General features: G+C 72.4%; 52 protein-coding genes. 36 read left to right on the forward strand and 16 right to left on the reverse strand.

Annotated features, from left to right (window positions below; all coding sequences use genetic code 11):
• Positions 1-295: 295 nt before the first annotated feature.
• Positions 296-1,171: a S1 family peptidase gene (locus tag IG74_RS0118870; RefSeq protein ID WP_030678134.1), complete on the forward strand. Its 876-nt coding sequence runs from the start codon at positions 296-298 to the stop codon at positions 1,169-1,171.
• 126 nt (positions 1,172-1,297) lie between these two features.
• On the opposite strand, the gene IG74_RS0118875 is transcribed toward IG74_RS0118870, so the two are convergent.
• A complete protein-coding gene (locus IG74_RS0118875; protein WP_030678136.1) occupies positions 1,298-1,819 on the reverse strand; it encodes a DinB family protein in 522 nt (173 codons plus the stop codon).
• Between the two features lie 397 nt (positions 1,820-2,216).
• Here IG74_RS0118875 and IG74_RS0118880 point away from each other — a divergent pair, with 397 nt between their 5' ends.
• The 11 genes from IG74_RS0118880 (at position 2,217) to IG74_RS0118930 (ending at position 11,074) form a co-directional block, all read left to right on the forward strand.
• Positions 2,217-2,888, forward strand: coding sequence for a hypothetical protein (locus IG74_RS0118880; RefSeq protein ID WP_051855016.1), 672 nt, complete (start codon positions 2,217-2,219; stop codon positions 2,886-2,888).
• Positions 2,885-3,931, forward strand: a complete 1,047-nt coding sequence (locus IG74_RS0118885; protein ID WP_030678141.1) for a hypothetical protein — start codon at positions 2,885-2,887, stop codon at positions 3,929-3,931. The genes IG74_RS0118880 and IG74_RS0118885 overlap by 4 nt, the downstream gene beginning before the upstream one ends.
• Before the next feature lie 225 nt (positions 3,932-4,156).
• Entirely contained in the window at positions 4,157-4,459 is a 303-nt protein-coding gene (locus IG74_RS0118890) for a hypothetical protein (protein WP_030678144.1), read from the forward strand.
• A gap of 1 nt (position 4,460) precedes the next feature.
• Entirely contained in the window at positions 4,461-5,717 is a 1,257-nt protein-coding gene (locus tag IG74_RS0118895) for a hypothetical protein (protein WP_037825707.1), read from the forward strand.
• Positions 5,718-5,730: 13 nt separating this feature from the next.
• Positions 5,731-6,648, forward strand: coding sequence for a hypothetical protein (locus tag IG74_RS0118900; protein WP_030678149.1), 918 nt, complete (start codon positions 5,731-5,733; stop codon positions 6,646-6,648).
• Positions 6,645-7,304 carry a hypothetical protein gene (locus IG74_RS0118905; protein WP_030678152.1) on the forward strand — a complete coding sequence of 220 codons (660 nt, stop codon included), beginning with the start codon at positions 6,645-6,647 and terminating at the stop codon, positions 7,302-7,304. The genes IG74_RS0118900 and IG74_RS0118905 overlap by 4 nt, the downstream gene beginning before the upstream one ends.
• 324 nt (positions 7,305-7,628) lie before the next feature.
• Positions 7,629-7,940: a hypothetical protein gene (locus IG74_RS0118910; RefSeq protein WP_030678155.1), complete on the forward strand. Its 312-nt coding sequence runs from the start codon at positions 7,629-7,631 to the stop codon at positions 7,938-7,940.
• On the forward strand, positions 7,937-9,148 hold the full coding sequence (locus tag IG74_RS0118915) for a putative T7SS-secreted protein (protein WP_030678158.1): 1,212 nt from the start codon (positions 7,937-7,939) through the stop codon (positions 9,146-9,148). Before IG74_RS0118910 ends, IG74_RS0118915 begins: the two co-directional genes overlap by 4 nt.
• A 2-nt stretch (positions 9,149-9,150) precedes the next feature.
• Positions 9,151-9,783 carry a hypothetical protein gene (locus tag IG74_RS0118920; protein ID WP_063761262.1) on the forward strand — a complete coding sequence of 211 codons (633 nt, stop codon included), beginning with the start codon at positions 9,151-9,153 and terminating at the stop codon, positions 9,781-9,783.
• Positions 9,784-9,794: 11 nt separating this feature from the next.
• Positions 9,795-10,493: a hypothetical protein gene (locus IG74_RS0118925; RefSeq protein WP_234334373.1), complete on the forward strand. Its 699-nt coding sequence runs from the start codon at positions 9,795-9,797 to the stop codon at positions 10,491-10,493.
• A 5-nt stretch (positions 10,494-10,498) separates the two neighbouring features.
• The gene (locus IG74_RS0118930; RefSeq protein ID WP_234334374.1) at positions 10,499-11,074 is read left to right on the forward strand and encodes a hypothetical protein; all 576 of its coding nucleotides are present in this window, start codon (positions 10,499-10,501) and stop codon (positions 11,072-11,074) included.
• Positions 11,075-11,200: 126 nt separating this feature from the next.
• Here the strand turns inward: IG74_RS0118930 and IG74_RS0118935 are convergent, their stop codons facing one another.
• Positions 11,201-11,500, reverse strand: coding sequence for a WXG100 family type VII secretion target (locus IG74_RS0118935; RefSeq protein WP_030678169.1), 300 nt, complete (start codon positions 11,498-11,500; stop codon positions 11,201-11,203).
• Positions 11,501-11,865: 365 nt separating this feature from the next.
• On the opposite strand from IG74_RS0118935, the gene IG74_RS0118940 reads away from it, so the two are divergent.
• Positions 11,866-16,455 carry an FtsK/SpoIIIE domain-containing protein gene (locus IG74_RS0118940; RefSeq protein WP_030678172.1) on the forward strand — a complete coding sequence of 1,530 codons (4,590 nt, stop codon included), beginning with the start codon at positions 11,866-11,868 and terminating at the stop codon, positions 16,453-16,455.
• Positions 16,456-16,599: 144 nt separating this feature from the next.
• Here the strand turns inward: IG74_RS0118940 and IG74_RS0118945 are convergent, their stop codons facing one another.
• Positions 16,600-18,300: a serine/threonine-protein kinase gene (locus IG74_RS0118945; RefSeq protein ID WP_030678174.1), complete on the reverse strand. Its 1,701-nt coding sequence runs from the start codon at positions 18,298-18,300 to the stop codon at positions 16,600-16,602.
• Between the two features lie 145 nt (positions 18,301-18,445).
• On the opposite strand from IG74_RS0118945, the gene IG74_RS0118950 reads away from it, so the two are divergent.
• Positions 18,446-19,462, forward strand: a complete 1,017-nt coding sequence (locus IG74_RS0118950; RefSeq protein ID WP_051855018.1) for an alpha/beta hydrolase — start codon at positions 18,446-18,448, stop codon at positions 19,460-19,462.
• 27 nt (positions 19,463-19,489) lie between these two features.
• On the opposite strand, the gene IG74_RS0118955 is transcribed toward IG74_RS0118950, so the two are convergent.
• On the reverse strand, positions 19,490-20,302 hold the full coding sequence (locus IG74_RS0118955) for a menaquinone biosynthetic enzyme MqnA/MqnD family protein (RefSeq protein WP_267885573.1): 813 nt from the start codon (positions 20,300-20,302) through the stop codon (positions 19,490-19,492).
• 401 nt (positions 20,303-20,703) lie between these two features.
• On the opposite strand from IG74_RS0118955, the gene IG74_RS0118960 reads away from it, so the two are divergent.
• Positions 20,704-20,907, forward strand: coding sequence for a cold-shock protein (locus IG74_RS0118960; RefSeq protein ID WP_016645643.1), 204 nt, complete (start codon positions 20,704-20,706; stop codon positions 20,905-20,907).
• Positions 20,908-21,234: 327 nt separating this feature from the next.
• Here IG74_RS0118960 and IG74_RS0118965 read toward each other — a convergent pair whose 3' ends face one another.
• From IG74_RS0118965 to IG74_RS0118990, 6 genes are read right to left on the reverse strand one after another with little or no spacing between them, the layout of a single operon-like run.
• Positions 21,235-22,038, reverse strand: coding sequence for an ABC transporter ATP-binding protein (locus tag IG74_RS0118965; RefSeq protein WP_030678186.1), 804 nt, complete (start codon positions 22,036-22,038; stop codon positions 21,235-21,237).
• On the reverse strand, positions 22,035-22,982 hold the full coding sequence (locus IG74_RS0118970) for an ABC transporter ATP-binding protein (RefSeq protein WP_030678190.1): 948 nt from the start codon (positions 22,980-22,982) through the stop codon (positions 22,035-22,037). Before IG74_RS0118970 ends, IG74_RS0118965 begins: the two co-directional genes overlap by 4 nt.
• Complete coding sequence (locus tag IG74_RS0118975; RefSeq protein WP_030678195.1) at positions 22,982-23,830, reverse strand: ABC transporter permease; 849 nt, start codon at positions 23,828-23,830, stop codon at positions 22,982-22,984. Before IG74_RS0118975 ends, IG74_RS0118970 begins: the two co-directional genes overlap by 1 nt.
• Positions 23,827-24,792, reverse strand: a complete 966-nt coding sequence (locus IG74_RS0118980) for an ABC transporter permease (protein WP_420709914.1) — start codon at positions 24,790-24,792, stop codon at positions 23,827-23,829. The genes IG74_RS0118975 and IG74_RS0118980 overlap by 4 nt, the downstream gene beginning before the upstream one ends.
• Positions 24,793-24,798: 6 nt before the next feature.
• Entirely contained in the window at positions 24,799-26,481 is a 1,683-nt protein-coding gene (locus IG74_RS0118985; protein WP_030678201.1) for an ABC transporter substrate-binding protein, read from the reverse strand.
• A complete protein-coding gene (locus tag IG74_RS0118990) occupies positions 26,478-27,716 on the reverse strand; it encodes a C45 family autoproteolytic acyltransferase/hydolase (protein ID WP_030678204.1) in 1,239 nt (412 codons plus the stop codon). Before IG74_RS0118990 ends, IG74_RS0118985 begins: the two co-directional genes overlap by 4 nt.
• 91 nt (positions 27,717-27,807) lie before the next feature.
• Between IG74_RS0118990 and IG74_RS0118995 the strand changes: the two genes are divergently transcribed.
• The gene (locus tag IG74_RS0118995) at positions 27,808-28,848 is read left to right on the forward strand and encodes a MurR/RpiR family transcriptional regulator (RefSeq protein ID WP_078868876.1); all 1,041 of its coding nucleotides are present in this window, start codon (positions 27,808-27,810) and stop codon (positions 28,846-28,848) included.
• 38 nt (positions 28,849-28,886) lie between these two features.
• Here the strand turns inward: IG74_RS0118995 and IG74_RS0119000 are convergent, their stop codons facing one another.
• Positions 28,887-29,402: a helix-turn-helix domain-containing protein gene (locus IG74_RS0119000; RefSeq protein ID WP_037825722.1), complete on the reverse strand. Its 516-nt coding sequence runs from the start codon at positions 29,400-29,402 to the stop codon at positions 28,887-28,889.
• Positions 29,403-29,610: 208 nt separating this feature from the next.
• On the opposite strand from IG74_RS0119000, the gene IG74_RS0119005 reads away from it, so the two are divergent.
• Both IG74_RS0119005 and IG74_RS0119010 read left to right on the forward strand, forming a co-directional pair.
• On the forward strand, positions 29,611-30,345 hold the full coding sequence (locus IG74_RS0119005) for an AzlC family ABC transporter permease (protein ID WP_030678213.1): 735 nt from the start codon (positions 29,611-29,613) through the stop codon (positions 30,343-30,345).
• Entirely contained in the window at positions 30,342-30,656 is a 315-nt protein-coding gene (locus IG74_RS0119010; protein WP_030678215.1) for an AzlD domain-containing protein, read from the forward strand. Before IG74_RS0119005 ends, IG74_RS0119010 begins: the two co-directional genes overlap by 4 nt.
• A 102-nt stretch (positions 30,657-30,758) precedes the next feature.
• On the opposite strand, the gene IG74_RS0119015 is transcribed toward IG74_RS0119010, so the two are convergent.
• Positions 30,759-32,543 (reverse strand): AMP-dependent synthetase/ligase, encoded by a 1,785-nt coding sequence (locus IG74_RS0119015; RefSeq protein ID WP_051855019.1) that lies wholly within the window; start codon positions 32,541-32,543, stop codon positions 30,759-30,761.
• Positions 32,544-32,710: 167 nt separating this feature from the next.
• Between IG74_RS0119015 and IG74_RS0119020 the strand changes: the two genes are divergently transcribed.
• Positions 32,711-33,736 (forward strand): AraC family transcriptional regulator, encoded by a 1,026-nt coding sequence (locus tag IG74_RS0119020; protein WP_037825724.1) that lies wholly within the window; start codon positions 32,711-32,713, stop codon positions 33,734-33,736.
• 98 nt (positions 33,737-33,834) lie between these two features.
• A complete protein-coding gene (locus IG74_RS0119025) occupies positions 33,835-35,040 on the forward strand; it encodes a lipase family protein (protein WP_030678222.1) in 1,206 nt (401 codons plus the stop codon).
• Between the two features lie 73 nt (positions 35,041-35,113).
• Here the strand turns inward: IG74_RS0119025 and IG74_RS0119030 are convergent, their stop codons facing one another.
• Together IG74_RS0119030 and IG74_RS0119035 are read right to left on the reverse strand one after the other, a co-directional pair.
• Positions 35,114-35,668, reverse strand: coding sequence for a hypothetical protein (locus IG74_RS0119030; protein WP_030678223.1), 555 nt, complete (start codon positions 35,666-35,668; stop codon positions 35,114-35,116).
• A gap of 33 nt (positions 35,669-35,701) precedes the next feature.
• Positions 35,702-36,070 carry a helix-turn-helix domain-containing protein gene (locus IG74_RS0119035; RefSeq protein WP_051855025.1) on the reverse strand — a complete coding sequence of 123 codons (369 nt, stop codon included), beginning with the start codon at positions 36,068-36,070 and terminating at the stop codon, positions 35,702-35,704.
• Positions 36,071-36,440: 370 nt separating this feature from the next.
• Here IG74_RS0119035 and IG74_RS49495 point away from each other — a divergent pair, with 370 nt between their 5' ends.
• The 7 genes from IG74_RS49495 (at position 36,441) to IG74_RS0119065 (ending at position 39,649) form a co-directional block, all read left to right on the forward strand.
• Positions 36,441-36,713, forward strand: coding sequence for a WhiB family transcriptional regulator (locus IG74_RS49495; protein ID WP_107058971.1), 273 nt, complete (start codon positions 36,441-36,443; stop codon positions 36,711-36,713).
• On the forward strand, positions 36,710-37,255 hold the full coding sequence (locus IG74_RS0119040; protein ID WP_078868879.1) for a hypothetical protein: 546 nt from the start codon (positions 36,710-36,712) through the stop codon (positions 37,253-37,255). Before IG74_RS49495 ends, IG74_RS0119040 begins: the two co-directional genes overlap by 4 nt.
• The gene (locus IG74_RS0119045) at positions 37,252-37,452 is read left to right on the forward strand and encodes a helix-turn-helix domain-containing protein (RefSeq protein WP_030678231.1); all 201 of its coding nucleotides are present in this window, start codon (positions 37,252-37,254) and stop codon (positions 37,450-37,452) included. Before IG74_RS0119040 ends, IG74_RS0119045 begins: the two co-directional genes overlap by 4 nt.
• A 285-nt stretch (positions 37,453-37,737) precedes the next feature.
• Entirely contained in the window at positions 37,738-38,139 is a 402-nt protein-coding gene (locus IG74_RS0119050; RefSeq protein ID WP_030678233.1) for a hypothetical protein, read from the forward strand.
• Positions 38,140-38,224: 85 nt separating this feature from the next.
• Positions 38,225-38,872: a hypothetical protein gene (locus IG74_RS0119055; RefSeq protein ID WP_030678235.1), complete on the forward strand. Its 648-nt coding sequence runs from the start codon at positions 38,225-38,227 to the stop codon at positions 38,870-38,872.
• An 85-nt stretch (positions 38,873-38,957) separates the two neighbouring features.
• Positions 38,958-39,248: a hypothetical protein gene (locus tag IG74_RS0119060; protein ID WP_030678237.1), complete on the forward strand. Its 291-nt coding sequence runs from the start codon at positions 38,958-38,960 to the stop codon at positions 39,246-39,248.
• A gap of 74 nt (positions 39,249-39,322) precedes the next feature.
• Entirely contained in the window at positions 39,323-39,649 is a 327-nt protein-coding gene (locus IG74_RS0119065) for a hypothetical protein (RefSeq protein WP_037825731.1), read from the forward strand.
• Positions 39,650-39,699: 50 nt separating this feature from the next.
• Here the strand turns inward: IG74_RS0119065 and IG74_RS0119070 are convergent, their stop codons facing one another.
• Positions 39,700-40,275: a hypothetical protein gene (locus IG74_RS0119070; RefSeq protein ID WP_030678240.1), complete on the reverse strand. Its 576-nt coding sequence runs from the start codon at positions 40,273-40,275 to the stop codon at positions 39,700-39,702.
• A gap of 29 nt (positions 40,276-40,304) precedes the next feature.
• Between IG74_RS0119070 and IG74_RS0119075 the strand changes: the two genes are divergently transcribed.
• The 9 genes from IG74_RS0119075 (at position 40,305) to IG74_RS0119115 (ending at position 47,823) form a co-directional block, all read left to right on the forward strand.
• Positions 40,305-40,805 (forward strand): hypothetical protein, encoded by a 501-nt coding sequence (locus IG74_RS0119075; protein ID WP_030678243.1) that lies wholly within the window; start codon positions 40,305-40,307, stop codon positions 40,803-40,805.
• Between the two features lie 30 nt (positions 40,806-40,835).
• Positions 40,836-41,987, forward strand: coding sequence for a hypothetical protein (locus IG74_RS0119080; RefSeq protein WP_030678245.1), 1,152 nt, complete (start codon positions 40,836-40,838; stop codon positions 41,985-41,987).
• A 41-nt stretch (positions 41,988-42,028) separates the two neighbouring features.
• Entirely contained in the window at positions 42,029-43,279 is a 1,251-nt protein-coding gene (locus IG74_RS0119085) for a hypothetical protein (protein WP_158857686.1), read from the forward strand.
• The gene (locus IG74_RS0119090; protein WP_030678250.1) at positions 43,266-45,515 is read left to right on the forward strand and encodes a hypothetical protein; all 2,250 of its coding nucleotides are present in this window, start codon (positions 43,266-43,268) and stop codon (positions 45,513-45,515) included. The genes IG74_RS0119085 and IG74_RS0119090 overlap by 14 nt, the downstream gene beginning before the upstream one ends.
• A 66-nt stretch (positions 45,516-45,581) precedes the next feature.
• On the forward strand, positions 45,582-45,785 hold the full coding sequence (locus IG74_RS0119095) for a hypothetical protein (RefSeq protein ID WP_030678253.1): 204 nt from the start codon (positions 45,582-45,584) through the stop codon (positions 45,783-45,785).
• Positions 45,782-46,645 carry a peptidoglycan-binding protein gene (locus IG74_RS0119100; protein WP_030678256.1) on the forward strand — a complete coding sequence of 288 codons (864 nt, stop codon included), beginning with the start codon at positions 45,782-45,784 and terminating at the stop codon, positions 46,643-46,645. The genes IG74_RS0119095 and IG74_RS0119100 overlap by 4 nt, the downstream gene beginning before the upstream one ends.
• A gap of 11 nt (positions 46,646-46,656) precedes the next feature.
• Positions 46,657-46,905, forward strand: coding sequence for a hypothetical protein (locus tag IG74_RS0119105; RefSeq protein WP_030678259.1), 249 nt, complete (start codon positions 46,657-46,659; stop codon positions 46,903-46,905).
• Complete coding sequence (locus IG74_RS0119110) at positions 46,892-47,146, forward strand: hypothetical protein (RefSeq protein ID WP_030678261.1); 255 nt, start codon at positions 46,892-46,894, stop codon at positions 47,144-47,146. Before IG74_RS0119105 ends, IG74_RS0119110 begins: the two co-directional genes overlap by 14 nt.
• 188 nt (positions 47,147-47,334) lie before the next feature.
• Positions 47,335-47,823 (forward strand): cupin domain-containing protein, encoded by a 489-nt coding sequence (locus tag IG74_RS0119115; RefSeq protein WP_030678263.1) that lies wholly within the window; start codon positions 47,335-47,337, stop codon positions 47,821-47,823.
• Between the two features lie 20 nt (positions 47,824-47,843).
• Here IG74_RS0119115 and IG74_RS0119120 read toward each other — a convergent pair.
• The coding region (locus IG74_RS0119120) for an MFS transporter (protein ID WP_030678266.1) at positions 47,844-49,193 on the reverse strand (1,350 nt) is incomplete at its 5' end.

The following is a 49,193-nucleotide window of genomic DNA, read 5'->3' on the forward strand; positions in this document are numbered from 1 at the left end:
CCGCGAACCGTCAGCCACAAGAGGGACGCCGCAGGCCGGGGCGGCGGTTCCCGCGCCAGACGGCGGCGATTTGAGGGATATGGACGTCAATGCACCGTCCCTGGAACGCCCTTGACCCGGCCATCACACCAAACGAGCGCGAATCCTTCGCACAACCCGCCCCGATGAAGACACGACCGGGCAATGAACCTCCTGTGTCCCTAGGGCATCTGACTGATCGGTGTGCGCAGTCCGCGCGCCGAAGCCCAAAGGGTTCAAAAGTTCAAAAGCTCGACGAAAGAGAAATTCGACCCCCATGAGACTTTCCTTTCCCTCCCGTCCGAAGCGGGCCGCGGCCGCCGGTCTCGCCGGCGCCGCAGCCCTCGCCATGGTCGCCACCGGCGCCCCCGCCGCCCACGCCATCGTCGGCGGCACCGAGGTCTCCAACGACGCGTACCCGTTCATGGTCGCCGTCCTCGACAAGGGCCCCGGCAGCGTCAAGGACCGCCAGTTCTGCGGCGGCAGCCTGGTCGCGCCCGACACCGTGATGACGGCCGCGCACTGCCTGGTCGACGACGCGGGCAAGCCGGTCAAGCCGAAGACCATCCAGGCGGCCGTCGGCCGCACGGTCCTGTCCAACTCCAAGCAGGGCCAGATACGCAACGTCGCCAAGGGCGGCATCCTCGTCCACCCCCGCTACCTCCAGGGGAAGGACGCCTACGACGTGGCGTTCATCCAGCTGAGCAAGCCGGTGCGGGGCATCAGCGCCGTCAAGCTCCCCACCCAGGGCACCGACTCCCTGCTGCGCCCCGGCCAGAAGGCCACCGTGGCGGGCTGGGGCAACACGGACACCGAGCTGACGCACCAGCCGGACCGGCTGCGCCAGGTGCGCGTGCCGATCCTGTCGCACGCCGAGTGCAAGACGAGCTACGGCGAGTACGACACGAAGGTCAACTTCTGCGCCGGGGTCGAGGGCAAGGACTCCTGCCAGGGCGACAGCGGCGGCCCCATCTTCCGCAAGGTCCCCGGCCGCGAGGCCCCCCTCCTCATCGGCGTGGTCTCGTACGGCGACGGCTGCGGCGACCAGGGCGCGCCCGGCGTGTACACCTCGACGAGCTCGGCGAAGCTGTGGAAGACGCTCGGCGACACGGCCGAGGCCAAGCGCGTGAAGCGCAGCCTGCGGCGCGGCTGACCCGCGGCGCGGTCCTGACTCGGCGTGCCGGTGCCCTTGCGGCAGGGGGCACCGGCACGCCGTATCGTTTCCGCCCGCTTCGGGGCGGCCGGGACCACCATCGAGGCCCCCGGCCGCCAAGGCCGGCTACTCCCCCGTGACCCCGTCGATCCGCTCGCGCAGGAGATCGGCCTGGCCGTTGTGCCGGGCGTACTCCTCGATCATGTGAATGAGGATGTGCCGGAGCGAGTACGCCGTGCCGCCGTGCTCGCCGGTGGCCTCCAGGGACGGCGCGGCCGCCACCGTCGCCCGGGAGCGGTCGCACTCCGTGCGCCACACGCGGAACGCCTCGTCGGGGTCGGCGGCGTCGACGTCCCACTGCGCGGAGCCGTCGTCCGCGGGCCCCGACCAGTGCGGCTTGTCGGGCTCTCCCAGGAACACGCACTGGAACCAGCCGCGCTCGACCTCGGCGAGGTGCCGCACCAGGCCGAGCAGGCTCAACGAGGACGGCGGCACGGCCCACCGCCGCAGCCGGTCCGGGGTCAGCCCCGCGCACTTGAGTACGAGGGTCTCGCGCTGGTAGTCGAGGAAGGCACTGAGCATCGCGCGTTCGTCGGCGACACCGGGCGGCTCAGTCCGGGCATCTGTGTGACCGTCATCACTGGGCATCGCCCCATCATGCCGAGTCCGCCCCTCCCCCACCAGTACGCGCGCACGCCCCCGTGCCACGGGTCCCGCACAGCCGAACCCACGGGTGCTTCAGCCTGGTCAGAGCCCGGCCCGGCGCCGGACGGCGGCCGTCCGCACCCGCCCGGCGAACCCGGGGCCACGCGGCCGTTCCAGGCGCGGCTCTCCGGCTCGCGTACGCGGTCCGCGTCCTGCCGCCGCCGAAAGGGCGGTTGAGCCGGAGAAGCGTACGGCGGGAATACGTCGGAGGACGCTGCAATTCCGCCCGCTTTCTCAGCATTCCGCCTTGCTGTAAGACAGTTCACTCTGGCGAAACCACACACCCCACCGTTAGCGTCATGGCCCTTGACCGCACGCCTGTCTCATTCGGGAGCCGACCGTGAAGCGCCGCACTTTGCCCGTTGTCGCCGCATTCGCCGCGGCCGCGTCCCTCTTCCTCACGGCATGCGGCGGCGGAGACGACGGCTCCGGGAGTTCCGAGGACGGCGGCAAAATCGCGGGGGCGGACGAGGGCGGCGGAAAGACGAAGGATTCGCCGTCGCCCACCGCGTCGCAGGACGGCTCGGCCGACCATCCGGCGGTCGAGCTCCCGGCCGACGTGAAGAACGTCTTCGAGAGCTGGAAGACCGGCGATCCGGTGAAGGACGCGGCACTCGCCGACGCCCGGCGCCGCATCGACGCGACCGACGCGGCGATCGCCGACGGCGAATCCGAATCCAAGGCGATTCCCTTCTACTACAAGGGAGAAGCCCTCGTCGGGGCCGCCGAGTGGATCTCCGGATTCAAGAAGGAAGGCCTGTCCGTCACGGGCACCACACGCTATTACGCGCCGCAGGTCACCAAGCACAACGCCACCGCCGTCGGCATTCTGTACTGCGCCGACGAAAGCAAGGCGTACACCAAGAACCGAAAGACCGGAAAGACCGACAAGACGCCTGTCACCGACAAGTCGTACGTGCTCTACAACACCCGTCTCGACAAGAACAAGCAAGGCGTCTGGCAGACCACGATGCTCAGCTCGGAGAGAGGGAACGCGAAGTGCACGCCATGATCACACGCAGGTCGTGGGCGCTGGCCGGAGCGACCGCCGCCGCCACGCTGCTGCTGATGCCGGGCCCCGCGCACGCGGACAAGTCCCCCGGCAGCGGTTCCCAGGGGAGCTCCAGCGCGGACGGCAAGCGCGAGGGCCAGGACATCGTGTCCGTCATCCGTTTCTCGGGCGCGACGCGCGGCGGCGGTGACGACGGAGGCGGTGGCGCCCTCAAGCCCGTCGGCAACTGGTCCCCGCCCGCCTGCTGGTACGAGCCGCGCACGGCCGAGCAGTTCCGGGACCAGGTCGAGCGGAACTACGAGAACACCGTCAACTTCCCCGGCCAGCACAGCTACGCGAAGGCGGCCGTCGGGCAGTTCCGCGACAAGTACAAGGACGGCGACTACAAGAACTACAACATCAAGGAGAAGGACAAGGGCAACTGGTGGGTCGCCGTCCGCGACGAGGACCGGTGGATGGAGGAAGCCGCGCAGAAGTGCGACAAGGAGCCCTTCTGGGTCGAGAACGGCGACACGCCCCCGGTGGAGAACGCCCTCACCCCCGAGCTCCTCGCCGAACTGGCCTACAACCGGCTGCGGCTTCCCGACACGAAGGTCAGCCTCGCGCCCGAGGACACCACCAAGGTCAACCTGCCGACGTGGGCGTGGCTCGACGAGGCCGAGTTCAAGCCGGTGTCGGTGACGGCCTCCGTCGACGTGCCAGGCCTCGACCTGCGGGCCACCACCACGGCCCGGCCCGACGCGCTGAAGCTCGACCCGGGCACGGCCGACGCGCGGACGCACCCCTCCTCCGGCGAGTGCGCGCCCAACGGCGACGGCTCCATCGGCGCGCCCTACAAGAAGGGCAAGGCCGACGAGACACCGCCGTGCGGCCTCACGTACCTGCGGTCCTCAGGCAAGGGGACGTTCAAGCTCCAGGCCACCATCACCTGGAAGATCAGCTGGTCGGGAACGGGCAACGAGGGACCCAACGACCTGCCGAGCGGCACCTTCGGCGCCGACCAGCCGGTGACGGTGGAGGAGGTCCAGTCGGTCAACCGCTGAGGCCCTGCTCCACCGCGGCCCGGACGCACGGGTTCCGCCCGCTTTCGCGTTGCGGAACCCGTCCGCGCGTCCCCCGAACACGCCGCCTTCATCCCCCTGCTTGACGTACCTGGACCCCAACACCGCGCTGCGGACGCGATGTTCACGCCAGCGAATCCGCTGGTAACGTCGGATGCTCCGCCGCGGGGACTCCCGTACGCCGGCTGAAGGGGCCTGTACCGAAGCATGAGCGACTTACGCCTGGACGGCACGGTCTTCGAAGACCTGCGAAAGACCTTCACCACGATCAGCGACCGCATGGACGCGGCCCGCCGCACGCTGCGCGGCACCGACGCGACGGCCGTCGGCGCGGGCAAACTCGTGGAGGAGGTCCACGACTTCGCCGACGAGTGGGGCTACGGCATCAAGCAGCTCCGCAAGCACACCGGCGGCGCGGTCAAGATGATCGACAAGATCGACGAGGAGTTCGGCAAGCTGGACCTGGCGCTCGCCGCATCCCTGAGGTCCGCCCGCGGGAAGGGCCGCTAGCGTGCCGGGCAGGCGCCCCGCCTTTCCGCACATCGGCTGGGACCCGACGCCCGGAGACGTCCAGGACACCCGGGACCTCGCCAGGAAGCTGGGCGGCCTCGCGACCGAACTCGGCATCTCTGTGCGGGAGTTGGAGCGGATCGAGTGCGGGGCCTGGAAGGGCGACGCCGCGCGGGCGTTCGTCGAGTACGTCGGTGAGGACGTGGCCCCGCTCATCCGCAAGAGCCACGAGTCCTTCCGGAAGGCCTCGCGGGCGCTGTACCGCTGGGCCGGGGAGCTCCAGGACTTCCAGGACGAGGCCGACCGTCTGGAGAAGTCCGCCGGGGAGAAGCTCGAAGCCCGCGGCAAGGCGCAGGCGGCGGCCGGGAGCGGGGGCAGCAAGGACCTGGCCAAGGCCTCCGGCGACGTCACCCACGTCACCGGCCAGGTCCACGACCTGGAGGACCGCTACGCACGCGCCGCCGAATCCATCACCAAGGAGCTCGACAAGGCAGGCGACATCGCCCCCGACGAGCCCGGCTTCTGGGACCGGCTCACCAAGGGAATAGCGGACGCGTGGGACGCCACGGGGAAGTGGCTGAAGGACCACGCGGACACCATCAAGCTGATCGGGGACCTGCTGAGCGACCTCAGCGGTGTGCTGGGGATGCTCGCGATCATCACCGCGCCCTTCGAGCCCGTGGGCGCCGTCTTCGCGACCGCCGCGGTCCTGACGAGCGGTCTCGCGCTGGTCACGCACATCACGGCCAAAGCCGCTGGTGCCGACGTGAACTGGCTGTCCATCGGGTTTGACGCCCTGGGGACGATCCCCGGAGTCAGCGCCTTCACCAGAGGAGTCAAGGTCGCGAGCCGCGCGCAAGCGGCGACACGTGCCAGACGACTCGGCCCCGGCTTCCAGAGCGCGGGGACCGTCGGGCGGAACGTCGTGGGAATGGGTGACAACGTCATCGGCGGTATGACGCGCACCGTCCGGGGACGCCGGATCACGATCGGTGGCCACAAGCTCGGTGGTGTGATCAAGACCGACGGTGGCCTCATGAACCGTATGAACCTGCTCACGGAGCAGACCATCCGTGGCGGACAGCTGGTCGGCACCAAGGGAATCCCCGGTCTGCGGAACATCGACTCCATGAGCAACTTGGGCAGGGGCATCGACGCCGGGATCAAAATCGGCCTCAAGGCGGTTCCCATGTCCCTTCACGTTCAAGAGCTGATGAACCCTGGAGATCGGCTTGAGGAATCAGCGAAGGCACACTGAGAGGACCGCCGCTGTGGACTGGCAACTGCCCCACGGAGAGACCCTGCACACTCGGCACGAGGTCGCCTTCGCTACCGGGGTGGCTCCTAAGGTCGCTGGACTGCGTTCCTTCCGGGACCCCGAGGGGCGGGACATCGAAGCCGAACTGACGGCCGCCGGGTGGCCGCCAGGACCCGGCTTCCAGCTCCGGGGCCGGGGTGAGCAATCGGGCGTGCGGGTCATGGACATCGTTCTGCTGGGGATCCCCCGGCTGGTCAACGCGATCTCGAACGCCACGGGCCCCGGCGGCTCCCTGGTGCAGGAGTCAAAAGGGCTTGGGCAGCCCCAGGAACCGCATTTCGAAGCAGACGACTTTCCCGTGGTGTACGCCGCCGCGGATGCCGCGGCACGCACTCTTCCCTGGCAACTCGACCCCGCACGGCGGCCCAAGGGATACCGCACCGAGCTTCTGCTGACCGACCGGCGTCTGGTGATCCTCGCCCTGCCCGGCGGGAGCGATGCGGCTCCCTCGCAAGAACTGTGGAGCCTGCCACGGGACGCCGTGGCCAGTGCCGAACTGATGCGATTCTCCCAAGGACCGTCCGATGTCCGGCTGCGCTTCACCGACGGGTCCTGGACCCGCTGGTACGTCCGCGATGCCGCCAGGTTCGTGAGCCATGTCCGTGGCGAGAGAAGTCCCGTGTCGCGCGACCGCCTCACGCCTCAGCAGCGTGCGCGCATCGACGAGTTGATGTCAGATCCCCCCTTGGACATTCCCCGTTCCATGGGCAAGGCACTCCCCGTCGAGAAGGAGCCGCAAATGGAACTGCTGGCCGGTGGAGTCGTCGCCGTCCGCCTCCAGGTCCCGCTCTCGAACGGCAGCCACATCCCGGTCACCGAACACCTGGATCCTTCCGGTGCCGACGCGGCCCCCGAGGGGGCGAACCCATGACCGCTCCACACCCGTCGGCCGAGGAACTCGCTCCCCTCGTTCTTCCGCCGCTGTCCTTCGTGGTGCCGGAAGGATTCCACAGCCTGCCCGTTGACGCCTCGGCCGACGAGCTCCCGGCGTCCACTGCCGAGTTCGTGCGGGGCCTCTATCCTTCCGGGGACGCCGAGCTCTGGGGTTCAGCGACCCCTTACTACGAACGGGTCGCCACGCTGCTGTCGACCGCCGGACTGCTCTATTCCGGCCTGGGCATCTTCGGCCTGGGTGACGAAGGCGTGGCTCACTGCTCCTTGTCGGTGGCCGTGTGCGCATCGCACCACGCTGATACGGAATCGGCGGCACAAGGAACTCTGGCCGTGCTCTCCAGCGACCCGCTGAATGACGCCCGCTGGCTGGAGCTTCCGTGCGGCCCGGCCATTTCGTGCGTATCGATGCGCGAGCTCTCCGTAGACGCGGAGAAGACGGAGTCATCCGAAGAGCAGCCCAGGATCATAACTGGCCAGATCCAGATATATCTGCCGTTCCCCACCGGCCCCTACATGGCGGTCTTCACGCTCAGCACCGCCTCCATGCGGTGCTGGGGAGAGTTCTGCGACATGCTCACCGCCATCCTTCAAACGGTGTCGTTCACGGATCCCGGCGACTCCGACGACATCTGAGCGGCACAGGCGCGGCGGTCCCCGGCAACGGCCAAGCGCGCCCACGCCGGGGCAGCGGCCTGGCACCGCCCCCGCAAACACCCCGCCCCCGACCGCAATTGTCCGAACCCGTCCCCGGTGGGAAACAAATTGGCGACAGAGCTGTCCGGTTCGGGAGAGTAAGTCAGGGCATATCGCGCCCTGTTGTGCAAGGCGTGTCTGGCGAGATCTCGATGCTCGCGGATACCTTGATTTCTCTTGTCCGGGCCTCGTACCACCGCACGGGCGCGGAGCCCGGTCCTGAGGTCCGCGAGCGCATACGGGACGAACAGCACGGGGGAGCCGATGAGTGACAGAACGAGGGCGGATCTCGGGATGATCCGGGACTGCTCGGACGCGTTGTTCCGGATTCACCGGGAGTTCAAGAACAACAGCAACCCGGCGGACGAGTACGGCGACGCACTCGGCAGCAAGAAGCTCCGTGACGTCTTCGACGACTTCTCCGGCACGTGGAAGAAGACGCGCAAGAAGCTGATGGAGGACATCGAGAAGCTCGCCAAGTTCACGGACACCGCGGCCGACACCTACGACAAGGTCGACCACGAACTGGCCGAGGCCCTCCGCAACGCCCGCAAGGAAGCCAAGGGGAAGAAGTGACGCGCCCGACCGACTGGGAGCCGCTGCACGACGGCGACCCCGTTCCCGGTGATCCGTACGAGGTCGCGCGGCTCGGCAAGGAGCTGCGCGGCATGGCCGACGAGATCGACAAGCAGGCCCGGAACATCAAGGCCCTGTCGTCGGTGGAGAGCTGGGACAGCGACGCGGGGCGCGCCTTCCACGAGATCGCCGACGGCACGTCGGGGCGGCTGAAGCGTTCCTTCGAACGGTACGACGAGGCCGCCAAGGCCCTGGGCACGAAGGTCGTCGAGGGCGACACCGAGTCCAAGGAGTACGCCAGCGAGCTGTACCGCGCCCAGAAGGTGGCCGACAAGGCCCTGGAGAAGTACCGCGAGGCCCGCTCCGACCAGAAGACCGCGGTCGGCGACCTGGACAAGTACAAGGGCACCGTGCCGAGCAAGGACGACGTCGGGGACCGTACGCGCCTGGAGAAGAAGCGCGACGAGGCGATGAACGTCATCCGTGACTGCCACGGCGAGATCGCGCGCGCGAAGAGCATCCGTGACGACGCCGCGAGCGCGGCGGCGAAGCACATCAAGAACATCATCCACCACGACGGCGTCCGCGATCCGGGCGGCTTCATGAACTGGCTGGCCGACTGGGCCGACCGGTTCTCGAACCTGTCCGCGATCTTCGCGATCCTGGCGGTGATCTGTACGTTCGTGCCACCGCTCCAGGTGCTCGCCCCGGTCTTCGCCGCCCTGTCCGTGGTGTGCAGCGCGGCGGCGCTCGCGGGGCACGCGTACGACATGTTCAAGCGCGGCGGGAAGCTCAACCTGCTGAAGCTGGGCCTGGACGTGCTCGGCGTCATGCCGGGCCTCGGCGTCCTGAAGGGGTTCAGCGCGCTCAAGGGCCTGAAGGGCCTGTCGAAGCTGGGCGGCATCCGCTTCAGCGGCCTGGGCGCGCTCAAGGGGGTCGGGTTCAAGTTCAACAACGGCATCGCCGTGAACCTCACCAACAAGATCCTCACCAAGGCGAAGCTGCCGACCATCGCGGGCGAGAAGATCACCGCCGGGATCAAGGCGGCCGGGTTCGGCAGCGCCCTGTACAAGATCTTCACCGGCAAGGACGGCGCGCGCACCGGCGACCCGGGCGACCCCGTGAAGCCGGTGAACGTGCCGCGGCCCTCGCCGCGCCCCGCGCCCACGCCGTCGCCGACCCCGTTCCGCACCGCGATGGCGCAGTAGCGATGCCGGCGCCCCACGACGAGCGGCCCCTCGGGCCCGGCGAGTACCGGGCCCGGGGGGACACCGTCCGGTCGCTGGTCCCGGGGGCCGTGCTCGCCGCGGTGCCCGAGGCCCGCGCGGCCGCCGAGGCCGAGGGGCGCGGGCTGCGGTTCGACTTCCTCGACGACGCGGCCGTCCTGGAACTGCTGCGCCTTCGCCACCTCGACGAGGCGGCCCTGCACCGGGCCGGCATGCGCCTCGGCATCCCGACCGCGCTCGTCGCCTTCGCGCTGTTCGCGGGCTGGGGTGCCTACGTTCAGCACTGGGAGCCGGGCCGGGACCAGTACCTGTACTACGGCCTGTGCGGCGCGGCCTGCGTCCTCGTCGTCGCGCTGTACGCCGTCACGCTGACCCGGCACTGGGGCAGCCGCCCGCGCCAGAAGGTGCGCGCGCGGGCCGCCGCGTACCGCAGGATCGCGCACCTCGCCCGGGACCGCGGGGCCGAGCTGCCGGACGCGTACCCGCACTACGGCCCCTATCCGTTCGCGGCCGCCTTCCACCCCGAAGCCGAAGACCTGGAATTGCCCGCAGACCTGGAATTGCCCGCAGACCGGCGCGGAGGACCGCCCGGCGCGCCCGATGGGAAAGGCCCCTGATGAGTTCCGTGGTGTCCGAGACGACCGGGGTCGCGACCGCGGCCGACGGCGAGTCGTTCCACGTCCGCTGGATCATGCCGGAAGGGTTCTTCGAACTCCCCACGGAGGCCGCTGACATCGACGAGCTCGCCGACAAGCTGATCGACCTGGCCAAGGAGATCCAGCCCAAGTCCACGCCGGAGATGCAGTACCTGTGGGCCGCCATGGTCGGTTCCACCTACGACGAACTGGTGGACGCCGGTGTGCAGTACGCCGGGTTCGTCGTCACCGAGGTCGACGACGCCCGCTGCACGGCCAACGTGTCCATCGCCCTCGCCGACCTGCCGGACGAGGCCCGTTTCAGCCCGGTGGAGGGCACCGCGCGGGCGCTGCGCGCGCTCGGCCGTGGCGACGTGGAGGAGCTGTCGCTCCCGTGCGGGCCCGCCGTGTCGTGGATCGGCGCGCGGCGCGCGGCCGTGGACGGGTCCCTCACGCCGTCCGGCGAGGAGGAGCCGTTCTGGTCGTCCTTCATCAACGTCCAGGTGCCGCTGGCCAACGGCACCGTCGTGGTCCTGGAGATGTCCACGCCGACGATGGAGGGCTGGGACGTCTTCTCCAGCATGTTCGCGGGCGTCTGCCGGAGCCTCCAGCTCTTCGACGCCGTCGGCAACCCGGTGGACAGCAAGGGCCGCCCCGTCGCCATAGCGGAGACGGCGGAGGCAGCGGAGTGAGCGGAGTGAGCGGTACGGACGCCCGAAAGGACCCGGCCCGGGACGACGTGCCGCCCGAGGACTACCGGCTGCTCGTCCCCCGCGACTGGTTCCGCATCGATCTCACCCTGGAGCGCTGGCGGCCGCAGCTGAAGACGTTCGTCGACCGGCAGGCGGCCGCGCGCCGCCTGTCCGCGCGCGCCGCGCAGGGGCTGTGGGCCACCCTGCGCAACACCGCGGAGAGCGGCGTGTCCCAGGGCGCCATCGAGCTGTTCCTGCGCGCGGAGGCCGACGAGGCGGGCGCGACACCGGCCACGCTGCTGGTGTCGCTGCTGCCCATGTCGGGGGAGCTGTACGCCGCGCCGGACGACCTCGCGCGCAGTATCGCCGAGCGCCGGGGAGCGGGCACGGAGGTCACGGTGACGAGCCTTCCGGCGGGCGACGCGGTCCGCGTCACGACGGCGACGACGCTCGACCTGTACGTCAACATGCCGGGAAAGGCAGGGTATTTGCTGCTCGCGTTCTCCGTGCCGCTGAGCGGGGTGGAGAGCCCCATGGGCGGTCTGTGCGAGGCGATCGCGTCCTCACTGCGCTGGCTCTGAGGCCGGGGCGGCGGGCGGGCGACAGCCGGAGTGCTGGCCGGGGCGGCGGCCGAAAAGGGGTGGGGCGAGGGGCAGTTGCCCCTCGCCCCACTCCTTGCGCGGCCGTTGCCGGCGCGAGCCCGGTGACTAGCCGCGGGCGGCCTTGCCCAGCTCGTCGTCGATCTGCTCGAACTTGTCCGCGGCGGTCGTCAGGTAGTCGCCCATGCCGTCGAGGCCGTCGAGCATGTCCTTGGCGCCGCGCACGAACTCGTCGAAGTTCTCGTCGAACGCCTTCGAGGAGCTCTTGGTGACATAGCCCGTCTCGACGAGGTTCGCGATGTACTTGCGGAGGGCGTCGAGCTTCTCCTTGAGCTTGTCCTTCTCCTTGACGACATGCTTGGCCGCATCCCGCATGTCCTGATATGTGACATCAAGGTCCTTGGCCATGAAGCCCACTCCCTATCCAACACGCCGCAGGGCCAACCCCCGTGGCTCCACTGATTGGTGCGAATCGCACCTGAAACGGTGCGAATCACGCTGCTGGCACTGCGGATCCGCCCGAACACGGCCGGTGCGATCGTCCGCTTGTGCGCCAGCAGCTTACGGGTGTGGTCATGGAGGGAATACCTCAGTTGAGTCACAGCTCTGCTATGAGCCGGTGCGCGGGACAGTGGCGTCGTACGTGCGAGTCGTTGCCTGTGGAAAGCGTGCTGCGCCGGGCCGTTGCCCCCGACCGGGAGTGAGCGGTTATCGTCGCTTCCACTGGGGGCCGTGGTCCGGAAGCGGTCACGGGGGGCCGTGGGAGGACGAGCGTGCGCCTGACACTGACCGTCGTCGATCCGATCGGCGGCGGCTCCGCCGACGTCGTGCTCGACGCCGATCCCGAATCCTCCGTCAGGGACATAGCCGCCGAACTGGCCCGCACGGCGGGCCGGGGCGGCGCGCAGGTCATCCCGCTCGGCCAGCACCAGCAGCCGCCCGACGGCGCCCCGGTGATCTACGTCGACGGGTACGCCGTCGACCCGGACGCCACGGTCGTCGGCTCGCCCCTGCGCGAGGGCGCCGTCGTCAGCCTCCACGACCCCGCGGGGTGCGTCCCCGGCGAGCCGACCGGCCTGGTCGAGCTGCGCGTGGTGGGCGGCCCCGCCGCGGGCGCCGTGCACCGGCTCGGCATCGGCCGCTACGACATCGGCAGCGGACCGGCCGCGTACGTCCGCGTCGACGACTCGGAACTCGCCGCGCGCGCCCTGACGTTGTCCGTCGCCACGGACGGCACCTGCCAGGTCGCCGTCCACGGGGACGACGAGGAGAAGGGCGAAGTCACCCTCGACGGCCGGAAGTTCACCGAGGTGGAGGGCGACGCCTGGCCCCTCGGCGCACAGATCGCGACCGGGAACACGCTGTTCGAGCTGGCGCGGTACGCGCCGCCGAACGCGGCCCTCAAGTGGTCCGAGGACGGCGCGGGCCTCGACTACAACCGGCCGCCGCGCCTTCGCCCGCCGGAGCGGCAGACCACCTTCCGCCTGCCGTCGCCGCCACGGGACTTCGAGGCCCGGCCGCTGCCCTGGCTGATGGCGCTGTTCCCGCTGGTCGGCGCCGTGATCGCCGCGATGATCTTCAATCGCTGGTACTACCTCATCATCGCCGGGCTCAGCCCGATCATGCTGTTCGGCAACTACTTCCTGGACAAGAAGCACGGCCGCAAGTCCCACGCCAAGCAGGTCAAGGAGTACAAGGAGACCAAGGAGCGCATCGAGAAGGACGCGCAGGACGCCCTGGTCGCCGAGCGGCTCGACCGGCGCCACGCGATCCCCGACCCGGCGACCGTCCTCGCCCTCGGCACCGGGCCGCGCACCCGTCTGTGGGAGCGGCGCCGCACCGACGCCGACCATCTGCTGCTGCGCTTCGGCACCGGGCGGCTGCCGTCGGACGTCGTCCTCGACGACCCCGAGCAGGACGAGCACAAGCGGCAGGTCACCTGGAAGATCGAGGACGCGCCGGTGGCCCTGCCGCTGAAGCAGCTCGGCGTCATCGGCCTGGCCGGGCCCGGCGACTCGGCGGCGGCGCTCGGCCGCTGGGCCGTCGCCCAGACCGCCGCCCTGCACAGCCCGATGGACGTCCAGTTCTACGTCCTGACGGAGAACTCCGCCTGGGAGACCTGGGACTGGCTGCGCTGGCTGCCGCACGCACGGCCCGGCAGCGGCCAGGAGGTCAACGTGCTGATCGGCACGGACGCCGAGACCGTCGGCGCCCGCGTCGGCGAGCTGACGCAGGTCCTCGACGCGCGCGAGAAGGTCAAGCAGGAGAGCCGGGGCCAGACCGGCGGGTTCACTGACCCGGACATCGTCGTCGTCTGGGACGGCTCGCGACGCCTTCGGTCGCTGCCCGGCGTCGTCCGGATCCTGCGCGACGGCCCGGCCGTGGGCCTGTACGCGCTGTGCCTCGACACCGAGCAGCGGTTCCTGCCCGGCGAGTGCCAGGCCTTCGTCGTGGCCGAGCCCAAGGCCCGGGAGCTCGCCGGACCGGCCGCGGGGGCCGCGCCCGTGGCGGGCGGCATCCCGCCCCGGCCCGCCACCGCACCGGCGGGCGGCGGCTTCCCGTCCTTCCACGCCTGGCACACCACGGACACCGCCGCCGACCGGGCGGGCGCCACCGACGAGCTGCGCCTGCGCGTGGAGCAGACCGGCGCCCAGCGCCTGCTCGACGTACGCCCCGACTTCGTGTCGCCCGCGTGGTGCCTGCGCCTCGCGCGCGCCCTGTCGCCGCTGCGCGACATCAGCGGCGAGACCGAGGACTCGGCGCTGCCCGGCGCCAGCCGGCTGCTCGACGTGCTCCAGCTGGAGCCGCCGTCCCGCGAGGCGATCACCGCGCGCTGGCAGTCGGGCGGACAGTCCACGACGGCCGTCATCGGCGAGTCGTACGACGGCCCGTTCGGCATCGACCTGCGCAAGGACGGGCCGCACGGCCTGATCGCGGGCACCACGGGCTCCGGCAAGTCGGAGCTCCTGCAGACCATCGTGGCCGCGCTCGCCGTGGCCAACACGCCCGAGAACATGACGTTCGTCCTCGTCGACTACAAGGGCGGCTCGGCGTTCAAGGACTGCGTGAAACTGCCGCACACCGTCGGCATGGTCACCGACCTCGACGCGCACCTCGTCGAGCGCGCCCTGGAGTCCCTGGGCGCCGAGCTGAAGCGGCGCGAGCACATCCTCGCCGACGCCGACGCCAAGGACATCGAGGACTACCAGGACCTGGTGCGCCGCGACCCCACGCGCGCGCCGGTGCCCCGGCTCCTCATCGTCATCGACGAGTTCGCCTCCATGGTCCGTGACCTGCCCGACTTCGTCACCGGCCTGGTCAACATCGCCCAGCGCGGCCGCTCCCTCGGCATCCACCTGCTCCTCGCGACGCAGCGGCCGAGCGGTGTCGTGTCGCCCGAGATCCGCGCCAACACCAACCTGCGCATCGCCCTGCGCGTCACCGACGGCGGCGAGTCCTCCGACGTCATCGACGCGCCCGACGCCGGGCACATCTCCAAGAGCACGCCCGGCCGCGCCTACGTCCGCCTCGGCCACGCGTCCCTCGTGCCCTTCCAGTCCGGCCGGGTCGGCGGCCGCCGCCCCGGCGCCGCCGACCCGCGGGCGCTCGCGCCCTGGGTCGACGAGCTCACCTGGCCGGGCCTCGGGCGCGCCGCGGCCACCCGGCCCAAGGCCCAGGCCCGCGAGGACGAGGAGATCACCGATCTGAAGGTCCTCGTCGACGCGGTCCGCGAGGCCAACACGGCGCTCGCCATCCCCGCCCAGCACAGCCCGTGGCTGCCCGCGCTCGACGAGACCCTGCTGCTCGACGCCATCGTGTCCCCGCCCGCCCCCGCCGGGGCACTGCCGGCCGCCCCGTACGGCGTCGAGGACCTGCCCGCCGACCAGGCGCGCCGCCCCGTCGCCGTGGACTTCGCGACCTTCGGGCACCTGATGATCGGCGGCGCCCCGCGCAGCGGCCGCTCCCAGGTCCTGCGCACCATCGCGGGCTCCCTGGCGCGCACGCACTCGTGCGCCGACGTCCACCTGTACGGCATCGACTGCGGCAACGGCGCGCTCAACGCCCTGACCCGGCTCCCGCACTGCGGCGCCGTCGTCAGCCGCAACCAGACCGAGCGCGTGGTCCGCCTCGTCAACCGGCTCAAGGGCGAACTCACCCGCCGCCAGGACCTCCTCGCCGAGAAGGGCTACGCCGACATCGGCGAGCAGCGGGCCGGTTCCGCGGCCGACGAGCGCCTGCCGCACCTCGTGGTCCTGCTCGACCGCTGGGAGGGCTGGCTGCCCACGCTCGGCGAGATCGACCACGGCAGCCTGACCGACGAGGTCACCACGGTCATGCGCGAGGGCGCGAGCGTCGGCATCCACATGGTCCTCACCGGCGACCGCCAGCTCCTCGTCGGCCGCGTCTCGTCCCTCACCGAGGACAAGTACGGCCTCCGCCTCGCCGACCGCTCCGACTTCTCCATGCTCGGCATCCCCGCCCGCAAGGTCCCCGAGGAGATCCCTCCGGGCCGCGCCTTCCGCAACGAGAGCGGTACGGAGACCCAGTTCGCGCTGCTCTCCGAGGACGCCACCGGGCAGGGCCAGGCCGCCGCGCTCGCCGCCATCGGCGAGGCCGCCACGGTCCGCGACGCCGACGTGCCACGCCGCCTGCGTCCGTTCCGCGTCGACACGCTGCCCGGCCGGATCTCCTTCGACGAGGCCTGGGAGCTGCGCGACCCCGAGGCCTCGCGCTCCCCGCTGTGGGCCCTGGTCGGCGTCGGCGGCGACGAACTCATGGGCCACGGACCCGACCTGGCCGAGGGCGTGCCCGCCTTCGTCATCGCGGGCCCCGCCAAGTCCGGCCGCTCCACGGTCCTCATGAACGTCGCCCGCTCCTTCCTCGCGCAAGGCGTACGCCTCGTCGTCGCCGCGCCCCGGCAGTCCCCGCTGCGCGGGCTCGACGGCACCGAGGGCGTCCTGAAGGTCTTCACCGGCGACGACATCGACGAGGACGACCTCGAAGAGGCCATCGAGTCGGCGGCCCCCCAGTCCCCGATCGCCGTCCTCGTCGACGACGGCGAGATCCTGGAGGACTGCGACGCCGCGAGCCAGTTCAAGCGGATCATCCAACGGGGCGCCGACGAGGGCCTGGCCCTCGTGCTCGCCGGGGACGAGGAGGACGTGTGCAGCGGCTTCTCCGGCTGGCAGGTCGACGCGAAGAAGGGACGGCGCGGGATCCTGCTCTCCCCGCAGGACTCCTCCAGCGGCGACCTCATCGGCGTCCGCATCTCCCGCAGCATGATCGGCGGCCCGGTGACCCCCGGCAAGGGGATGCTCCACCTGGGCACGGGCGAACCGGCAACGGTGACGACTCCCTCGTAAGGGAGATTTCAGCCCGTCCGGCGTTTGAGGACGAGGCGCGGAGCGCCGATTGACGGGGGTCCAAGGGGGCGGAGCCCCCTTGTTCGGGAAGGGGCGCCCGCGCGCGGAGCGCGCTAATGGACACAGCGGGGCGCACCGCGAGGTTCAACCCCGGACGCGCCGCAGCCTGGCCGCAGGATCCCCCGCGTCCGGATCCCGGGAGGTGTACTGGAGCTCCGCGCCCACGGGCCGAAGCCACACCGTGTGAGCGGCCTGCGAGCACCCGCCGCCGTTGGACTTCGCCCCGACCCCCTTCACCACCAGCTCCTTCTCCGTGGCCGACTTGAGCGTGAGCACATCGACGCACGTGCCGCCGATGAGGTCCGTCTGCGTCACCGTGCCGACCCGCTGCCCCGCCTTCGTGGCCTGGCGGATCGTCACGTCGAAGGTGCCCAGGGCGACGAGGCCGTCCTGCGCGGAGGCCTTGCCGCGCCACTTGCCGAGGTACCGCTTGGGCACGAGGCCCTTGGACTGGGGGCTGTCGCTCTCCGAGGTGTCGCCGGACGCGGCGGGCGGGCGCTGCCCCGTGTCGCTGGAGCCGTCCGTGCCGGAACCGGGCAGCACGTCGAACAGGACCGCCGACCCCACAAGCACCGCCGCGAGCGCCCCGGCCACGGCGAGCGCGACCGTGCAACTCACCTTCCGCCCCCGGCCGTCCGGCGTCCCGGGCGCGGACGTCGCCGCGACGGAGAGGGAGACCCGGCCCGGGGATGTCGTGGGCGGGGAGTCCGGGGACGGCGGCCGCGCGTCGGCAGGCCCGCCCTGCGGAGGCACCACCGCGCCCCCGGCCCCCGCCGGAACCGGGTCCTCCGTCCCGTACGAGGCGTCCGGCGGCCCGAACACCCCCACCGTGGGCCCCGCGAACGACACCGGCCCGGACGCCGCGACCGCGCTCCCCGCGCTGTCCTCCCGCGCCTCCAGGTCGAGCAGCCGCACCGCCCTCCGGCTCACGCGCTCCACCAGCGGTCCCGGCAGCCAGCCCGCGGCCACCAGCGGGGCCGCCCCTGCGGGGGCGAGACGGCGGGCGACCTCGGCCGGGCCGGGGCGCGCCGCCGCGTCCTTCGCGAGGCACGCCGCGGCCACGTCCCGCAACTCGCCGTCCAGGGCGCCGAGGTCGGGCTCCTCGTGAACGACCTTGTAGAGCAGCGCCGCCGAGGTGTCACCGGCGAAGGGAGGCGTCCCCGTCGCCGCGTACACGAGTGACGCGCCGAGGGAGAAGACGTCCGCCGCGCCCGTGACGCCCTTGCCGAGGATCTGCTCGGGCGCCATGTAGCCGGGCGAGCCGATGGACACGCCGGTGGAGGTGAGCGAGGCCGTGCCGTCCGTCGCGCGGGCGATGCCGAAGTCGATCAGGCGCGGGCCGTCGAGGGTCAGCAGGACGTTCGAGGGCTTCACGTCGCGGTGGACCAGGCCGAGGCCGTGGACGTGCGCGAGCGCCTCCGCGAGGCCCGCGCCGAGGACGCGTACGGAGTGCTCGGGCAGCGGCCCCGCGTCCCGTACGGCCTCCGTGAGGGACGGGCCCGCCGCGTATCCGGTCGCCACCCAGGGCTGGGCGGCCTCGGGGTCGGCGTCCAGGACCGGGGCCGTCCACTCGCCGCCGACCCGCCGGGCCGCGTCGACCTCGCGGCGGAAGCGGGCGCGGAACTCCTCGTCGAGGGCGAAGTGCGGGTGCACGACCTTCACCGCGACCGTACGGCCGCCCGCGCTGCGGCCCACGTACACGCGGCCCATGCCGCCGGAGCCGAGCCTGCCGAGGAGCCGGTAGGGCCCGACGGCCGCGGGCTCGTCCGGTTCTAGCGGGTGCATCGCGAGGGCCTCCCCCTGGTGCGCCGTACGCGTACCACTGGCACGGATCAGCCTACGGCCCCGGGAACCCGCGCCCCGGTTTCTCCCTCTACCCAGAAGGAATTGACCGTATTGCCGTCCTTGTCCCCAGGTCCGTCGAGGTCACATGAACGTCCGCCGCACCCCCGTCCCCCTGGCCGCCGCCGCGCTCGTCGCCGTCGCGGCCCTCCTCACCGGCTGCTCGTCCGACGAGGACGAGCCCATGAGCTTCGACGGCCCGAGCGCCTCCGCCCCCGCGCCCGCCAAGGGTCACGACGGCAAGGCCTCGGGGACCCGGCTCCCCACCGGCCCCCGCGCCTCCTTCACCACCGAGAGCACCCTCGACGACGGCACCAAGATCGGCGTCACCACGCTGCGCGGAAAGAAGTCGGGATTCACCGGAAAGGTCTGGGTCTGGGCGCCGAAACAGTATTTCGACCCGAAGTACTCCCACAGCGGCTTTCCCGTACTCATCGCGCTGCCCGGCGGCCCCGGTTACCCCAATAACTACTGGATGGGCACGGACCTGAAGCTGGAGAGTTCCATCGCCAAGTGGTCGAAGGAGGGAAAGAGCCTGCCGTTCATCGTGGTGATGCCGGTGCTCAACCCGGACGACAAGTTCTATTACGACGGCAGTGACATACCGGGCCAGCCGAAAATGGGCACCTGGATGACCGAGGACGTACCGGATTTCGTCCGGGCGAATTTCCGCACCTTCACGTCCCGCGACGGATGGGGCTTCATGGGGTCGTCGTCGGGCGGCTTCGTGGGCCTGAAGTCCGTCCTGAAGCACCCGGAGAAGTTCAAGGCCGTCATCGCCTCCGGCCCGGACACCGTGCCCGACTCGCCGCTCTGGCGCGGACACGAGGCGCAGCGGCTCGCCAACGACCCGGGGCGCCTCGCCGAGCGCCTCATCCGGCGCGGGGGCCCCGAGGTCGACATCGCCTTCCAGGTCGGCACCGCGGAGTCCGGGCAGCCGAACCTGCGGGCGTTCATGGAGAAGTACGGCAAGGGACCGGTCAAGACCCGGCTCAACGTCATCCAGGGCGGCACGCACAGCGCCCGCTCCTACGTCCCCGCCATGGACGACGGGCCGATCCAGTGGATCAGCAAGAAGATGCGGGGCCCGGTCCCCAGCAGCTGAGGCCCGGACCCCGCGCGGCCGCCGCGGCTACGGCCGCAGCAGCTCCACCCGCACGTCCCCGGCGAAGCCCGTCGTCGGCCCCACCCGGCGCGCGAACTCCTCGACGCCCGCCAGCTGCGCGCCGCCGAAGCGGAAGTCGAGCGTCGTGAAGTACCGCTCCAGGACGCCCGCGTCGAAGGACTCCCAGCGCGAGGCCTGCTCCGCGACCTTCGTGACCTCTTCGAGGGACAGGTCACGGGAGGCCAGGAACGCCTTGTGCACCTCGCGGACCACCTCGGGCTCGCGGGCGAGGTAGTCGCGGCGCGCCGCCCACACCGCGAAGACGAACGGCAGGCCCGTCCAGTCCTTCCACATCTGCCCGAGGTCGTGGACCTCCAGGCCGAGCCTGGGGGCGTCGATCAGGTTCGCGCGCAGCGCCGCGTCCCCGATCAGGACGGCCGCGTCGGCCTCCCGCATCATCAGACCGAGGTCGGGCGGGCAGGTGTAGTAGTCGGGGCGCACGCCGTGGCGCTCGGCTAGCAGCAGCTGCGCCAGGCGCACGGAGGTGCGCGAGGTGGAGCCGAGCGCCACCCGCGCCCCGTCCAGGCGGTCGAGCGGCACCTGCGAGACGATCACGCACGACATGACCGGACCGTCGCAGCCCACGGCCAGGTCAGGGAAGGCCACCAGCTCGTCGGCGTTGCGCAGGAACTCGACCAGGGTGACCGGCGCGACGTCGAGCTCACCGCGCACGAGCTGCTCGCTGAGCTTCTCCGGGGTGTCCTTGGTGAGCTCGAAGTCGAGGAGGGTGCCGGTCCGCGCGAGGCCCCAGTACAGGGGCATGCAGTTCAGGAACTGGATGTGGCCGACGCGCGGCCGTGCGGTGCGGCGGGAGCTGGGAAGCGGGTCGGCTTCCGCCCCGCCCGAGGTGTCAGCGGGAGAATTGTCCACATCCGCGAGGCTAGCCCTCGTGCGATACGGTCCGAGCGCCGGGTCCCGGCGCGGCCCGCACGGGACCGCCTCCGGGGCCTACGTCAACCCGGCGCGAGGCATCATCAAACCTCTGAGTGACGTGATCTTGATCCCTATTGCTTCCGGGTGCCTGCGTGCTAAGCTCGGCGCAAGTTGCAGTTTGGTTTCCCTTGCAGTACAGAGCCTGCGGAGCATGTAACCCGCAGGCTCTCGTCGTTTTCAGACTTTTGCAGTTGTTTCAACAATCGCAGGTTCTGGAGCAGGGCAACCCTTTGGCCCAAGGAGGGCTTATGGCTACCGGAACCGTGAAGTGGTTCAACGCCGAAAAGGGCTTTGGTTTCATCGCCCAGGAAGGCGGCGGCCCCGACGTCTTCGTTCACTACTCCGCGATCAACGCCAGCGGTTTCCGTTCCCTCGAGGAGAACCAGGCCGTGACCTTCGACGTCACGCAGGGCCCGAAGGGTCCGCAGGCGGAGAACGTCACCCCCGCCTAAGGGGCGGCTTGCCTCCCATAAGGGCGGCTTGATCCGGACGGAAGCAGTACCCAAGGGGCCCCGCACCCTCGCTTCGGCGAGACCGCGGGGCCCCTGCCTTTTTCTGGCGGGGGCGCCCTGGGCGGGGTTCGTCGGCCTGCGGCCTCGTCCTCAAACGCCGGACGGGCTGGAAATCTCCGGTGCGGGCTGCGTCTCGTCTGCGGCCCGCAGCGGCACCATCCAGCCCGTCCGGCGTTTGAGGACGAGGCGCGGAGCGCCGACAAACGGGGGCGCGGGGGCGGAGCCCCCGGATCGGGAAGGGGCGGGCCTGGGGCGCACCCGCGAGGGCTAGAGCCGGGTGCGTTCGGGGGTCCAGCCCTCGCTGGGGACGCTGGCCAGGAGCAGGCGGGTGTAGGCGTGCTCCGGGGCCGCGAGGACCAGTGGCGTCGGCCCCCGCTCCACCACCACGCCCCGGCGCATCACCAGGACCTCGTCCGTGACGTGCCGCACCACCGCCAGGTCGTGGCTGACGAAGACCAGGGCCACGCCCGTCTCCTCCCGGATCTCCCGGAGGAGCAGGAGTATCTGCGCCTGGATCGACACGTCAAGGGCGGCGACGGCCTCGTCCAGGACCAGGACCCGCGGATCCACCGCCAGCGCCCGGGCGATCGCGAGACGCTGGCGCTGACCGCCCGAGAGGTCCCGGGGGCGCGCGTCCGCCTCGCGTGCGCCGAGGCCCACGCGGTCCAGGAGATCGCGGGCCGCCGCACCGCCCTTCTCGTCCTTGCCGTGCAGGCGCAGCGCCGTACGGAGGCACTGCGTGGCGGTGAGCCTCGGGTCCAGGGAGACGTACGGGTCCTGGAAGACCATCTGGATCTCCCGTGCCCTGGCCAGGCGGGCCCGGGAGGTGCGCGGAGTGCGGGGCGCGCGCGGGCGGCCCGCCACGGCGATCTCCCCCCGGTCCGGCGGGACGAGGCCCACCAGCATCCTGGCCACGGTCGTCTTGCCGGAGCCCGATTCGCCGACGATGCCGAGGGATCCGCCCTCGGGGACCGTGAAGCTCACGTCGTCCGCGGCCCGGTGGGTGCCGCCCCCGGGCAGGGGGTACGTCTTGCTCAGCCCGGTGGCCTGGAGCAGGGCGGTCGTGGTCACGGCTTCACCTCGGTCTCAAGAGTGCTGCCTGCGGCGAGGCAGGCGGACGCGCCCCCGTCCGGCAGGGGCACCGGCGCCGGGGTCCACGTCCCGCACTCCGGCAGCGCCTGATCGCACCGCTCCACGAACGCGCACCCCTCGAACACGTCCGAAAGGGACGGCGGGCGGCCCGGGATCGGGCGCAGGGGGACGTCCAGGGCGTCCAGGGTCGGGGAACAGGACAGCAGGCCGCGGGTGTAGGGGTGGGCGGGGGTCGCGAACAGGGACTTCGCCGTGCGCTCCTCCACCACGCGGCCCGCGTACATCACGTACACGCGGTCGCAGTACGCCGCCGCCAGGTGCAGGTCGTGGGTGATGAACAGCAGGCCGAGGCCGTGCTCGGCGCGCAGGGTGCGCAGGAGGGCGAGGATGTCGGCCTGCGTGGTGACGTCCAGGGCACTGGTGGCCTCGTCCGCCAGGAGCAGCCGCGGGCGGGCGGCGAGGGCGCCCGCGATGACGACGCGCTGGAGCATGCCCCCGGACAGCTCGTGCGGACGCTGGCGCGCGCGGCGCCCGGGGTCGGGCAGGCCGACGGAGGCGAGGAGTTCGACGGCCTCGGCGCGGGTGGCGCCCCGCTCGGTGAGGAAGTCGCCGACGCGGCGCACCGGGTTGAGGGCCGCGCGCGGGTCCTGGTGGACCAGGGCGACCGACCCGGCGCGGTGGGCGCGCAGGGGCTCGCCGGTCAGGGTGAGGATCTCGGTGCCGTCGAAGCGCACGGAACCGGAGACCGCCGCCCCGTCCGGCAGCAGGCCGAGCGCCGTCCGCGCGGTCGTCGACTTGCCCGAGCCCGACTCGCCGACCAGGGCCACCACCTCGCCCTCGGCGACCCGCAGGGACACGGAGTCGAGGAGCGGGCGGGCGGCGCCCGGCACGGTCACGGTCACGTCGTCGATGTCGAGCAGCATCACTGCCTCCCCAGGCGGTCGGCGGCCCAGACGCCGACGACGTTGAAACAGACCACGACCAGGGCGATCGCGGTGCCGGGCACCAGGGCGGGGAGCATCGCGCCCTGGACGATCGCCGCCTGCCCCTCCTGCACCATCAGGCCCCAGTCCGAGGACGGCGGTTGGGCACCGAAGCCCAGGTAGGAGAGCGTCGCCAGGGACATCAGGGCCTCGCCGAAGAGGACCACGAGATAGCCGAGGACGGACCGGCCCAGGTTCGGTATGAGGTAGCAGGCGCAGATGCGGGCGCCGCCCATGCCCTGCACGCGGTACGCGTCGACGTACGGCTTGCGGGCCTCGGACAGGGCGAGGGAGCGGGTGTACTTGGCGATGGTGGGGGTGAAGGCCAGGCCGAGGGCGAGGACGGACGTCGTCGTGCCGGTGCCGAAGACGGCGATGATCAGCACGGTGAACAGCAGGCCGGGGAAGGCGTACATCACGTCCGTGAGGCGGGAGACGAGCGTGTCGACCCAGCCGCCGCACCAGGCCGCGAGCACCCCGAGCGTGACGCCGAGCACCCCGGCGACGGCGAGCAGCAGGAGCGGCGCGACCAGGCTGGTCCGCGCGCCGTACAGGGCGCGGGAGAGCAGGTCCTGGCCGGAGGAGTCGGTGCCCAGGAGGTGCTCGCGGCCGGTGCCCACCAGGGAGGAGGACAGGTCGATGGCGTCCGGGGCGTAGGGCGCGAGGAGGGGCGCGAGGACGGCCGCGAGGACGACGAGGCCGAGCAGCGCGCCCGCGGCCATGACGCCGACGGGGCGCCGTCCCCCGGCCGCCTTCACGGCGTTCGTACCGCTCAGGGTGAGGGTCATGAGCGCACCTCCTTCACGCGCGGGTCGAGCAGCGGGTGGACGGCGTCCACGGCCGTGGTGACGACGATGTAGCCGGTGACCATCAGGAGCAGGACGGCCTGGGCCACGGGGAAGTCGTGGGTGTTGATGGCGCCGACGAGCAGGGAGCCGATGCCGCTGAGGCCGAAGGCGGTCTCGACGACGACGGTGCCGGCGAGCATGCCCGCCATGACGAGGCCGCACATGGTGACGATGGGCCCCAGCGCGTTGCGCAGCACGTGGCGGCGGACTATCTCGCGCTCGGGCACGCCGGACGCGCGGGCCGCCGCCACGTGGTCGGAGGCCGCCGCGTCCGCCATCGCCTGCCGGGTCACGCGGCTGACCAGGGCGAGCGCGCCGAGCGCCAGCGACAGGGCGGGCAGCGTGAGGTGGTGCACGGTGCCGAGGAAGCCGGAGCCGCTGCCGGTCACCGGGAACCAGCCGAGCCGCACCCCGAAGAACGACACCAGGGCGATCGCCGCGACGAACGACGGCACCGAGGCGGCGAGCGTGGTGATCCCGACCACCGCGGAGTCCACCCAGGTGGACCGCTTCACGGCGGCGAGGACCCCGGCGCCCACGCCGAGGACCACGAACAGGACGGTGGCGTACAGGACGAGTTGGAGCGTCGTCGGGAAGCGGGCCGCCACCAGGTCGGACACCTGGTCGCTGTACTTGAAGGACCGGCCGAGGTCGAGGTGCAGGCAGTCCCACAGCCAGCGGCCGTACTGGGCGGCCAGCGGCTCGTCCAGGTGGTACTCGGCGCGCACCTGGGCCAGGCGCTCGGGGGTCAGCTTGTCGCGGCCGCCCGCGAGGAAGACGGCGGGGTCGCCGGGCGCGGCGTACACGGCGGCGAAGATGACGAAGGACGCGGCGAGGAGCGTGGCGAGCACGCCCGCGAGGCGCCGGACGAGGCGGACGGCGATGCCCTTTCCCATTCCCATGGCGGCCTAGCCTTTCCGCGCGCCCAGCAGGGCGGCCCACGGGTAGTAGAGGTACGACTGGGAGGCGGGCGGTCCGGTCAGCCGGTCGCTGAGGACGAGGGCCGTCGGCACCTGGGCGAGGGGGATCCACACGGCGGCGTCCACGAACCGCCGCTGGGCCTCGGTCGTGAGCCGGGCCCGCTCGGTGTCGTCGAGCGTGGCGAGGGCCTTGCGCACGAGGCGGTCGTACGCCGCGTCCTTGAAGCCGACCCAATTGTTGGAGGAGTCGGACAGGCCGTTGTCGTAGAAGCCCATGGGGTCGGCCTTGGAGATGTACCAGTCGCCGACGAGGACGTCGATGTCGGCGCGGGCCTGGGGGTCGCTGTAGAACTCCTCGAACTGCGCGGGCGGCACGGTCTTGATCTGCGCCCGCACCCCGATCCGCTGGAGCGCGGCACGGGTGGCGTTGGCGACGACGGTGCGGCCCTGGCTGCTGTCGGTGCCGATGACGACGGGGTCGCCGGGGGCGCCGGCCTCCTTGACCAGCTTCTTGGCCTCGGCGAGGTCGGCGGCGGTCGGGGTCGCGGGGGCGGTGGCGCCCAGCTTCTTCTGGGCGGCGGCGAACAGGGGCCGCTCATAGCCCCAGGCCCCGGCGCCGACGGGGGCGGCCCAGGGCTGCACCAGGCCGCCGTAACCGGAGTTGGCGATGCCCTTGCGGTCCAGGGAGAGGGACAGGGCGCGGCGGATCGCGGGGTCCTTGAGGCCGCCGCGCGCGGTGGGGATGAGGACGAGCGAGGCGGTGGAGGGGCCGTAGTACTGCCGGAGGCTCTTCGTGCGGCGCAGTGCCGCGGCCGTGTTCGGCGACTCGGCGTAGGTGCCGTCGGCGGCGCCCGTCCGCAGGGCGTTGACCAGTGCGCTGTCGGAGGCCCAGCGGAAGACGACGCGGCGGGTCAGGGGCTTCTTGCCCCAGTAGTCCGCGTACGCCTCGATGGTGAGCGAGTCGCCGGACTTCCACTCCTTGAGGCGGTACGGGCCCGAGCAGGCGTCCTCCTGGCCGGGGGTGCCGAACTCCTTGCCCGCGTCGGTGACCCGGCGGGGGTTCCACACGATGCCCGCGTCGCCGGCGAGGGCCTTGGTGAACAGGGCGTCGGGCTCCTTGAAGCGGATCGTCAGCTCGCGGGGTCCTGTCCTGCGCATCGAGGCCACGTTGCCGAACTCGTCCGACTGCTCCATGTCCTTCGCGGCGTGCCGCTTGAGGCTCCACAGCACGTCGGCGGCGGTGAGCTTCGAGCCGTCGTGGAAGGTGACGCCGTCGCGGACGGTCAGGACGAGCGTGCGGTCGTCCGGCGTGCGGGCCTTCTCGGCGAGGAACGGCTTGACGCTCATGTCGGGCTGGAGCTGGTAGAGCCGCTCGCAGATGTTGGTGAGGACCACGCGTCCGGCGCTGCCGCCCTGGCGGTCCAGGTCGAGCGAGTCGGGCTCGTCCTCCAGGAGCCAGTCGGCCTTCTCCAGGCGGCCCTGCGCGGGCGGGGTGGTGGCGCGCAGGGTCAGCTTCGCGGCGTCCGCGGGGGCGCCGCCGAGGGCGTTGGTGTCGGCTCCCGCGCAGCCCGCGGCGAGCAGGGACGCCGCGACGAGCCCGGCGGCGGCGCGCGCCGCACGGCGCGGCACGGCCGCGGCCCTGCCCGGTGGTTCCGTCGGTCGGTGCGTCATCTGGCGTCTCCGAACGGGCCGTCGTACAGGTTCCAGGGAAGGTGCTGGTAGTCGCGGTCGCAGGGGGTGCCCGCCGTGACGCGGTAGTCGCCGGTGGTCAGGTCCACGCAGGAGGAGACGAGGGTGGCCCACTGCCTCAGCTCGGCGCGGCGCGGGTCGGGGTGGGTGCACAGGGACTCGGGGTGGCCCAGGTGGTCGGACATCGCCTGCTTGATGATCTTGAGTGATTCGTCGGGCCCGGTGGCGCCGCGCAGGGCGGCCAGGCCCTCCTCCGCGCGCGGGACGCGGACCAGGGAGTCCGGGGACAGGGGGCGGTAGCCGGGGGCCAGGGCCGCGGGGACCCCCGCCTGGTAGTGGTTGCCGTGCACGAGCAGGCCGTCCTTCGGATACATCCAGCCGTGCCCCGCGGGGGTCGTCTCCAGGTCGATGGCGAAGCCCTCGCGGCAGGTGAGCAGCGCGTTCGACGCGATGTGGGCGCGGGTGCGGCAGAGCACGTCCACGGCGTCGGTGACGGCGTGCTGGTCGAGCACGCTGCGGCGCACCACGGTCTGCGGCAGGCCCACCGCGTCGCTGAAGCGCCCGCCGAGGCCGTTCGCGTTCAGGGCGATGCCCGCCGAATTGGCCCCCTGGCGGCCGATCTGGCCCGCCTCGACCTGCATGATCAGGGTGGGCTTCGGGGGCTGCACGATGCGCAGCATCACGACGGTGTCGGCCACGCCCGCGCGCCAGTCCCAGTTCTGTCCCGCGTACACATGGCCGTCGCCGCTGGCCGGGCCGTACGCCGCGAAGGAGGTGCAGCCGTCGGAGGCCGCTTCGGCGTCCGCGCCCTCCGCCCGCTCGCCCTCCACCGGCTCGCCCGTCACGGGCTCGCCCGCCACCGGCCCGTCCGCCGCCATCCGCTTGAAGGATCTGTCGTAGATCACCTCACCGCGCGCGTTCAGCGCGAGGACGTCGAGCAGGTCCACTCCCGCGCCGTCCGCGATGCCGGCCATCTCCTCCTCCAGGTACGGCGCGTACTCCCGGACGGGCTTGAGCCAGCGGGCGGCCCGGGCGGTCACCTGCTCCCAGGTCAGGCCCGCCGACTGGCCGAACGCGGCCGCGTAGTACCCGAGTGCCGCGTGCAGTTGGGGGCGGACGGCCTCGCCGTACTGACGGCCGCGCTCGGTCGGCGTGCCGGAGATCTCGACCACGGGAAGGACCCGGGCGGATCGGTCGGAGGTGGTGCGCGGCGCCATTCTTCTCCTGTAACGTCGATTACGAAAAGCTCGATGCTTGGAACGTACCATCCAGCATGTAACGTCCATCACACGGGAGTCAAGACCTGTAATGAAGATTTCAGAGCCGCCGGAGGGCGGAGCGGTGGACGGGTCCGGCGGAACGACGGACGAGACAGGCAGGGCAGGCGGCGCAGGCGCAGCAGCCGGAGCCGCCAGGCCCGGCACGCCGGGCGCGACCGGCGGGGCGGCGGACGCACCGGACGACGCGGACGACGCCGGCGGTGCCGCGCGGCTGCGCGCCGCCGTGCGCGGCCATTGGGAGACCCTGTCCGCATCCGAGCGCGCCGTCGCCCAGTACCTGGCGAGCGTGCCCGCCGAGTCCCTGCTCTTCGCCTCCGCGCAGGAGCTGGGCACGGCCAGCGGGACCAGCAACGCCACGGTCGTGCGCGCCCTGCAGCGCCTCGGATACGCGGGCCTGCCCGCGCTCAAGCGCGACCTCGCCACGGACTTCACGGCGGCGGTCGCGCCCGAGGTGCGGCTCGCCAAGCGCATCGCGCACGTCGGCCGGGACCTCGGCGGCATCTGGGACGAGGTCTTCGACGAGGCTCAGGAGCGCATCGAGCACGCCCGCCGCCTGACCCCCGACGACGCGCTGCGCACGGCCGTCGGCGTCCTCGCCGACGCGGGCGAGATCCACGCGTACGGAGTCGCCGCGTCCGAGCTGGCCGCGCGGCACCTGGCCCTCACCCTCGGCCGCGTGGGGCGGCGCGCGCGCTATGTGGGAGCGACCGGGTTCGCCCTCGCCGACCACCTGCTCGCGCTGCGCCAGGGCGACGCGGTGGTGATCTTCCAGCCGGGGCGGGACCTGGCGGAGCTCTCCGTGTTCATCGAGCGGGCGCGGGCCGTCGGGGCGCGGGTCCTGCTGGTGACGGACGAGCTCGCCGAGCGGTACGGGGGCCGCGTGGACGCGGTGCTCACCGCGCCGCACACTCCCACGGGGATCACCACCGAGGCGCTGACCGCGCTCGTCGTGGCGGACGTGCTGCTGCTCGCGCTGGCCACGCTCGACGAGGCCCGGGCCGTGGACACGTCACACCAGCTGACGGCACTGCGCGAGCAGCTGCTGGCCCCCAGACCGCGCAAGGCGTAGCCCTCCTCGGGGAGTCCCTGACCCAGGGCCCCACCCTTCTACACGTGCTGCATGACCAGCACGAACGTCGTCCCCGGCAGCAACGCCTCGTACGCGTGCGGCACATCGCCCCGGTACGACATGTAGTCCCCGGGGAACAGCTCCACCGGCTCGTCGCGCGGCCCCGCGAGGAGGTGGCCGGTGGAGACGATCAGATGCTCCACGGTGCCGGGGTTGTGCGGGTCGGACTCGCGCGCCGGGCCGGGCTCCATCGCGCCGTGGTAGATGTCGCGGCGGATGCCGGACGGTCCCCGGGAGAGCAGCGTGCCCGCGTACGAGGAGCGCTCCGCGTGCATGACCGGGCCCTCGCCCGCGCGGATCACGGTGACGGCCGGAGCGGGCGACTCCATCAGCGCGCTGAACGGCACTCCGAGCGCCACGGCGAGCGCCCAGACCGTCTCGATGCCCGGATTTCCGGTCGCCGCCTCCAGCTGGGACAGCGTGGACTTGGCGATTCCGGCGCGCTTGGCCAGCTCGGAGAGGGAGAGTCCGGCGCGCGCCCGCTCCCGGCGCAGCGCCTCGGCGACCCATTCACGCGGGGCGCGGGGGGCGCGAGGAGCACCAGAGCCGCCAGGGCCCCCAGCGGCCCCAGGGACCTGCGCGCCGCTTCCGGCACCTTCGCTGTTCTGGTCCGTCCTCACCCTTACGACTCCCGACCGTTCGGCATACCAGTCCAATCGTTCGCCTTGACGAACATGATCCCCCTGAACCATCCTACGACGCATGCGTTCGACACACCGAACGGATGACCCGACAGAACGAACACCCGGGTTCGTCCGCTTCTCCGACCTGCCCTCCGACGTGCTCCGCGGCATCGCCCTCGTCCTGCTCGCCGACCTCGTCGTCGGGGTGTCCTTCGGCGCGATCGCCGTGGCGGGCGGCCTGCCGGTGTGGCTGCCGGTCACCATGTCGCTGCTCGTGTACGCGGGCTCCGCCCAGTTCAGCGCGGTCGCCGTGCTCACGTCGGGCGGCGGCGCCGCGGCCGCCGCCGCGACCGGCCTGCTGCTCAACACCCGCACCGCGGCCTTCAGCCTGGCCGTGGCCGACAGCATGGGCCGCTCCTGGGCCGCGCGGCTCGTGGGCGCGCACCTGGTCACCGACGAGACGGCGGCGTTCGTCCTGGCCCAGCCCGACCCGCGGCGGCGCAGGGCCGCGTTCTGGATATCCGGGATCGGCCTGTTCATCGCCTGGAACGTGAGCGTGCTCGCGGGCGCCCTCGCCGGCTCCGCGCTCGGCGACACCGCGCGGTTCGGGCTCGACGCCGCGTTCCCCGCCGTGCTCGTGGCCCTCGTCCTGCCCGTCCTGCGGGACGCCGACGGCGGCGCGCGCCGGGCGGCCGCCGTCGGCGCCGTGCTCGCGGTGGCGGCGACACCGGTCCTGCCCGCGGGCCTGCCGGTGCTGCTCGCGCTCCTCGGCCTGCTCGCGACGGGCCGCCGTCCCGCCGGAGGCGCCGCATGAACGCCCAGCTCGTCTGCGTCCTGGCCCTGGCCGCCGGGACCTACGTCTTCCGGCTCGCCGGACCGCTGCTCCAGGGCCGGGTGGAACTGCCCGTACGCATGCAGGAGTTGCTGACCGTCGGGGCCACCGTGATCCTCGTGGCGCTCCTGGCGACCGGCGCCTTCACCGAGGGGCACGACTTCGCGGGCTGGTCGCGCCCGGCGGGAGTGCTCGTGGGGGCGGCGCTCGCCTGGCGCCGCGCGCCGTTCGTGATGGTGGTCCTGGGCGCGGCGGGCGCCACGGCGCTGCTACGCCTCGTCGGGCTTTCGTAGGCCACCGTGCAGCGCCCGCAACGCCTCGCCGGGCTTCCGCGACCCGGCGTACAGCGCCCGCCCCGCCTCGCCGCCCTGCCGTAGGCCGCCGTACAACGCCCGCTACGCCTCTCCACCCTGTCGCAACCCGCCGTACAGCGCCTCCACCACCGACCCGTACCGCTCGGCCACCGCCTGCCGCCGCACCTTCAGGCTCGGTGTCAGAAGCCCGGAATCGATCGTGAAGTCCTCGTCCAGGACGGCGAATCCGCGGATCCGGGCCGGGCGCGAGAGGCTCGCGTTCGCCTCGTCGACGGCCTCCTTGACGAGGGCGCGGACCGTCGGATCGGCCGACAGCGGCTCGGTGAGGGTGACTCCCGCGCGCCCCGCCCACCCCGTGACCTCCTGCGCGTCGAGCGTGATCAGCGCGACGGGGTAGGGCCGCCGGTCGCCGACAAGGACCGTGCGCGAGACGAACCGCGATGCCTGCACGGCGAGTTCGACGAGTGACGGCGTCAGGTTCTTGCCGCCCGAGGTGATGATGAGGTCCTTCTTGCGCCCGGTGATGGTCAGATAGCCGTCCTCGTCGAACGCGCCCAGGTCACCGGTGTGCAGCCAGCCGTCGGCGTCGAGCGCCGCCCGGGTCGCGGCCGGGTCGCCGTGGTAGCCGGGGAACACGTTGGCCCCGCGCGCGAGGACCTCGCCGTCGTCCGCGATCCGCACCTCGCAGCCCTCGATGGGCCGCCCCACCGTGCCGTACTTGACCGCGCCGGGGTGGTTGAGACTGATGAGGCCCCCGGACTCCGTCATCCCGTACCCCTCGAAGACCTGGATGCCGCAGGCCCGCAGGAAGTCCAGGACATGCGGGGCGATCGGCGCGCCGCCGGTGAGGGCCCACCGCAGCCGCCCCCCGAGCGCCTGCCGGACCCGGCCGAACAGCGCCTCGTCCGCGGCCTGGTGCGCCTCCCTGAGCTCCGGCGGCAGCGCCCCGTCCGCCGCGAGGACGCCCACGCGCACCGCCTCCGCGAAGCGCTCGCGCCCGCCCTCCTGGGACTCGGCGAGCGAGAGCACCGTCGCGTACACCTTCTCGAACAGGCGCGGCACCGACGGCAGATGCGTCGGCCGGGCCTCGGCCAGCTCGGCGACGACGTCCTCGATCCGGCCGCCGAAGTACACGATGGTGCCGCCGTCGATGAGCGTCGTGAACTCGATGAGCTGCGCGAGCAGGTGCGCGAGCGGCAGATAGAGGTACGTCGCGTCGCCGGGACCGCCCTCGATGAGCGGCAGCGACGCGTCCTGCACGGCCCCGAGGTTGCCGTGGGTGAGCACACAGCCCTTGGGCGGTCCCGTGGTGCCGGAGGTGTAGATGATGGTCGCGGGGTCCGCGGGCCCGCGGCCGCCCGCCCGGTCGAGCAGCACCTCGTCCGTGACCCCGGCGGCGTCCGCGTACGCCTGCGGGTCGGTCATCGCCACGAGGTGACGGAGGCCCGGCAGCTCGGCGCGCAGCCGCTCCACGTCGGCGACGCGCGCCGCGTCCTCGCACAGCACCACCGAGGCGCCGGAGTCCCCCAGCACCCAGACCGTCTCGTCCGCGCCCGCCGTCGGATAGACGGGCACGACGACCGCGCCCGCCGCGAGCGCGCCGAGGTGCGCGTACGTCCACTCGGCGCGGGTCTCGGCGAGCACCGCGACGCGGTCGCCGGGCGCCACGCCCATGCCGACGAGCGCCCGGCCCACCCGCCGCGCCTCGTCGCGCAGGGCCCGGTAGGACACCTCCCGCCATCCCCCGGCGCGTTTGAACCGCAGCGCGGGCAGCTCGCCGTGGCGGTCCGCCGCCCACTCCGCGAGCACGGACAGGGTCGGGGGCCGGTGCGTCAGCCGTTCCGTCGTGCGCACGCGTTCCGTCATGCGCACGACGCTAAGGACGCGGACCGACCGGACGGCATGACGCGAAACGTCACCACGGCTGACCCCCGCGCTCACCACCGCGCGCCCCCGCGGTGAATCAGCCAACCCCGCGCACGCCCGCGAGCGCTCCCTTCTTGAGCAGGTGCCCGGCGACTAACGTCATGGTCATGGCCAGGCGGACGATCACCGTGCACCACGTGCGGGCCGTGTTGCGCGGCGCCGAGCGGCGCGGCATCGACACCGTGCCGCTGCTCCAGAGCGCACAGATCCCGCCCCTGCTGCTCGGCGACGACCGCGCCCGGATCACGGCGCCCCAGTTCGCCCGGCTCTTCCGGGAGTTGTACCGCTCGACGCAGGACGAGTTCCTCGGCCTCGGCTCCTCGCCCAGCAGGCCCGGCACCTTCGCGATGATGTGCTACGCCGCGCTCGGCTGCCGCGACCTGGGCGCGGCCATGGAGCGCGGGGTCACCTTCTACGGGCTCTTCCCCGGCGGCCCCGACCTCGTGCTCACCCGCACCCGGGACGCCGCCGTCTTCACCGTGCGCAACGACCTGGAGCAGGACTTCTTCCTCGCCGAGTGCCTCGTCATCATCTGGCACCGGCTGTGCAGCTGGCTGATCGGCCGCCGCATCCCGCTGCGCTGGGCCGACTTCGGGCATCCGCCGCCCCCGCACAAGGACGAGTACGAGCTGCTCTTCGGCTGCCCCGTGCGCTTCGGCGCCGAGCACACCGGCGCCGGGCTCGCCCCGCACTGGCTGAACGCGCCGCTGGTGCGCGACGAGGACGCGCTCTCCGCGATGCTGCGCCGCGCCCCCTTCGACCTGCTCTCGCGGCGCGAGTACGGCACCACGGTCGCCGAGCAGGTGCGCCTGACCCTCGCCACCGCGCTGCGCGCCTCGCCGCGCCTGCCCTCGCTCGGCGAGATCGCGGCGCGCCTCGCGCTCAGCCCGTCGACGCTGCGCCGCCGCCTCGCCCAGGAGTCCACGTCGTACCAGGAGCTGAAGGACGCGGTGCGCAGGGACGCGGCGATCGCGGGCCTGGCGGAGGGCCGGGAGCCGATCGCGGACCTCGCGGCGCGGCTCGGCTTCTCGGAGGACACGGCGTTCCACCGGGCGTTCCGGCGGTGGACGGGGACGACGCCGGGGGCGTACCGGTACGCGTACCGCGATGGTCCCGGCGGTCAACGAAGCTGAGCGTTCCCGTCAGCCCCGTCCTTACTCGCGAGTCACTACGGTCGTCGGCGTCTGGGCGACCAACGACCCAGCCCCCCACGCACAGTTGGGAGACCCGCATGCACGTACGTACGTCCCTCAGATGGCTGGCGGTGACGGCGGCGGCGGGCCTGGCGGCCGCGACGCTCGCCACCACCCCCGCGCACGCGGACGACGCGAACACCCCTGGTGGCACGGAGACTTCGGACGGCGCACCGGGAGCCGCGAGCGCCCCCGGTGACATCGTCACAACCGAGCCCAGCGCCTTCCACCCCCTGCCCGGCCAGCCCACGCACACCAAGGCCTGGAAGATCCACTACCGCTCGACGACGGCGAAGGGCGAGCCGAACACCGTCTCCGGCACGGTCATCGTGCCGCAGGACGGGCGCACGGGCCCGCGCCCGCTGATCACGTACGCCGTCGGCACGGTCGGCGTCGGCGACCACTGCGCGCCGAGCGCGGGCTTCCCCCGGGGCACCACCCTCGAAGCCAACCTCATCCAGCAGCTCACCCTGCGCGGCTGGGCCGTCGCCGTCACCGACTACGAGGGCCTCGGCACGCCCGGCGACCACACGTACACGGTCGGCCGCGCGGCGGGGCACGCCGTCCTCGACGCGGCCCGCGCCGCGATCCGGCTGCCCGGGGCGGGTCTCTCCAAGGACTCGCCGGTGGGCATCATGGGCTACTCGCAGGGCGGCCAGGCCACCTCCTGGGCGGCGGAGCTGCACGGCTCGTACGCCCCCGAACTGAAGGTGAAGGGCACGGCGACCGGCGGCGTGCCCGGCGACCTGCTGAAGGTGGCCGCCTTCAACGACGGCTCGTACGGCGCGGGCCTGATCTTCATGGCGGCGATCGGCCAGAACGCCGCGTTCCCCGAGCTGGACCTGGAGACGTACCTCAACCCGCTGGGCACCTCCCTCATCGGCAAGCTGCGGGACAGCTGCGTGGCCGACGGCTCGGTGCTCGGCGCCTTCAAGAAGATCAGCGACGTGACGACCAGGAACCCCCTGGAGCAGCCCGACTGGCGCCAGCGCCTGCGCGAGTCCCAGGTCGGCACCCGCGCCCCCGACGCACCCGTGTACCTCTACCACGCGCTCGCCGACGAACTGATCCCGTACGGCACCGGCAAGCAGGTCCGCGCGGACTGGTGCGCGAAGGGCGCGCAGGTCGAGTGGCACACGATCCCGCTCGGCGAACACGTCAGCGGCGTCATCACCCAGTCCCCCCTGGCCACCCAGTGGCTGGCCGACCGCTTCGCCGGCAAACCGGCCCGGAGCAACTGCTGACCCCCACCCGCACCACGCGCCGCCCGGGCCGGGACCCCGCCCGCGCGGCGCCCCCGTGACGTCGCCCCGGAAGTCAGGACCTGCCGTCCGGGAAGTGCCGTCCGGGGGCCGCGTGTCCGGGGTCGCCGGGCGCGTGCCGCGCCGTGCCGGGACGGCCCGGCTCCGGGAACTCCCGCACGCGCAGCCGCCGCACCGGCGCCCCCTCGGTGTCCGGGTGCCCCGTGCCGCGAGTGGGGCCGAGGTCTTCGCCGTAGGCAAGGCCGCGCGGGGTGCCCGACGGGCTCTCCGGGCGCGCGGGATCCTCGCCGTACGCGGTGCCGAACGGGGCCCGCTCCGGGTAGGCGCGGTCAGCGCCGGACCGGGCCCCTGCGGGTGCCTCCTGTCCGGAGCACGCGCACGCCGTGTTCCCCGCGCCGGGCTCCCGGCCCCGCTCCTGCCAGCCCGCGCGGAACCAGGCCGCGCGGTCCCTCTCGACCTCCTCCTCGGTGACGACGCGCACGCGCTCCGCGCCGACCTCGCGCACCTTGTCACCGAGTTCGGCGAGGAGCTCGACCACGAGCCGCTGGCCCGCGTCCCGCGCACCGTGCGCCGACCCCTCCGGCCCGTCCCCCGCGTTGACCATCTCCATATCCCTCCTCAACGCCCCGAAGGCATCTGGCCGTTACCCACCGCCGCCGCCCTCCGGCAGGAACTGCCTCACCACCCTCACGAACAACTCCTGTAGTTCCACAGGGACTTCCATTCTCCGTGCGGCCTCCTCCGGACTCATCCGGTAATCCGCCGCCCCTCCGTCCGACCGCTGGTTTCCGGACAGCGGAAGATCCTCCTCCGTGAGCCGCCCCGACCGGATGAGCATGTCCCGCAGCGGCACGTCGAGCACCGCGGCCAGGCGCCGCATCGTCTCCAGGTCAGGCATGCTCTGCCGCTGCAACAGCCTGCTGACGCCCGCCCGGTGCACCCCGGCGTCGTCCGCGAGTTTGGACTTGCCGCCGCCGCGCGGACTGTCGATGTCGTAGCCCCGGCGGCGCATCAGGTCCTCGATCCAGCCGGCGAACTCGTCAAGCCCGTCGGTACGGTCCCTCCCGGCGTCCCCGTCGACGTCCTGGCCCCTGCGTGCGGTAGCCCCCGAACTCGGACGCATGTGATCGCTCTCCCCTCGTCGCGAGGTGGGCAGCGTATCGAGCGTGCGCGCACCGCCGTGTGTGCGTGCACGCACGCATTCGTGGAGATTCCGTCAACCCACGCACTGCACATGCGAGTTCGACCATCGACGCACCCTTCCCGCCAGACCCATGACAGCTTGCGTGCGCACACGCACCATGCGACGCTGAGAGCTCGTTCGTCACGCTCGAACGAATGTTCCCACATCTTGGGAGGGCTTACACGTGCCTGCTTCAACGATGTCGCCACAACCCGCCCCGACCAGCCCGGACTTCATCCGACCCGGCACCGGGGGCGAGCACCTCGACTGGCGCAGGTCGGCCGCCTGCGCCGATCTTCCACAACACTCCGTGTTCACCAGAATCCCCTCCGAAGCCGCCGCGGTATTGCGAGCCTGCAACCAGTGCCCCATCCGTAAGGAGTGCGAAGCCGTGGTCGACCCCGCGCACACCTGGTTCGACGGCGTCAGCGGGGGCCGGTTATGGCGCAACGGCCGGGAGGTGGCGGCATGAGCGCCGCGACCGCGCCCTCGCTCCTGGACAGCGACGGCCCCGCCGTGTGGCTGGGCGCCCTCGCGCGGCGCTTCCCCGACCTGCTCGCCGAGCTGACCCCGAGCACGTCCCGCACCCTGCGCGAGCGCCCCGGGCCGACCCGCGTCGGCGGCACGGCCGCGCCCGTCCGCCTGTACGTCTCGGACGCGATCCGCGACATCACCGACGGCGTGGTGGAGTTGGAGGATGCGGTCCGTGACCGGCTCGGCCTGCGCCGGGTGGCGCCCGCGCCCGTACCCGTACGTCTGCGGCGCGTCGCCGGGCTGCTGGGCCGTGTGGCGGACCACCCCGACCTGGCCGCGCACATCGCGGACGAGGCCCGCCGCATGACGTACCGCTGCGCGCGGGCGCTCGGCGACCCCGAGCAGCTGCTGCGCGTCGCGGGGCGCTGCCCCGCCTGCGACTCGGTGTCCTTGCGGGCGTTTCCGGAGCGGGCGGTGGTGATGTGCGTGAACCCCGTGTGCCGCCATGTCCTCGAGGGCGCGGAGGCCGGTACCGGATGAGTGCGGCACGGGGTGACGGCGGCCCCCTCATCACCGGAGAGCTGGCCGCGGCCGAAGTGAGCGTGTCGGCCGCGACCATCCGCAAGTGGGTGCAGCTCGGGCACCTCGCGGCGGCGGGGCGCCAGGGACGGCGGCATCTGTACCGCCTGGAGGACGTGTTCGCGGCGGAGCGGACGGCACGACGGCGGGCCGGATAGCGACAGCGGGCCGGATAGCGACGGCGGGCCGGATAGCGGCGGAGAAGACAGGGCGGGCCTCACTGCGAGGCCCGCCCTTTCCGCGTCCGAAGCACCGCGCACGAGCCCCGCCGACCCGCGCACGAGCCGCACCCCGCTGGGCGACCGATCCACAACGTCCCAGCTCAGGTACGTGAGTTGCGACCCGGAGCCCCCTCGCTCACACTTGGAGCAGCGGCAGAGCTGCGCCCCGGACCGGGGCGGCGGACCTGCCGCTTTTCGCTGCCCAGCGAAGGGAGCATTCATGTGAGCGTCCTGGACTTCCCCGACGCGGAACGCCTGATCGTCGACTTCCTGAAGAACCGCCCCGAGCTGGCCGGTGCGACGGTCGACAACCGTCCGCCCGCCGGATTCGACGGCACCCAGAAGGCCGTCCTCGTCTCCCGCGTCGGCGGCGCCTGGGTCGACGACCAGCACCTGGACCAGCCGCTGCTGGACCTGGAGGCGTACGGCCCGGACAAGACGGCGGCGCACGCCGTCGCCCTCGCGGCCCGGGCCTGCGTCCTCGGACTGGCCGGGACGGCCCACGGCAGCGCCGTCGTCACCGACGTCGCCGAGTCCGACGGGCCGCGCTGGCTGCCGGACTACAACCGTCCACGGGGCAACCGCTACCTCACGACGGTCCAGCTGCGACTGCGCCTGGCCTGAGCCCGTGCCTGCCCGGCCACGGCCCCGCCTGCTCCGGCGGGGCCTTCTTCATGCCCGAAACACCTTTCGCACCCGAGGAGTTCCCATGCCCAACCCCTCCGCCAACAACGGTGGCCAGATCCGCGTCGCGGGCACCGGCCGCATCCTGGTCGCCCCGGTCACCCTGCCGGCCGCCGGGTCCGCCGACCCGCTCCCGGTCCCGGTCCCCCGTACGACCACCGACGACTGGCCGCTCCCGCACTGGCAGGACCTGGGCTTCACCACGACCGACGGGATCAAGTTCAACAAGAAGGAGAAGATCGATCCCGTCGACACCTGGCAGTCGGCGACGCCGGCCCGGTTCATCTACTCCGACCGCGACCTCACGGTGAAGTTCCAGCTCCTGCAGATGAACAAGCAGACCCTCGCCTTCTTCATGGGCATCCCGGCGTCGGAGATCAAGCCGACCAAGATCCCCGAGGGCACGCCCCCGCAGGACAAGGTGGTCGACGGCACCTACGAGTTCCAGCTGCCGAGCAATCCGCAGAAGGACGAGCGCGCCCTGGGCATCGAGTTCAAGGACGGCTCGGACATCACGTACCGCTTCATCATTCCGCGCGGCCAGGTCACCGAGACCGAGGAGCTGGGGCTGACCCGGACCGGGGCGCTGAAGCTCGGCGTGACCTTCACGGCCCTCGAGGGGCCGAACGGCGAGCTGGCCAAGTGGATCATGAAGGACAAGTCCTACGCGTAGGCCGCAGGCCCGGGCGGGGTGGCCGGCCCCGGCCGCCCCGCCCGGGCACCCCACCCCGTCACCCCTCATCGGAGACTGGAGACCCATGCCCGCCTTCAACGTCAACGCCGCCCGTGCCCAGCGCCTCGAAGCGCTCGGCCGGACCTGGGCCTTCGAGCTCGACGGCGACACTTTCGAACTCCCCACCGAGCTGACGCGCGCGGTGGCGCACCAGCTCCGCGCCCTCGACGACAACGACGTCGACGGCCTGCTCGCGCTCCTCCTGGGCGAGCAGCAGTTCGCGCGCTTCGCCCGGCACGAGACGACCATGCAGGACATCGCCGCGATCCTCGAGGCCTACGGCAAGGAGACGGGGCTCGGCCTGGGGGAAGACTGAGCCTCGGCGAGCTCGTCGACGAACACGCCGAGGCCCTCGAGGCGGACCTCCTCCGCCACTACGGCGTCGACCTCCTGGACTGGCACCGCGGCCGCCTCACCTCCCGTCGGCTCGCGGTCCTGATCCGCCACCTGCCACGCGACAGCGCCCTGCACCGCGAGCTCCACGGGGAGGCGGCGGAGTGGGCGGTGACGGACCATCTCCTGGCCCACGCGGTGGACCAACTGGCCGAGGCGAACTGGATGTTCGCAATGGTCAACCGGGACGAGGAGGCGGAGCCGCCGGCACCGCCACAGCCTCTGCCCAGGCCGGGTTCCGCCGCCACCGACGCCGCCGCGTCCGATGCCCCATCGCACCAAGGGCCGGATCCGGCCCGGCTGGCCGCGTTCTTCGCCGGGTGACCGGCTCCCGGAGACACCCGACACGATGGCCGACTTCAAAAGCGGGACCGTCAGCCGCGCAGCTTGACTTCCCAGCGCCCCACGTCCCCCCAGCCCCAACCGGCCCTGGCTGCGCTCACCACGATCAGTCCTGGCTTCCGCGGAAGAGTGATGGTCCCGTGGAATTTGTCGTCGTGAGAGATCAGCACACCCTTTTCCTTCCCCTCCAGGTCGAACAGCGTCACACAGCCACGATTCGAAAACGTGACGTCCGCCTGTCGCGAACCTCCGGAATAGGAAAAGACTCGCGAGGCTTCCGCGGTCTCGACCTCTCCCAGGCGAGGCGCGTCCGTCACCTCGCTCAGGGCGACGTTCCACGTTCGTACGATGTGCACGCCGCCGGTAATTCCGAGCCGACCGTACTCGGCGGGTATGAAGAGATGGGACTTTCTCTTTCCCATCGCCGAACCGCCTACCTTCTCTCTTCGCACGGAGTTCTTCGTCGCCTTTTGCCCGGTGACGTAGAACCCCTTCCCCAGGAGCCCTCCCCATAACTCCGCGAGCAGCACACGACCGGAGAGATCCTCCGGAACATCGAATTCGGACTCCCCGCGCCCGGAGAACAAGCGCCTGGATTCTGTGTGCATCGACCAATCCTCCGAGGTGAGGGATAGACATGAGCAACGATGAAGTAAAGGACCTCAAGGACAGACTGTCAGACGTCGAGAAGGAGTTCCAGACCTTCAAATGGAAGCTGGAAACCGGCTGGCTGAAGGGGGAGGCGGTCGGCGCGTCCGCCGCCGCGACAGGAGTTTCCGGTTCCGCCTCGGCTGTATCGGGCGAGTTCACCGCTCTCAGCGGCGGCCTCAAGCTCTGGAACTTCGAGTACGACATGCTCGCGGAGCGGGAGAAGAGGCGCCTCAAGGCCGCGAAGAAGGATCCGGACTCCCTGTCCGATCGCATCACCGAGGTGGACGGGCGAGCGGACCGGCGCCTCAGAGCCATGAACCGCGACCTGAATCAGAAGCTTCGGCTCAAGGCCGACCGGTCCGCCGTCGGGGACGCCAACACCCGGCAGAACAGCCAGATTCAGAACCTCCAGCTGACGGCCGGGCGCGCGATCGAGGAAGTACGTCGGCTGTACGGCGAGATCGAGCGCCTCGACGGCCGGTTCTGACGTCGGCCCCGCACCCCGGGAGGAGCATCCATGGCACTGAACACATCCCTCAGAACAGCCGTCACACAGCTCGGCCGCATGCGCACGTCCGTGGGCCAGGCGGCGACGGGCCTCACCCGGCTCCGCACGTCAACGGGCGACGCCTCCAAGGCCGTCGACGGGATCAAGAAGTCGGCGGGACAGGCCGGCACCTCCGTCGGCAAGCTCCGCACCGCCGCCGGCGACGGGAACACGGCCCTCGGCAAACTCCGTACCGGAGCACGGAGCGGAAGCAACGCCCTCGGCACGTTCCGCACATCCGCCAACCGAAGCGACACCGCCGTCCGGAAGCTGCGGTCCGGGCTACGCACCGCCGATGGAGCCCTGGACAAGGCGAAAGGCGGTTCCGACAAGCTCAAGTCCTCGCTCGACCGGCTCCGGGGGTCCGCGGGCAAGGCCGAGGGCGCGCTGCGGGACGTCAAGCGGCAGGCCGACGCCGTGGAGCGGTCCGTCGGCAAGGCCGGGCGGAACGCCGACCGGGGCGGGAAGTCCATGGGACGGCTCGGCAAGGGGCTCAAGGGCGCGTCCCTGGCGCAGCGGGGGCTGAACCTCGCGATGGCCGCGAACCCGTTCGGGCTCGTCATGGCGCTGCTCGCCCCGCTCATCACGAAGTTCGTCGACATGGACAAGGTCGCCAAGCTGCTGCGCCGCGGCGTCTCCGCCGCCTGGAGCGGGATCAAGGAAGCGTCCTCGTCCGCCTCGCGGTTCCTCAAGCCGCTGTTCACCGGGGTCGTCAACGCCTTCCGGTCGCCCGTGGTGCAACTGGTGAGAGGGCTCAACATCCTCATCGGCGCCATGAACCGGATCAAGTTCAAGGTCCCGGGCTGGGTGCCGGGGCTCGGCGGCAAGGGGTTCGGATTCGACCTGCCGCGCATCCCCGTGCCGCATCTCGCCGAGGGCGGCATCGTACGGGCCCGGCCCGGCGGCACGCTCGCGCTCGTCGCGGAGCGCGGGGAGAGCGAGGCCGTGATCCCGCTGAACAGGCTGGAGCGGATGCTCGGCAGCCGGCACGACGGCGCGGGCCTGCGCCGCCTCGCGGATGCCGTGGAGCGCCTCGCCGAACGGCCGGTGCACGTGAACGTCGACGCCCAGACCATCGCCCGCGCCGTGTGGACCGGGCAGCGACAGCTCGCCCGCCGGTAGCACCCGCCGACGGGACACAGCAGCAAGGAGGGACGACAGTCATGCCACGAAACCTGTGGATCGGACACCCCGGCCGCCTTCGGGAGATAACGCAGGCGGCGACGGGCTGGGAGCGTGGAGCGGATCTGGGGGTGGGCCAGTTCACCGCGCTGGGCGGGCAGGTGACCACACACGCCCCCCGCCGCTCGGCACGCAAACTGAAGCTGACCTTCGACCGCCTGCCCGAGGCGGACGCCACGCACCTGGACCGCCTGGCGCGCCGCGTCGACGGGCCCGGCCCCCTCGCCGTACTCGACCCCGTGACCCGGAACCTGCTCGACCCGCTCCAGGCGGCGGGGCGCGGAGACGGCGGCGCGAGCGCCCACTGGCGGGTGGTGTCCGGCAGCGGGACCGTGGTGCGCGACACCGGCGCCGGAGCCCTCCCGGACACCTGGTCCTGGCGCCCGGCGGCCGACAGCGACCGGCTTGCCTGGGCCGCGCGGCAATGGCCCGGCTTCCCGGTGCCGCCGGGAGCCTCCGTGCGGTTCACCGTGCCGACGGCGTGGCGGGTGACGACCAGCAAGACCCAGCTCGACTGGAAGGACGCGGCGGGCGAGCCGCTCGCCACGACGAGCGCGTCCCGGCAGACCGTCGTCGGCACCGCCCCCGCGGGCGCCGCCTTCGTCACCCCGTCGGCCAGCGTCGCGGTCGACGGGAACCCCATCGGGCTCGCCGGTGCGGTCCTCACCCTGGACGACCCCTACGTACCCGCGTCCCCGCAGGAGTTGCTGGCCGACGACCAGGCGGCGGGCAAGGGCGACCTCGCCCAGTGGCAGGCCGACAGGGCGACGCTGAGCGCGGACGGCAGCGGCTACGCCGTGCTCGACATCCCCGCGAACGTCGACGCCGTGCTGCGCTGGCGGAGGCCGGGCGCGGTCGGCTTCCCCGTGGCCCCGGGCCAGTCGGTGGACCTCACCGTGTCGAGCGTCCTGCGCGGGCGGGCCTCGGCCTGCTTCCTCACCTGGTACGACCGGGCGGGCGCCTTCGCCGGGGTCGTCGACGCCTGGGCACCGGGGACCGCGCCGGCCAGGGCCGCGTTCGTGGAACCGGCCCTCCAGTTCATCGCGAACGCCGCCGCGTTCACCGGCCGGATCGGCACGTCGAAGCTGCGTGCCATGGCCCCGGACGGCGAACTCCCGGGCGACGGCTGCCCGCCGATGGCGATCACCGCGTACACCGACACACCGGGCAGGCCGCTGCCTCACCGCGGCCTCTCCCTCGACCTCACGGAGGTGACCAGTGCAGCAGGCTGACGAGGACCTCACCCGGGCCCTGAACTCCGGGTCCCGCGTCACCGCCCACGAGTCCCGGTTCGGCGGACGCGACCTCAGCGACCAGGTCCAGAGCTGGTCCCTGGAGCGCTCGTACGCCACGGACCTGCCGGAGGCGATGCGGGCCTTCTCCGGCAGCTCGGCCGCGCAGCTGACCGTCCAGGCGGGCGGCGCGAACGGCGTGTCCGCGCCCGCGCTCTACTCGCCCTGGGCCAAGCGCGCCACCGGCGACGTCGTGCGGCCCGGCCAGTCGGTCGTGCACAGCGCCGGGCTCGACGCCGGGGTGCTGCCCGCCTTCCGGGGCCGGGTGCGCTCCCGCTCGGCGGGCTCCGGCACGGACACCGTGACGGTCACCGCGCTCGACGGCTCGGAGCGGCTCCAGGGGCGCGCGGTGCTGCCCCGGCCGAACATCGGATTCCGTACCAACCGGCCCGTGGCGACCGCGACCTGGTGCGTCGACGAGCTCCTGCGGCAGGCGGGCCTGCACTCCTGCCCGCCGCCGCGCGGGCCCGAGTTCACGGACATCGACAGCCCGCTGACCGTGCTCTACGCCTCCCTGCACGGCGGGTTCGCAGCCACCTACGGCACACCGCTCTCGTTCCCCGACGACGACGCCTACAGCTGGGTCCGCGGCGGCGCCCCGCACTCGATGGCACTGCTGCCCAAGGCGGCCCCGGTCAAGGCCGTGTGGGCGCCGCGCAGCCGCATCACCGTGCCCGGCACCAAGCTGTTCGTCGAGGCGTGGGTGAACACCGCCATGGGCGGGATGAACCAGGACATCAAGCTCCTCTTCGACCGGGCCGGCGCCGCACAGGGGTACATCACCTTCAAGGTGGAGGCCCATTCCGGCCGGGTGAGCGTCTTCTCCGGCACGGAGGGCGGCGCCGGAAAGGGCCTCGTCTGGGTGTTCAACCAGCTCAGCGACATGCTGAACGCGGGCCGGTGGCACTTCGGCCTCTGGATCGACACGGGCGCGGGCGGCGCGTCCAAGGCGCGCCCCACCGTGCAGCCCGTGATCAGCCATGGCGGCACGCCCCTCGTGGGAACCGTGGCCACCATCGACGAACCCGAGGCCGAGCAGTCCCTCGCCGAGCTGTACAAGGTCGAACTGGTCACCGAGATGGCCGTCGAGGCCCTCCAGGTGACCGCCGACGTGAACGCCACGCCCAAGGGAGCCGACTTCGACCAGCAGGGCATGTGGACGCGCGCCGTCCAGCTCGACGACGCGACCCTGCCGCTGGTCTCCATCCCCCGCGTGTCCGGGTCGCAGTGGGAGGTCGTCACGCAGATCGCCAAAGCGGCCATGGCCACCGCCGAGTTCGACGAGAAGGGCGTCTTCCACTGGCGCAACCACCTGCGCTTCAAGACCGCGCCCAGCAAGCCCGACCTGACGCTGACCACGCAGCGGGAGATCGCGGCCCTGACGGTCAGCGAGGAGATCGACGCCTGCCGCAACCACGTCGAAGTCCCCTACCGGGACTGGTCCGACGTCGGCAAGGAGGACAAGGCGCACCTCGTGGCGGCGTCCCAGATCACCATCCCCAAATCGGCGACCGTGACCCGGCACTGGGCGATCGCCGAGGAGGAGTACGACATCCTGCCGCCGGTCACCGACGACGACCAGGTGAGCATGACGGAGACGGCGATCCGGTTCGCCACGTCCACCGCGTCCGGGAACAAGGCGCTGAAGGGCGCCGTGGAGGTCGAGGCCCGCCGCGTGGCCGGCGTCCTCACCCTGCGGATGTCCAACCGTCTGAAGGTGCCCGTCTACACCTGCCTGCCCAACGGCACCCCGCTGTCGCTCTACCTGACGACGTCCAAGCCCGCGAAGGAGCCCGCCGAGCGCCGGGCCACCGCCCGGGACACCGTCAGCCAGCGCCACTACGGCGTGCAGAGCTACGTCGCCGAGGCCTCCGACTGGGTCCAGGACAAGGCGGCCGCCGAGTCGCTCGCCACGACGCTGATCGCCTCGGGCCGCTACCCGGTGCCGCTCATCGGCGACGTGGAAGTCCTGTACGACCCGAGGGTCCAGCTCGGCGACGTCGTCCGGCTGCGGGACGGCAGCGGTGCCGAACTGGACACCTTGTGCTGGGTCATCGGCATCAAAACCTCCAGCGGTCCCGGCGGCGCCGTCCAGCAGACGCTCACGCTGCGCGGCACCACGTACAACGGCGTGCCCGCCGACACCGGGCTCACCCCCGACCCGCCGGTCGTCTGACCCGGCGCGCCCGGGCCGCGCCCTCGCCCGCGCCCTCCACGCACGTACGACCACCAGGAGCAGACCATGGCCGACATCCCCACGACCGTCACCCTCACCGAGGCGCAGCTCGCGGCGCTCGCGGACACCGTGGCCGCGCGCCTCGCCGTGTACCTCGTGCGCCGGGACCCCGTGCAGGTCACCGTCGACGACCCGCTGAGCGCCCTGGGCACCGAGGTGATCCGGACCGAGGACCCCGTACCGCCGCAGCCGGACGGTGAGGCCGCGTGAGCACTCCCCTCACCCCCGCCGCCTACCTGCGAGCCCTCCACCACGAAGGCACCCGCACCCGAGAGCACCCCGGCTGGCGCTCCCACAACCGCAATCACAAGGGCCCCTGGGGCCCCGTCCACGGCGTGATGCTGCACCACACGGCGGGCAGCGACAGCCTCTCCGCCTGCCGGAACGGGCTGCCCGACCTCCCGGGCCCGCTGTGCCTCGGCCTCATCACCAAGGACGGCACCGTCCACCTGCTCGGCCACGGCCGCACCAACCACGCGGGCCCCGGCTCGGCCGCCGCGCTCGCGGCCGTGCGCGCCGAGCAGGCCCCGCCCGCGCGGCCGGGCCCCGACGCCGTTGACGGCAACGCCCGCTTCTACGGCTTCGAGATCGAGAACCTCGGCAATGGCCGCGACCCCTATCCGGGCGCCCAACTGGACGCCGTGGAGCGGCTCTCGGCCGCCCTCTGCCGGGCCCACGGCTGGTCGGCGGCCAGTGTCATCGGCCACAAGGAGTGGACCCGCCGCAAGATCGACCCGTCGTTCTCGATGGCTTCGATGCGGACGCGGATCGCCCGGCGGCTCGGCACGCGCCCGCCCGGCGGGCCCGACCGGCCCGGTCCCGCGTACGCGGTCTTCCCCGGCGCCGCGTTCTTCGTGCCGGGCCGCCGCAGCCCGCTGATCACCGCCGTCGGCCGCCGTCTGGTCGCCGAGGGCTGCGGGCGGTACGCGGTGGGGCCGGGCCCCGAGTGGACCGCTGCCGACGTGCTCTCGTACGCGGCCTGGCAGCGCGAGCTCGGGTACTCCGGCGCGGACGCCGACGGCATACCGGGACGCGCCAGCTGGGACCGGCTGCGCGTGCCGCAGGCATGAGGGAGACCGCCATGACCGACCCCGGCCGCCGCGCCCTGCGCACCCTGGTCCAGACCCTGTTCGGCCTGGTCACCGCCCTGCCGCTGCTCGCGGGCGACCCCGCGGCACACGGCCTTCCCGGCGTGGCCGTCGCGGTGGCGGTGGCCGGGGCGCTCAGCCGGCTGATGTCCGCCCCGGCCGTGCAGCGGCTGCTCCCGGAGTGGCTGCGCGTCCGCACGGGTCCGCCGCCCCGGAAGGAGGCGGACCATGGCCGGCTCTGACACCGACGGCATCGCCCTGGAGCTGGAGCGCCTGCACCGCTCGGTCGACGTGGGGTTCGCCACCACCCGCGGCGATCTGGCCCTGCTGCTGCAGCGCGCCGACCAGACCGACAAGGCCATCGGCGAGCACGAGGAGCGGTTGGACGCCCTGGAGCGGACCAGGTGGCCGCTGCCCTCGCTCGCCGCCGTCACGTCCTGCACGGCGCTCGCGCTCACGCTGTGGCAGCAGTCCGGCCGCTGACCCGCGGCCGGTGTACGTCGCCGTGCTCCGGCGGGCCCCGCCGGTCCCCCGGAGCACGGCGCCCCTGGGCCCCCAGCACTAAGCCCAACGCCCCCGCCCCCTCGGCCCCCGGGCCGATGTGGTGGGCGGGGTTCGTGGGGAGGATGGTGTCGTCACCATCCAGCAGGGGCAGGCAGAAGGAGCCGATCATGTCCTACCCGGATCCCCGGTACTTCTCCGACGAGGGCGAAGTCAGCGCGGTGTACCGCCCGGCCGACACCCCGCCCGATTACTCCACGCCCACGCAGGACTACCACTACCTCGCCACCACCCTGTCCACGCAGGGCGAGTATGGCCTCTACAAGGTCGACATGGGGCCGCGGGCGGGTGGGCCCAGCACGCATTTCCACAAGGGGATCTCGGAGTCGTTCTACGTCCTCGACGGGGAGCTGGAGCTCTACGACGGCGACAAGTGGCGCACCGGCGGGCCCGGTGACTTCCTGTACGTACCGGTCGGCGGGCTGCACGCGTTCCGGAACGTGTCCGACGCGCCGACGTCGATGCTGATGCTGTTCTCGCCGGGCGCCCCGCGCGAGGAGTACTTCGAGAACGTGGCGGAGGCGGCGCAGCGCGGGGGCGACGCGTTCGGGCGGTTCCTCGTGGAGCACGACAGCTTCTTCGTGGACCAGGGCCACTGAGGAGCCGGGGCGGCCGGCCCTCAGCGGCCGCCGCCCCGGGGCAGCCGCCACGCCGAGAGCGCCGCCGTGGCGAGGAGCACGAGGCCCACCACCACGAGGCCCTGCCGCATGCCGCTCACCGCATAGCCGCCGTCGCTGCCGATGAGCGCGCCGAACAGGGCCACCGACAGCGCGCCGCCCGTCTGGCGAAGGGAGTTGAGGAGGCCGGACGCCGTGCCCGCCCGGTGGCCGGGGACCGCGTCCATCAGCAGGGCCGTCAGCGCGGGCACCGCCAGCGCGCCGCCGATGCCGGTCGGCACCAGCAGGACCAGGACCAGCCACATCGGGGTGTCCGCCGCGAGCGGGAGCAGCGCGAACATGGCCACGGCCAGGATCAGTTGGCCGGTCACGATCACCGGGCGGCGGCCCGCCCGCTCCGCGAACCGGGGCGAGACGAGGTTCGTCGACGTGATCAGCACCGCGAGGGGCACGAACATCAGGCCCGCGGCCACCGCCGACATGCCCCGCAGCTGCTGGAGGTACAGGCCGAGCAGGAACACCACCCCGTAGAAGCCCGCGTTGACCGCGAAGCCGACCGCGAGCGAGACGCCGACCTCGCGCTGGCGCAGCAGCGGCAGCGGCACCATCGGCGCCGGGTGCCGCCGCTCGGCCGCGCGGAAGGCGAAGGCCGCGGCCACCGCGAGGCCCGCGGCGACAAGGACCGAGGGGCTCGTCGGGCCCGCGTGCCCGCCCTCGATGACGGCGTACGCGAGCGCGCCGAGGCCGAGCACGGCGGTGAGCTGCCCCGGCACGTCCAGGGGCGCCGGGCGGCGCGGGGACGGCGCGGTGCGGGCGAGCAGCGCCAGGATCAGGGCGCCGATCGGCAGGTTGAGCAGGAAGACCGCGCGCCAGCCGACCGTCTGGGTCAGGACGCCGCCGAGCACCGGGCCCGCCGCCATCGCGGCGGAGCCGCCCACGGTCCACAGCGCGATGGCGCGGGCGCGCCGCCTCGGGTCGTCGTACGCCTGCCGGATCAGCGCGAGCGAGGCGGGCATCACGACCGCGGCGGCGGCCCCCTGGCCGATCCGGGCGGCGATGAGCGCGCCGATGCCGGGCGCGAGGGCGCAGGCCAGCGAGGCGAGCGTGAACAGGGCGGTGCCCCAGGCGTAGGCGCGCCGCGCCCCCGCCCGGTCGGCGAGCGCCCCCGCGGAGATCATCAGCGCCGCGAACATCAGCGTGTACGCGTCCACGACCCACTGCAGGCCCGTCATGCCGCCGTGCAGGGAGGAGCGGATGTCGGGCAGGGCGATGTTGACGGCGGAGACGTCGACGGTGATGACGGTGAAGCCGAGGAGGGAGGCGAGGAGGGCGGTGGTGGCTCGGGGGGTGGG

The organism is Streptomyces sp. NRRL B-1347, assembly GCF_000720325.1.
Taxonomy (GTDB): domain Bacteria; phylum Actinomycetota; class Actinomycetes; order Streptomycetales; family Streptomycetaceae; genus Streptomyces.

Excerpts from the sequence above, each read along its gene's own strand:
- IG74_RS0118885 (WP_030678141.1), top strand. The coding sequence starts at position 2,885 with ATGATCACACGCAGGTCGTGGGCGCTGGCCGGAGCGACCGCCGCCGCC.
- IG74_RS0119010 (WP_030678215.1), top strand. The coding sequence starts at position 30,342 with ATGAACGCCCAGCTCGTCTGCGTCCTGGCCCTGGCCGCCGGGACCTAC.
- IG74_RS0119070 (WP_030678240.1), bottom strand. The coding sequence starts at position 40,275 with ATGCACACAGAATCCAGGCGCTTGTTCTCCGGGCGCGGGGAGTCCGAA.
- IG74_RS0118960 (WP_016645643.1), top strand. The coding sequence starts at position 20,704 with ATGGCTACCGGAACCGTGAAGTGGTTCAACGCCGAAAAGGGCTTTGGT.
- IG74_RS0119020 (WP_037825724.1), top strand. The coding sequence starts at position 32,711 with ATGGCCAGGCGGACGATCACCGTGCACCACGTGCGGGCCGTGTTGCGC.
- IG74_RS0119075 (WP_030678243.1), top strand. The coding sequence starts at position 40,305 with ATGAGCAACGATGAAGTAAAGGACCTCAAGGACAGACTGTCAGACGTC.
- IG74_RS0119035 (WP_051855025.1), bottom strand. The coding sequence starts at position 36,070 with ATGCGCCGCCGGGGCTACGACATCGACAGTCCGCGCGGCGGCGGCAAG.
- IG74_RS0118875 (WP_030678136.1), bottom strand. The coding sequence starts at position 1,819 with ATGCCCAGTGATGACGGTCACACAGATGCCCGGACTGAGCCGCCCGGT.
- IG74_RS0119115 (WP_030678263.1), top strand. The coding sequence starts at position 47,335 with ATGTCCTACCCGGATCCCCGGTACTTCTCCGACGAGGGCGAAGTCAGC.
- IG74_RS0118950 (WP_051855018.1), top strand. The coding sequence starts at position 18,446 with ATGAACGTCCGCCGCACCCCCGTCCCCCTGGCCGCCGCCGCGCTCGTC.
- IG74_RS0118935 (WP_030678169.1), bottom strand. The coding sequence starts at position 11,500 with ATGGCCAAGGACCTTGATGTCACATATCAGGACATGCGGGATGCGGCC.
- IG74_RS0119095 (WP_030678253.1), top strand. The coding sequence starts at position 45,582 with ATGGCCGACATCCCCACGACCGTCACCCTCACCGAGGCGCAGCTCGCG.
- IG74_RS0119055 (WP_030678235.1), top strand. The coding sequence starts at position 38,225 with ATGCCCAACCCCTCCGCCAACAACGGTGGCCAGATCCGCGTCGCGGGC.
- IG74_RS0119085 (WP_158857686.1), top strand. The coding sequence starts at position 42,029 with ATGCCACGAAACCTGTGGATCGGACACCCCGGCCGCCTTCGGGAGATA.
- IG74_RS0118910 (WP_030678155.1), top strand. The coding sequence starts at position 7,629 with ATGAGTGACAGAACGAGGGCGGATCTCGGGATGATCCGGGACTGCTCG.
- IG74_RS0118980 (WP_420709914.1), bottom strand. The coding sequence starts at position 24,792 with ATGGGAATGGGAAAGGGCATCGCCGTCCGCCTCGTCCGGCGCCTCGCG.
- IG74_RS0119005 (WP_030678213.1), top strand. The coding sequence starts at position 29,611 with ATGCGTTCGACACACCGAACGGATGACCCGACAGAACGAACACCCGGG.
- IG74_RS0119080 (WP_030678245.1), top strand. The coding sequence starts at position 40,836 with ATGGCACTGAACACATCCCTCAGAACAGCCGTCACACAGCTCGGCCGC.
- IG74_RS0118905 (WP_030678152.1), top strand. The coding sequence starts at position 6,645 with ATGACCGCTCCACACCCGTCGGCCGAGGAACTCGCTCCCCTCGTTCTT.
- IG74_RS0118890 (WP_030678144.1), top strand. The coding sequence starts at position 4,157 with ATGAGCGACTTACGCCTGGACGGCACGGTCTTCGAAGACCTGCGAAAG.
- IG74_RS0119110 (WP_030678261.1), top strand. The coding sequence starts at position 46,892 with ATGGCCGGCTCTGACACCGACGGCATCGCCCTGGAGCTGGAGCGCCTG.
- IG74_RS0118945 (WP_030678174.1), bottom strand. The coding sequence starts at position 18,300 with ATGCACCCGCTAGAACCGGACGAGCCCGCGGCCGTCGGGCCCTACCGG.
- IG74_RS0119040 (WP_078868879.1), top strand. The coding sequence starts at position 36,710 with ATGAGCGCCGCGACCGCGCCCTCGCTCCTGGACAGCGACGGCCCCGCC.
- IG74_RS0118985 (WP_030678201.1), bottom strand. The coding sequence starts at position 26,481 with ATGACGCACCGACCGACGGAACCACCGGGCAGGGCCGCGGCCGTGCCG.
- IG74_RS0118920 (WP_063761262.1), top strand. The coding sequence starts at position 9,151 with ATGCCGGCGCCCCACGACGAGCGGCCCCTCGGGCCCGGCGAGTACCGG.
- IG74_RS0119045 (WP_030678231.1), top strand. The coding sequence starts at position 37,252 with ATGAGTGCGGCACGGGGTGACGGCGGCCCCCTCATCACCGGAGAGCTG.
- IG74_RS0118990 (WP_030678204.1), bottom strand. The coding sequence starts at position 27,716 with ATGGCGCCGCGCACCACCTCCGACCGATCCGCCCGGGTCCTTCCCGTG.
- IG74_RS0119030 (WP_030678223.1), bottom strand. The coding sequence starts at position 35,668 with ATGGAGATGGTCAACGCGGGGGACGGGCCGGAGGGGTCGGCGCACGGT.
- IG74_RS0119060 (WP_030678237.1), top strand. The coding sequence starts at position 38,958 with ATGCCCGCCTTCAACGTCAACGCCGCCCGTGCCCAGCGCCTCGAAGCG.
- IG74_RS49495 (WP_107058971.1), top strand. The coding sequence starts at position 36,441 with ATGTCGCCACAACCCGCCCCGACCAGCCCGGACTTCATCCGACCCGGC.
- IG74_RS0118970 (WP_030678190.1), bottom strand. The coding sequence starts at position 22,982 with ATGCTGCTCGACATCGACGACGTGACCGTGACCGTGCCGGGCGCCGCC.
- IG74_RS0118975 (WP_030678195.1), bottom strand. The coding sequence starts at position 23,830 with ATGACCCTCACCCTGAGCGGTACGAACGCCGTGAAGGCGGCCGGGGGA.
- IG74_RS0119025 (WP_030678222.1), top strand. The coding sequence starts at position 33,835 with ATGCACGTACGTACGTCCCTCAGATGGCTGGCGGTGACGGCGGCGGCG.
- IG74_RS0119015 (WP_051855019.1), bottom strand. The coding sequence starts at position 32,543 with ATGACGGAACGCGTGCGCACGACGGAACGGCTGACGCACCGGCCCCCG.
- IG74_RS0118995 (WP_078868876.1), top strand. The coding sequence starts at position 27,808 with ATGAAGATTTCAGAGCCGCCGGAGGGCGGAGCGGTGGACGGGTCCGGC.
- IG74_RS0119105 (WP_030678259.1), top strand. The coding sequence starts at position 46,657 with ATGACCGACCCCGGCCGCCGCGCCCTGCGCACCCTGGTCCAGACCCTG.
- IG74_RS0118870 (WP_030678134.1), top strand. The coding sequence starts at position 296 with ATGAGACTTTCCTTTCCCTCCCGTCCGAAGCGGGCCGCGGCCGCCGGT.